Here is a 55,825-nt window from a genome sequence, read left to right on the forward strand (position 1 = left end):
CGAGCGGCATCTGCGCTCGCGCTTGCGGCTGGGCGGCATCTATCCACGTGCCATGCTGGATGCAACCTTGCAGATTGCCGCGCGCTGCGATTTCAAGCTCAGTGAGATCAGTTACCACTATCCGCAGGAAAGCGTGCTGCCCGGCATGGACGCGCGCCAGACCCTGGCCTGGCATACCTGGCAGGGAGCGGCGGGGCGCTATCCGCAAGGCATTCCCGACGCGGTGAGCGACAAGCTCAAAGAGGAACTGGCGCTGATCGCCGACTGTGGCTACGAGATGTACTTCCTCACCGTGCACGACATCGTGCGATTCGCTCGCAGTCAGGACATCCTGTGCCAGGGCCGGGGTTCGGCCGCGAACTCGGTGGTCTGCTTCTGCCTGGGCATCACGGCCGTCGATCCAACCTTGCAGACGCTGTTGATCGCGCGCTTCATCAGCCGCGAGCGCAGCGAGCCCCCAGATATCGACGTGGACTTCGAGCACGCGCGGCGCGAGACCATCATCCAGTACATCTACGAAAAATACGGCCGCGGCCGTGCGGCGCTGACGGCCGTGGTCAGCTGCTGGCGCACACGTGGTGCACTGCGCGACGCGGGCAAGGCCCTGGGCGTGGATGCGGCGCTGATCGACGCCATGGCCCGGCAGCACCACTGGTTCAGCGATGCCGAGGACCAGGCGGCCGAGCCGGAGCCCGAACCCGATGACCCGGCCCTGGGCTGGGTGCGCTCCAAGCTGCTGCGCCTGGCCCGGCTGCGCGAGCGGCTGGGCGACGACTGCCCCCAACTGTCGCCCCAGCGTGCGCGGCTGTGGCTGGAGCTGGCCTTGCAGCTGCGCGACAGCCCGCGCCACCTGAGCCAGCACGTGGGCGGCTTTGTGCTGACCGACGGGCCGCTGACGCGGCTGGTGCCCGTGGAGCCGGCCGCCATGCAGGGCCGCTCGGTCATCCAGTGGGACAAGGACGATCTGGACACCATGAATCTGCTCAAGGTCGATGTGCTGGCCCTGGGCATGCTCACCGTGCTGCGCGGCAGCCTGCACGCGCGCGCCGCGCTGCGCGGCCCGCGCTGGGAGCTGGCCGACATTCCCAAGGACGACCCGGCCACCTACGACATGATCTGCCGCGCCGACACCGTGGGCACCTTCCAGATCGAGAGCCGGGCGCAGATGAGCATGCTGCCCCGGCTGCAGCCGCGCGAGTTCTACGACCTGGTGGTCGAGGTCGCCATCGTGCGGCCCGGCCCCATACAGGGCGGCATGGTCCATCCCTATCTGCAGGCGCGCGAGCGTCGGCGGCAGGGTGGCGAGCTGGTCCTGGAAAAGCCCGCGCTCGAGAAGGCGCTCAAGCGCACGCTGGGCGTGCCCATCTTCCAGGAGCAGGTGATGCAGATCGCCATGATTGCGGCAGATTTCTCGGCGGGCGATGCCGACGAGCTGCGCCGCTCCATGGCCGCCTGGCGGCGCAAGGGCGGCGTGCACCGCTTCGAGCGCCCATTGATCGACGGCATGCTGGCCAACGGCTACAGCGCCGAATTTGCCCAGGCCATCTTCCGCCAGATGCTGGGCTTTGGCGAATACGGCTTCCCAGAAAGCCATGCCTACAGCTTCGCCATGCTGGCCTATGCCAGCGCCTGGCTCAAGCGCCATGAGCCGGCCTGTTTCCTGATGGCCTTGCTCAATGCCCAGCCCATGGGCTTCTACACCCCCTCGCAGCTGATCCAGGATGCGCGCCGCCACGGCGTGCGCGTGCTGCCCGTTGATGTGCGCCACAGCGACTGGGACTGCACGCTGGAGGCGCCGCACGAGCGCATTGCCGGCGTCGAGCTGCCGCAGCCGGCCGTGCGCCTGGGACTGTGCATGGTGGCGCAGTTGCCAAAGACTTCGGGCGAGCGCGTGGCGCAGGTCCGCGCGCAGGCGCCGTTCAGGAGCACCGAGGACCTGGCCCTGCGCGCCCGGCTGCAGCGCGCCGAGCTGCAGGCCCTGGCGGCGGCCGATGCGCTGCAGGGCCTGTCAGGCCACCGCCGCCAGCAGATGTGGGATGCGGCGGCCCTGCAGGTGCAGCCGCCGCTGTTCGCGGGCGTGCCTGTGCACGAGGCGCCCGTGCAACTGGCCGCCGCGCCCGAGGGCGAGGAAATCCTGTTCGACTACGCGGCCACGGGCCTGAGCCTGCGCCGCCACCCGCTGGCCCTGCTGCGTGACCGCCTGCACCGCCACGGGCTTCGCACGGCGCTGGAGCTGCGCGACACGCTGGCGGGCATGCGCGTGCGGGCCTGCGGCATCGTCACCGTGCGCCAGCGCCCGCCCACGGCCAAGGGCACCCTCTTCATCACGCTGGAGGATGAGACGGGCACGGTCAACCTGGTGGTCTGGCCCGATACCGTCACGCGCTGGGGCGAGCCTTTGCTGGGCGCGCGGCTGCTGGCGGTGGAGGGCATCTGGCAAAGCAGCTCGGATTGGGGCGGCGGCAAGGACTGCGGCGAGCCAGCGCCTGCAGAGCAGGCCAGCCAGGAGGTGCCCGCCGTGCGCCATCTCATCGTGCACCGCGCACGCGACATGAGCCGCTGGCTGGGCCGCCTGGGCGGCGCCGGCGTGGCGAGCCGCAATTTCCACTGAGGGCTGTTGCCGTTGCTGCCGAAGCAGGCTCAGGCCATGCGGTCGTCCGCGCGGATGTCGGGCATCTGGTCGATACGCTTGCCGAACCAGCCTATGCGCTCGGTCTGGCGCACATCCAGCCTGGGCACGTAGGGCTTGATATCGAGCACGGGCGTGCCGTCCAGCATGTCGTTGCCCAGGAAATGCAGCAGCAGTCCTTCGCGCCGCACCAAGCGCACGATGGACAGGCCCAGCCGGTTGGGCCGCGCCGGGGCGCGCGTGGCGAACACGCCGTGGCTGCTGTCGTCCATGAAGGGCACGACTTCCAGCTTTTCCACGGCCTGGTGCAGGTGGGTGATGAGGATCAGGTAGTCAAAGCCTTCGATGTCGCGCAGCCCGGCCTCGAACTCGGGCAGCAGCTCCACGCTGCCGGCCTCGTCGGCCGCGCCCGCCGTCTGTATGGGCATGCCCACCGGGTCGGTGAAGCGGCTGCGCACATGGCCGATGGGGCGGCAGGCGACGGCCTGCGCCGTGGAGCCGGCCGCGCTCATGCGCTCGTTCCCTGGGGATTGAGCAGGCGTGTCAGCGCGGCGATATCGGCCGCCGCCGCCATGCGCGCCGTGGTCTCTATGGAGCGGTAATGCCTGACGATGGCTTCGCCCGTGGAGGTGAGCGAGGCGCCGCCGCCATGGGCGCCGCCGGCGCTGGTGTTGACGGCCGGCGTCTGCAGCGCGCGGTTCATCTCGTCGACCAGCACCCAGGCGCGCCGGTAGGACATGCCCAGCGATCGCGCTGCAGCCGAGATGGAGCCCGCCTCGGCAATGGCTTCGAGCAACTGCACCTTGCCGGGACCGATGGCAATGGTGCTGTCGTTGTATACGCGCAGGCGGAACTGGACTTTGGAGGACATGGGGAAAGGACTTGGCACAGGAGAAAAGCGAACGTCAAGGTTAAGCGAAATCAACGGCTTGCGCCGTCACAGGGGCTAAGGGGAAATACGCAATGCATGGATCGCTACAGCGAAGGGGTGCTCTGGCAGGGCGTTACTGCACACGGGCCGTCAGGGCCGGCGCGCTGCCGCTGCCACCAGGGCGCCCGCTGCCTGCGCATCGTCTGCGAGTGCATTGGCAAGGCCCTTGACCTGCCGGCGCCGCGTCCCGATGCCTGCGTGCTGCGGCGCTATTTCGTCACATTGCCACCGGGTTTGCTAGCCTTTTTGCGCCAATGCAGCGCGGCGCTTGCCGCGCATCCGGGCCACGCGTCTACTTCTTGCTGCTTTCCGCCAGCAGGCGCTGGCATTGCGCATCTTCCTCGGCGGCCGGCACCGTGAGCGGCACCAGGGCCAGGGCCGCCGGCGCCACCACGGCGGCGGCCACGGCCGCGCCCGCGCGCAGCAGCAGCGGGCCGGGCTCCACCCCTACCTTGGGCTGGGCGAAACTGCCGCGCACATACAGCGGCGTGCGCAGCGAGAAGAACTTCCACTTCAGCGACTCGGGCACGATGCGCAGGTCCATGGTCTCCTGCGCCAGGCTGATCTGTCCGGTGGCCTCGATGATGGCCTCGGGCGTGGCCAGCTTGACGTTGCGGGTGCGCGCAATGCCCTGCTTCACGGTCAGGTCGGCAACGGCGCAGTTGAGCTGTACTTCCTTGTCGGCGCCGAACAGCTTGGTGACGATGACGCTGCCCAGGTTCAGCGCGGCCAGGTCCAGGAGCTGCTTGCTGAAGCGGCCATCGCGCACATACAGGCGGATGTCGCCCGAGCTGGTGCCCAGCCATTCGGCAATGGACTGGCCCCGGCCCTCCAGCCCCAGCGCGCCATCCATGCTGCCCAGGCTTTTCTTCATCAGTTCGATCTCGGGGAACAGGGCCGACAGCTGCAGCCCCTGGACCTTGCCCTGGAGGCTGGCCTTGGGCGGCTTGGCGCCGCTGTCCACCACGGCCTCGATGTCCAGCCGGCCCTTGGCCATGCCGAAGCGCAGCGGGGACAGGCGCAGCACGCCGTTGTCCATGACGGCATGCACGCTGAAGTCCTCGATGGGCAGGGCCTGGGGGCGCTCGATGCGGTCGCTCTTGAAGCGCACATCCATGTCCATGGCGTTCCATTTGCTGGTGTCAAAGCGCTGCGTGGGCAGGGCCTTGCCGCTGGCCGCCTGCCGGGTCTTCTGTCCCTGCTTGGTGGACGGTGCTCCCACCACCGGCCCCAGGTCGGCCAGGCGCAGCTTGCGCGAGGCCAGATCGCCGCTGAGCTTGGGGCGCGGCTTGCCCGATGCGTAGTGCAGCGTGCCGCGCAGATCGCTCTGGCCCACGCGGCCATCGAATTCCTCGTAATCCCAGACGGCGCGCCCCGGCTCCAGGCTGCCGACCAGATGGCCATTGGTGTCGAAGGGCAGTGTGCGCGGCAGCAGCAGACCCGTCAGCGGGAACAGGTCGGCCATGCTGGAGCCGCGCAGGCGCACCTGCAGGTCCATGCCCTTGAGCGCCCTGGGATTGTCGAGAATGCCCTCGGCCCGGGCGCGCAGGCTGCCCGCATGGGCCCACAGCTTCACGGGAAAGCGTGCCTGTTCGCTTTGCAGGTCCAGCACGGGGCCGATGAGGCCCTGGGCCTCGACCGTGGCCTTGGCGATGCGGCCGGTCAGGCCGACGCGCATGCCATACGGAAAGTCTGGACTGGGCGGCTGCACGAGGCTGTCCAGACGTGCGCGCACCGCCATCTGGCGCACGCCATCGCTCCAGCCCACCAGGCCCCCGCGCAGGCTCAATTGCGCTACCTGAAAGCGCCAGCGCGGCCCTGTGGGCTCGGGACGCTTGAAGGTCCAGTTGTTGCTGCCATCCTTGCGCCGGGCAAAGACCAGGTCAGGGCCTTCCAGTTGCAGATGGTCCAGCAGCACATGCCGGCCCAGCAGCGGCCACAGCCGCAGGCTGGCCGTGGCGCGGGCTGCCGTGGCCATGGTGTCGGCATCGCGCGCCGGAGGTGCCAGCTTTTCGTCGGAGAGGGCGATGCTGTCGGTATCGATATCGCGTGCGGGGCGGCTGGCTTGCGCATCCCCTTCCTTGGCCTTCGTTTGCCCTTTTGGCTGGTCCTTGCGCTGGCCCATGGGGGGGTCTTCGGGCAGCCGGCCCTTGTTCAGATGGTCGGGCGGCGCGGGCAGGGCTGGCAGTTCGTCGCTGCCCTTGGCCGGTTCCTGCTCGACCTGCCAGCCTTCGGGCTGGCCCAGGGCCAGTTGCTCGGCCTCGATGGTCACGCCCGGGACCCAATGGCGCCAGCCCTGGTCCAGGGGCTGGGGCCAGGTCCAGCGCAGGCGCAGGTCGCCTTCAATGGCGAAGTGGCGGCCGGTGCTTTCGCTGACGCGCTCGTTGACCCAGGGCTTGGCCCGGTTCCAGTCGAAGGTGGCAATCAGGACCACAACCGCGGCGAGCAGCAGCACCAGGGCCGACACCGTCCACAAAAGGGCGCGCAGCCAGCGGCGGCGGGCTGGGCGGTGGGGTGCTGGTGTGGCAGGGCTGTGGTTCGCTGTGTCGGTCGCTGTGTCTGTCATGGCGCAGGGGGCCGCTAAATGGGGTTCGGTCCATCCTATCGCCATGAAACCGCTTGCCAAGGCCCGGGACGCGCTGGCGGGCAGCCGGCAGGCCCGCATACAGGAGATTGACCTACAGCGCGGCCTGCGGCGGGGAAGAGGCCGTCATCACGGCGTCTCCTGGCCCTGGCGCAGCCGGGTGGATGCCAGGGCGGCCACCACCAGCAGGCCCGCCATGATGAACAGGCCGTTGCGCGTGCTGCCCGTGGCCTGTTCGATCATCCCCATCACCGTGGGGCCGATGAAGCCGCCCACCAGGCCGCAGGTATTGACCAGGGCTATGCCGCCCGCCAGCCCCGCGCCCGCCAGCCGCGAGGCGGGAAACAGGAAGACCACGGACTGCACCACGAAGAATATCAGCGCCGTCAGGCTGAAACCCAGCAGGCCCAGGGCTGGAGAGGCCTTGCCCGCCAGCGCGGCCACCAGCAGGCCGGCGGCCATGGTGGCCAGGCCCGCCAGCAGCATGCGCCGGCAGCGCTGCGGGTGGGTGGCAAAGCGCGGCAGCCAGGCCGCACCGATGGCCGCTGCGATCCAGGGCACGGAGTTGAGCGTGCCGATCTGCAGCGGCGAGAGCTGGCCGTAGGTGCCGATGATGCCCGGCAGGAAGAAGATCACCGTGTAGATGCTGATCTGGTGGCAGAAGTAGACAAGGATGGCCAGCCAGATCTGGCGGTCGCGCAGGCAGTCCCGGAGCGAGTGGCCCACCTGGCCGGCGCTGGCCTGCTGGTCCTGCTCGGCCTGCAGGCGTTGCAGTACCTCGCGCGATTCGGCAGCCGTCAGCCAGGGCGCGCTGGCCGGGCCGTCGGGCAGCTTCTTCCAGACCACCCAGGCCAGGGCCACGGCGGGCAGGCCCTCGATCACGAACATCCACTGCCAGCCGTGCCAGCCCAGGAAGCCGTCCATCTGCAGCAGCGCGCCGCCCACGGGGCCGCTGAGGATGTTGGCAATGCACACGCCCAGCAGGAAGTAGCCGATGGCGCGGGCCCGTTCCTCGCGGCCGAACCAGTAGGTCAGGTACAGCATCACGCCGGGGAACAGCCCCGCCTCGGCCGCACCCAGCAGCACGCGCATCACGTAGAACGAGGTCTCTCCGGTGATGAAGGCCATGCCGGCCGACAGCAGGCCCCAGGTCACCATGATCCGTGTGATCCAGAACCGCGCGCCCACCCTGTGCATGATGAGGTTGCTGGGCACTTCCAGCAGGGCGTAGCTCAGGAAGAACAGCCCCGCGCCCAGGCCGTAGGCGGCCGCCGAGATGCCCAGGTCCACCTCGATGTGCGACTTGGCCAGCGCAATGTTGGTGCGGTCAATGAAGCTGATCACATAGGACAGCACCAGCAGCGGCATCAGCCTGCGGAAGATGCGGGCGTTGAGCGCCGCGCTGGCACTGCTGGCCGCATTGCCAGGAACTGGCGGCGGCGCATGGACGGAATGGCTGGACATGGTGCTTGTCTCCTTCAAGGCTTGGGGGGGCGTGGGGCGGAACTTCCAGGGGCCGGCCCGGCCTGCTGCAGCAGGCTCTGGTGCTATGTGCTGGATGGGGGAAAGGGGGCTCAGAAGGCCACGTTGGCCGCACCCTTGAGGCCCAGCATCCGGCGCGCCTCGTCAGGCGTGGCGACGTCGACATTCAGGGCCTCGAGCACGGTGCGGATGCGGCGCACCTGCTCGGCGCTGGAGGTGGCCAGCTGGCCCGGGCCTATCCACAGAGAGTCTTCCAGCCCCACGCGCACATGCGAGCCCATGGCCGCGCCCATGGTGGCCAGCGGCAGCTGGTTGCGCCCGGCGCCCAGGATGGACCACTGGTAGTTGCTGCCCAGCAGGCGGTCGGCCGTGCGCCGCATGTGCATCAGGTCCTCCGGGTGGCCGCCGATGCCGCCCAGGATGCCGAACACCGACTGCACGAACACGGGCCCCTGCACCAGCCCGCGGTCCACGAAATGCGCCAGGTTGTGCAGGTGGCTGATGTCGTAGCACTCGAACTCGAAGCGCGTGCCCTGGGCCTGGCCCAGCCGCAGGATGCCTTCGATATCGGCAAAGGTGTTCTTGAAGACCAGGTTGCGGCTGTTTTCCAGGTGCTCGCGCTCCCAGGCGTGCTCCAGGTTCGGGAAGCGCTCCAGCATGGGGAACAGGCCGAAGTTCATCGAGCCCATGTTCAGCGAGGCCAGCTCGGGCTGGAACTCGGTCACGGGCCGCATGCGCTCTTGCACCGTCATGTGCGGGCTGCCGCCCGTGGTGATGTTGACGATGGCATCGCTCTCGGCACGGATCGCCTTGAGAAAGGGGCGGAACAGATCCGGGTCCTGCGAAGGGCGCCCGTCGCGGGGATCGCGGGCATGCAGGTGCACGATGGCGGCGCCGGCCTCGGCGGCATCGATGGCGGCGCGCGCAATCTGCTCGGCTGTCACGGGCAGGTGGGGCGACATGCTGGGCGTGTGGATGGCGCCCGTGGGCGCGCAGGTGATGATGGCTTTGGTGCGGGTGGCCATGGAAGGTCCTTGCGAACGGTGAAAAGTCGAGAGGAATAGAGGGGGGGAGAGGAGGAGGAGAGGGCGCTCAGCTCAGCGCCTGGGTCAGCCCATCGACGGCCAGCTCCTGGCCCGTGACATGGCCGGCCAGCGGGCTGGCGGCAAACACGGCCATGTTGGCAATGTCGCGCGCCGTGGCCATGCGGCCCAGCGCGGCCTGGTGCGTGTAGCTGCGCGTGACGTCTTCCAGCGGCATGCCGCGTGCCTGCGCCTTGGCGGCAATCACATCGCGGATGCGCGGGCCGTCCACGGCGCCCGGCAGGATGGCGTTCACCCGGATGCCGTCGGCGCCCAGCTCCAGCGCCAGCGACTTGGTCAGGCCGATCACGGCCCACTTGGACGCCGAATAGGCCGTGCGGCCCGGCATGCCCAGGTGGCCTGCCGCCGAAGACAGGTTGACGATGGCCGCCTGCCGGCCCTCGCGTGCCGATTGCCGGAGCCGGGGCACGGCCAGCCGAGTGCACAGGAAGGCGCCGGTGATGTTCACATCCAGCGTGCGCTGCCAGTCGGCCAGCTCCAGCGTCTCCACCGCGCCCGTGGGGCCGGCCACCCCGGCGTTGTTGACGAGGATGTCCAGGCCGCCCAACTCGTTGTCCACGGCCTTGAACAGGGCCTGCACCTGCAAGGCATCCGACACATCGGCAAGACGGCCGCTGGCGCCGGGCAGGGCGGCAGCCAGCGCATCCAGGCTGGCCTGGGCCACGTCACAGACCATGACGCGCGCACCGGCCTCGGCAAAGGCGCGGCTGATTTCCAGGCCGATTCCGGCGGCGCCCGCCGTCACCAGGACGCGCTGGCCGGCCAGAAGATCGTTTTTCCACATGCGGGGACTCCTTGGGAACTCAAACAAAGGTGAAAAGGGATTCGGGTTGGGTTTGGATTTTGTATCTGTGATCACAGATCAAATATGGTGAATACCCTATGCGGCATGACAGCGGCGGCGCCGCGCTACCATCGCCGCCATGGCCATCAACGAACTAGTCACCCCACTCAAACGGCAGACCCTCAGCAGCGATGTCTATGCACAGCTCAGGGAACTGCTGATCACGGGCCAGATGATTCCGGGCGAGCAGATCTCGCTGCGCACCACGGCCAGCGCGCTGGGCGTCAGCGTCATGCCCGTGCGCGAGGCCGTGCACCGGCTCGTGGCCGAGCAGGCGCTGGAACTCACGCCCAACCGCGCGCTGCGCGTGCCGTTGATGACGGAAAGCGCCTTTCGCGAGATCACGCGCATCCGCGTCAACCTCGAAGGCCTGGCCACGGAGCAGGCGGCCCGGCAACTGCCGGCCGCCGGGCTGGAACGCATCGCCGCCCTGCAGGACCGCTTTGCGGCCGAGATGGCCAGCGCCTCGCCGGACGGCGCGCGGCTCATCGCCTTCAACAAGGATTTCCACTTCGCCGTCTACAGCGCGGCCGGCATGCCCATGCTGCTGCAGATGATCGAGGCGCTGTGGCTGCGCATAGGCCCCATCCTCAACCACGACATGCGCTCGGGCTCGCGCCGCGTGAGCGAACAGGTGGCGGTCGGCCACCACGCGCGCCTGGTCGAGGCCCTGCGGCGCGGCGATGCGCCAGCCGCGAAGGAGGCGCTGCGCGGCGACATCGAAAGCGCGGCCGATTACATCGTTTCGGCGGGCGTGCTGGTGACGGCCGATGGTGTCGCGGACGGTGGGGATGACGGCGCGCCGGAAGTCCTGCGCCGCTAGAATCGCCGCCCCATGCACAACGCCCACGACCCCAAGGTTCTTCCTATACGCGACGGCGTCAGCCCCAGCTGCGTGGTGCTGCCCAGCCAGGGCGGCGGGTTGCTGATCGATTTTCTGGCCGAGCGCCTGCCGGCCGTGGCGCGCGAAGACTGGCTGCGGCGCCTGGCGCTGCGCGAGGTGGTGGACGAGCATGGCCGCGCCGCCGATGCAGGCACGGCCTTTGTGCCGGGCCTGCGCTACTACTACTACCGTGAGCTGCAGGCCGAGCCGCCCATTCCCTTCGAGGCCGAGGTCATCCACCGCGACGCGCATCTGCTGGTGGCCGACAAGCCGCATTTCCTGCCCGTGGTGCCGGCCGGCAGGTACCTGCAGCAGACGCTGCTGGTGCGGCTCAAGCGCGAGTTCGACCTGCCCGAGCTGTCGCCCATCCACCGCATCGACCGCGACACGGCGGGGCTGGTGGTGTTTTCGGTGCAGCGCGCCACACGCGGCATCTACCAGGCGCTGTTCCGCGACCGCGCCATCCACAAGACCTACGAGGCTGTCGCGCCCTGGCGCGAGGACGTGGTTTTCCCGCGCACGCATGAAAGCCGCATGGAAGAAAGCGGCCATTTCTTTCGCATGCACGAGGTGGCCGGCGCGCCCAACACCCGCACCCGCATGCAGGTGCTGGAGCAGCACGGCCGCTGGGCACGCTACCGGCTGGAGCCCGAAAGCGGCAAGCGCCACCAGCTGCGCGTGCACATGGCCGCCCTGGGCCTGCCGCTGTGGGGCGACGGCTTCTACCCCGAAGTGCATGACATGCCCGAGGGCGACTACTCGCGCCCGCTGCAGCTGCTGGCGCGCAGCCTGGCCTTCACCGATCCTCTGGACGGCCAGTCGCGGCGCTTTGACAGCCGCCGCCAGCTGCTGCCGCTGACCGACCTGTAGAGGCTTTTCCACTGCCGGAAACCGTTGGTTTTTTGCCCATGGCCCCGCCATGGGATAGGCCGGTTGCGGACAATTATCGGACAACTTTGTCCGATAATTGTCCGCATGACTTCCAAAAGACCCAGTGCCGATATCCGCCGCGCCCAGCTGCTGGACGCGGCCGATGCCGTGTTTTCCGAGCATGGCGTGACCGCGCCGCTGGACCTGGTGGTCGAGCGCGCCGAAGTCGGCCGCGCCACGCTGTACCGGCAGTTTCCTGACCGGCGTGCGCTGATGCTGGCGCTGCTGGAGCGTTCGCTGGACAACATGCGCAGCGCGGCCGAGGCCATGGCCGAGGATGACGATGCCTTCTACAAGCTGCTGTCCCGCCTGGCCGAGCGCATTGCGGTTTCGGCCCCCATCACCGATTACTGGCGCACCGTGGAGCGCGGCGACGAGGTCATCGCCCAGGCCCGCGTTGCCATGTGGCAGATCTTTCGGCCGGCCATGGACCGGGCCGTGGCCTGCGGCCATTGCCGCCAGCCGCTGACGCAGGCCGAGCTGTCCCTGGTCTTCGGCATGCTGGGCGCCTCGCTGCGCGGCGAGACGCCGCAGCAGCGGCGCACGCTGGCGCGCAAGGCGCTGCAGATCGTCTGGCAAGGCCTGAAGGCCTGACATGGCCACCACCCCCACTCCACAGGGGCCCGTGCTGCCCCCGTCGCCCCCCGTCGTCTACCTCAAGCCCCCGCCGGACTGGGAAGAGCATGAAAAGCCCAGCCTGCCGGGCTCGCCGTCCATGCCGCTGCACCAGCCGGCCGTGCGCGCCGCCTATGGCCTGATCGCCGTGCTGGTGGCGCTGACGGGTGGCCTGGGCAATGCACTGTTCACGGCCAACCTGCCCACCATCCAGGGGCAGATGGGGCTGACGTCTTCCGAGGCCGCCTGGCTGACCGGCGCCTACGTCATGCTCAACATGACGGCCAATTTGCTGGTCTACAAGTTCCGCCAGCAGTTCGGCATGCGGCTGTTCGCCGAGATCGGCCTGGGCCTGTATGCGCTGCTGACGCTGCTGCACCTGGTGCTGGGCAGCTACACCAGCCTGCTCATGCTGCGCGCGGCCAGCGGCCTGGCGGGCGCCACCTGCAGCACGCTGGGCACGCTCTACATGCTGCAGGCCGCGCCGCGCAAGCATGTGCTCAAGATGCTGGTCATCGGCGTGGGGCTGGGGCAGATCGCCACGCCGCTGGCCTGGATCCTGTCGCCGGGCCTGCTGTTCAACAGCGAGTGGCACAACCTCTACCTGTTCGAGGCCGGCCTGGCCCTGATCTCGTTCGCGGGCGTGGTGGTGCTCAAGCTGCCGCCGGGCGTGCACATCCGCAGCTTCGAGCGGCTGGACTTCCTGACCTTCTTCCTCATGGTGCCCGGCGTGGGCCTGCTGATCGCCGTGCTGGTGCAGGGCTACAACCACTGGTGGCTGGACACGCCCTGGCTGGCCTGGATGCTGATCGGCTCCATCGTCCTGCTGAGCGTGGCGCTGTACATCGAGCACCACCGCCGCAACCCCATGCTGCAGACGCGCTGGTTCGTGCTGGCGCCCACGGTGCGCTTCGTGATCGGTGCGCTGCTGCTGCGCTTTCTGACCACCGAGCAGACCTATGGCGTGATCGGCATGCAGCGCATGCTGGGCATGACGGTGGACCAGATGCAGCCGCTGTTCATCGTCATCCTGCTGGGCACCATCGCAGGCATTGCCGTGTCGGCGCTGACCTTCGGGCTGGAGAACATGGGCAAGCAGATCGTGGGCTCCATCGTGCTGTTCGCGCTGGCGGCCTGGCTGGACCACAGCCGCACCAGCCTGGCCCGGCCCGAGGACTTCTTCGGCAGCCAGTTCCTCATGGCCGTGGGCGCGGGCCTGTTCATGGGGCCGCTGATGCTGATCGGCGTGGTGCAGGGCCTGAAGTTCGGCGCGCACTACATGCTGACGGCCATCGTCACCATCTCCATGACGCAGGCCATGGGCGCGCTCATGGGCTCGGCCCTGCTGAGCACCTACCAGATGCACCGCGAGCAGGTGTATTCGGCCGCCATCGTGGCCGATGTCGATCCCACCGACCCCATCGTGGCCGACCGCCTGCGCCTGCAGCAGCAAAGCCTGGCCCGCGTCATTGCCGACCCGGCCCTGCGTGCGGCCCAGGGCACGGCCCAGCTGGCGCAGGCCGCACGCCGCGAGGCCAATGTGCGCGCCTACAACGACGTGTTCGCCCTCACGGCCGGCGTGGCCGTGCTCTACCTGCTGTGGATGCTGGCCCTGGCCGGCCGCGCACGCCAGCGCGCCTTCGTGGAGCGCATGCGCGCCGCCGCTGCCGATGCCTCGGCCATGCGCGGCACCGATGCCGCCGCGCCGCAGGACGCGCCGGGCCAGCCGCCCACCCAACCCGTCGCCCGCGCCTGAAACCGTTCGCCCAGAGAAAAGACAACAACATGAGTGACTCCGAAAATTCCAATGGCGGCACGGCCGCCTCTGCCTCGCCTGCGCCGGCTCCCGCTGCGGCGCCCTCGCCTTCACCTTCGCCTTCGCCCTCGCCCAAGCTCATCAAGCCCTCGCTGCGCAGCGTGCTGGTGATGCTGGTGGTCGCACTGGCCGGCGTTCTGCTGGTGCTGCGTGCCTGGAACCTGTTCCCCTTCGCGGGCACCGTGGTCAGCACCGACAACGCTTATGTGCGCGGCGCCGTCACCGTGCTTGCGCCCCAGGTCAGCGGCTATGTGACCGAGGTGCTGGTGCAGGACTACGAGAACGTCAAGGCCGGCCAGCCCCTGGTGCGCATCGACGCCCGCACCTACGAAGCCGCCCAGGCACAGGCCCAGGCCCAGCTGGCCAATGCCCGCGCACAGCTGGCCAATGCCGACCAGACCCAGGCCCAGAACCGCGCCACGCTGGGGGCCAGCCGCGCCGGCCTGGCGGCGGCGCAGGCCGAATCCGACCGCGCCGCAGCCGAGCTGCAGCGCGTGCAGGCGCTGTCCGAGCGCGGCTCCGTCTCGCTCAACGAGCGCGACAAGGTGCGTGCCACCGTGCGCCTGGCGGCCACCAACGTGGCCAAGGCCCAGGCCGACATCGAGATCAACGCCCAGAAGATCAAGGCCACGACGGTGAACCGCGCCTCGCTCGAAGCCCAGGTCCAGATGGCCGAGGCCCAGCTGCGCCAGGCCCAGATCAACCTGGACAACACCGTGGTGCACGCGCCCGGCGATGGCCAGGTCAGCGAGGTGGGCGTGCGCCGGGGCCAGTACGTCACGGCCGGCTCCCAGCTCATGTACGTGGTGCCGCACACGCTGTGGGTGGTGGCCAACTTCAAGGAAACCCAGACCGCCCAGGTGCGCATAGGCCAGGCTGTGCGCTTCAGCGTCGATGCGCTGGGCGGCGCCCACCTCACGGGCCGCGTGCTGGAGATCGCGCCTGCCACGGGCTCGGAATTCAGCGTGCTCAAGGCCGACAACGCCACGGGCAACTTCACCAAGGTCGTGCAGCGCCTGCCGGTCAAGATTGCAATCGATCCCGACCAGGAGCTGGCCGCCAGGCTGCGCGCGGGCATGTCGGTGGTGGTGCGGCTGGATACGGCGCAGCCTGAGCCCCAACCCGCACAGCAACCCGCACAGCAGCCCGCACCCCAACCGGAGGCCCGCCCATGACCGCCCGCGCACTGGCCATGGCCGTTGCCTGCGCCGCCGCGCTGGCCGGCTGCAGCGTGCCGCCGCTGAGCACCGCGCCTGAAGCGGCCCGGCCCGCCATGCCCGCCCAGTGGAGCGGGGCAGGGCAGGAGCCGGCCGCCGCCGTCCAGGCATCGTGGTGGCAGGCCTTTGGCGATCCGCTGCTCACGCGCTGGGTGGAGCTGGCCCAGTCCCGCAACAACGATGTGCTGCTGGCCCTGTCGCGCGTGGATGAGGCGCGGGCCAACCTGGATGTGGCAGGCGCTGCGGGCCTGCCTCAGCTCTCGGCCACGGTCGGCACCTCCACGGGCCGCAGCCTGGGCGCGCGGGGCCTGGCGCACACGCGCTCGGTTCAGCCCGGCCTGCAGGCCAGCTGGGAGCCTGATCTGTGGGGCCGCATCGCCCACCTGGAAAAGGCCGCCGCCCTGCGCCTGCAGGCCAGCGAGGCCGACCGCGACGCCGTGGCCCTGGCCGTGGCCGCCACCACGGCCCAGGCCTATGTGGGCCTGCGCTCGCTGCAGTCGCAGCTGCAAGTGGCCCAGGCCACGGCCCGCTCGCGCGAACAGGCCCTGCGCCTGGCCGATGAGCAGGCGCGCGTCGGCTACACCTCGCAATTGCAGCTCACCCAGGCCCAGGCCGAGCTGCAGGGCGTGCAGCAGGCCGTGGAGCAGCTGGAGCTGTCGCTGGCGCGCCAGCGCACGGCGCTCCTGCTGCTGGCCGGTGGCGAGGGTGACGAGCAGGCAGCCGCGCTCATGGCAACAACCGACAGCCAGTCCGCTGCGCTGGGCGCACCGCCGCCTGCGCCGGCCGCCGGCCTGCCTTCTGCCTTGCTGCAGCGCCGCCCTGACATTGCACGGGCGCAGCTGCAGCTGGTGGCCGCCGACGAAAGCCTGGCCGTGCAGCGCACCGCCTTCCTGCCCCAGGTCTCGCTGACGGCCAGCGCCGGCAGCCTGCTGGTCAACGCCCTGCAATACCACCCGGCCACGGTCTGGGCCCTGGGCGGCAGCGTGCTGGCGCCGCTGTTCACGGGCGGCCGGCTGCAAGGGCAGTTCGACGCCGTGACCGCCCAGCGCGACCAGGCCGCCTATGCCTACCGTGGCGTGGTGATCAAGGCCCTGGCCGATGTGGAAAACGCCCTGGTCGGCACCCGGCGCCTGCAGTCGCAGTGGCAGCACGCCAGCGAGCGCGAGGCGGTGCTGCAGCGCTCCCTGGGCTTTGCCAAGGACCGCTACGAGGCCGGCTACGCCAGCTACCTGGAAGAGCTGGACGCCCAGCGCAATCTCTTCCAGGCGCAGCAGGAGGTGATACGCCTGCGCCAGAGCCAGCTGGAAAACGCCATTGCGCTGTACCAGGCGCTGGGCGGCGGCTGGCAGGCCGCCACCACACCAGTCGCTGCACCCGTCACTTCACCCGTCACTGCACCTGTCGCCAGCCCCGCCCGCTGATCAGACCTTCTCGATGCGCGCAGGCAGGCCCTGGCGCACCGCGGCGCCCGACACCCAGTCCACCCACACGTTTTTGCAGCCGGGCCGCGTGGGATCGGCAAAGCCCAGGTCATTGAGGTTCACGCCATTGGCATGCTCGGCGTTCACCGGCATGGGCTGGCCGTCGATGCTGTGGCGGCCCGCGCCCAGCTCGCGGTGGCCGTAGCCGTGCTCGATGGCTACGGTGCCCGGCATCACGCCGTCGCGCACCATGGCCACGGCCGTCACTGCGCCGCCCGGCGTGCGGATGCGCACCGTGTCGCCGTTGGCGATGCCCAGCCGCTCGGCGTCATCGCGGTGCAGGGACACCGGGTTGTGCGGATGCACCTGGCGCAGCCGCGAGACGGCAATCGACATGGAACTCATCAGGTTGGACTTGTACGAGGTCAGCAGCAGCGGCCATTGCTGCTCGCCGAAATGCGTGCGCATGGCGCTGCCGTCGGCCAGCCGCGCCGGATACCAGGTGGGGCAGCCGCTGTAGCGCTCGCCCGTCATGGCGTGGCGCATGCGGGCCAGCTCCTCGCTCCACACCTGCAGGGCAGGCGCGTGGGCCTTGCGGGTGTGGCCGTCCTTCCAGGCGTCCTCGATGCGGTCGAAGCGCCCGCCGCGCGTCAGCAGCATGGCCACCTGGCGCCATTCATCGTCCTTCAGGCGCTGGCGCAGCGCGGGCACCAGCCTGTCCACGCCGGTGATGGCGATGTCGTCATCGCTGGCCGCCGGCACGGGCTTGCCGCCTGCCCAGGCCACGTTGGCCAGGGCATGGATGAAGAAGTCCTCGGCCGAGCGCAGCGCATGGGGCTGGCCCTGGGCGTCCTTGATGGCGGCCTCGCCAAAGCCCGGCAGGCCCAGCCGGTCTGCCACGGCGAAGAGGAAGCTCTCCACATTCACGGGCTGGCCGCCGGCCGTGCGCGCCACGGCGGGCTGCACCACGGGCCAGCGCACGGTGGAGCTTTTGGCCACCACGTCGGCCCAGGGCGCCGAGATGCCCCAGCTCTCGTAGGTCACGGTATCGGGCACGATGAAATCGGCCAGCGCGCTGGTCTCGTTGATGAAGGGATCGATGGAGACGATCAGCGGCAGCTTCTTCGGGTCCTTGAGATCGTCCACCAGTGCATTGCGAAAGCCCGCAATGCCGTAGACGGGGTTGCTCATGTGGTTGATCCAGGCCTTGGCGCGGTAGGGGTAGCCGGCCAGCGCGCTGGCCAGCATCTCGCTGGACAGGCCGCCCACGGCCGGGTACCACGGGGCCTGGGCGGCGGGGTAGTCCTTCGCGCCCTCGGGCTGGCCCTCGCGCTTGCGCTGGAATTCCGCGCTTTTCTCGTAGGGCTGGCGGTGGCGTGACAGCGCCAGGCCGCGCGGCTTGACCTTGCCGTCGAAGTTGGCGAAGTCGTAGCGCGGGCCGGGGCCGAAGGGGCCGAACGGGCCCGCATCCAGCACCAGGCCGCCCTGCACGTTGAGGTTGCCCACCAGGGTGTTGAGCATGCTGATGGCGTAGGCGGTGTAGAAGCCCGCGCCGCTCATGGTGCCGCCGTGCGCATCGGCCACGGCGCGCTTGCCATGGCTGGTGAACTCGCGCGCCAGCGCCTCGATCTCGCCGCGCGCCACGCCGCACAGCGCCGCGTATTCGTCCAGTGTCTTGAGGCTGGCCTGCTCATGCAGCTTGGCCAGCGAGGAGCAGACCGACAGCTCGGGAGCCTGGTCCGCGCCTTCGGCCTTCAGGCCGGGTACGGCCACGCGGGTGCGCACCATCAGCTGTGCAGGCTCGGCCTGGGTGTGCGGCGCCAGGCTGCCATCGGCACGCTGCACCACGAACACATCCTGGGCCGGCTTGCCGTCTTCGGCTGGCGCGGGCAGGGCCCAGCCCAGGTCGGCGCCGCGCAGAAAGCTGCCGTGGCGCGGGTGGCCGGGCTCGTTGACCAGCAGGTGCGTGGCATTGCTCCAGGACGCCTCGCCCGCCGCCTGCATGGCGGCCGGGCCGGGCTGGGAGAGAAAGCCCGTGTCATGGCGCGCCTCGTCCAGGATGACGCGGATCAGCGCCATGGCCAGGGCCAGGTCGCTGGCCGGCTTGACGGCCAGCCAGCGGTTGCCGCTGCCCGCAGCCAGGCTGGACGAGGTCGGCAGCACGGGCGAGACCACCACGTAGCGGAAACGGTTGTCCTCGCGCGAGCGGGCCTCGGCCAGTTCGCGGCCCTGGCGCTGGAAGGGGTTGCCGGACTGCGCGGGTGCCGCGCCTATGAACAGGCCGAAGCTGGCATGGCTCCAGTCCGGCTTGCCGTGCGGCATGCCGGGCAGGTCGCCCAGGGCCGCTGCCGCACCCACGCGAAAGCTCTGGCCGCAGTAGGCGCCGTGGTTGCTGACGTTCACGGTGCCGAAGGACGGCCCCGCAAAGCGGCGCAGCAGCTGGGCGCGGCCTTCGTTGGAGGCGTCGGTCACCAGCAACTGGTTGGAGCGCGGGCCGAACTCGGGGTTGTCGGCGTCCAGCGGGGCCCTGGTGTCCCAGATGGCGCGCAGGCCCTCGACCTGGCCTTCGCCGAACAGGTCGCCGCCCTCGCAGACTTCCTGCACCAGCTGCTCGAAGGAAATGCTCTGCCAGCGGCCGCTGCCGCGCGGGCCCACGCGCTTGAGCGGGGTGAGCACGCGGTGCGGCGCGTTCTGGTGCTCCAGCATGGACGAGCCGCGCGCGCAGGCCGTGGCCCGGCCCTCCAGGCCCAGCTCCTTGCCCAGTTTGGCGTAGACCTCGCGCACGGGTTCTTCCATGGTGGCCGGGCGCGTGGTGGCCAGTGGGTGGTAGGGGTTGCCTGCCACGCGCAGGATGCGGTTGCTGGCGGTATCGACACGCACGCGCACGCCGCACTGCGTCCAGCAGCCCAGGCAGCTGGAGGGGCTGACCACCTGGCCGGGCTGGGTGGCGAGCGCGCCCGTGGCCGGGTCGATGCGGAACTCCGGCGTCAGCGAATTGCCGCGCGTGGCGCTGGCCGTGGGCGTGCCCGAGGTGCCTGCGACCAGGCCCTTGGCACCGCGCGCCAGTGTTTCACCGTAGCCGGCCGCAAAGGCGGCCAGACCACCGGCGGTGAGGCCACCGCGCAGCAGCAGGCGGCGGCGTGTGGCCTCGGCATCCAGGGAATCTTCGGGGGCTTGGGGGAGTTTCTTCTTGTCGGTCATGAAAGGCTTTCTGTGGCGCAGCCGGCCGGTGGCGGGCCGCGCTCCGTGAATGGGTGAGAGGTCGTCAGGGCGGCGGTGTCAGAGGGCGCGGGCCGTGGCCGAACGCGCGGGAAACAGTTCCAGCGCCCAGGTGGCCAGCGTCACCAGTGCAATGCACAGGCCGGCCACTCCCAGCATGCCCAGCAGGCCGTCGCCGCCCAGCGGCATGTGGTAGATGTACAGGCCCGCGCCATACTTGGGCACGCCTTGCACGCCCATGAACAGCGCCCAGCGGAAGGCCCAGGCCGCGGCGGCCAGGCCCAGCCCCAGGGCCAGCGTGTAGCGCGGGCAGGCCATGCGCTGCCCACCCCGCACCAGGGCCCACAGCAAGGCGGCACCGGCCACGGCCGAGCCCAGCATGCTCAGGCGCCAGACCGGAAACTGCTGCCACAGCTGCAGCGCCGCCTGGAAGGAGCGGCCCTGGCCCAGCCAGCCTGCAACGGCCCAGACCGCCACCATGGCCAGCAGGCACAGCGCCAGCGCCAGGCCCAGCACGCGCAGGGCCTGCAGGGCGCCGGCATCGGGGCGGTGGCGGGCGGGCAGAAAGCGCGCCGTCGCCAGCATGCAGCCCACCGTGGCCAGCCAGCCCGTGAGTGCCAGGTTCAGCGGCACCCACAGCGTGTTCCACAGCGGGCGCGAGCGCACGGCCATCAGCTCGGCGCCGGTATAGGCGGTGATGGTCAGCGCCGACACGGCCAGCAGCGGCGCCAGCCAGCGCAGCCACTGCGGCCGGCCCAGCCACCAGGCCAGCACGAAAGCCAGCGCCAGCCCCACGAAGACCGGCAGCAGCAGGGCGCCCACCGACATCCACGACCACGGCGTGAAGTGCGCATAGAAATGCCAGAAGCGCGCAGGCTGGTGCAGGTCGGCCAGCAGCGACACGGGCGCGGCGATGGCGCTGACGGCCAGCACCAGCACGGCGGCCGGCAGCAGGCGCGCCATGGCGCTGCCGCGCGGTGCCCAGGCGCAGGCGGCGGCCAGCAGGGCGGCGCCCGTGGCAATGCCGGCCAGGAAGAAGTACTGCACGGCCCAGGGCAGCCAGGCCGATTCGTAGGCGGGGGTCAGGAGTTCGACGATGTGCATGGGGTGCTCCTTGCGTTCAGTGGGAAGTGACCAGCCGCACGCTGGCCTGCCCGTCAACGCCGTCGACGAAGGCGTCGGGCAATCCCAGGTAGTACACATGCGGGTCCGTGCCCATGGCGGGCTTGAGCACCTTGAGGTCCTTGGCGTGCTCGCGCATGCGCTGGCGGATCTCGCTGCCCTCGTCGTTGAGGTCGCCGATCACGCGGGCGCCGCCCACGCAGCTTTCCACGCAGGCCGGCAGCAGTCCGGCCTCCAGCCGGTGCTCGCAGAAGGTGCACTTGTCGGCGGTCTGCGTCTCGTGGTTGATGAAGCGTGCGTCATAGGGGCAGGCCTGCACGCAGTAGCCGCAGCCCACGCAGCGCTCGTTGTCCACCAGCACGATGCCGTCGCTGCGCTGGAAGGTGGCCTGCACCGGGCAGACCGGCACGCAGGGCGGGTTGTCGCAGTGGTTGCACAGGCGCGGCAGGTTGAGCATGGCCGGCGGCAGGTCCTCGTTGCCCGCGTGCTGCACCTCGTACTGCAGCACCGTGGTGCGGAACTGGCCCAGCGGCGGCAGGTTCTCCATGGAGCAGCTCACCGTGCAGGCCTGGCAGCCTATGCAGCGGCGCAGATCCACCAGCATGCCGTAGCGCCTGCCGGCCTCGCCGGGGCGGCGCGGCGGCTGGAAACCCGGGGTGCCGGGCGCGGCCGCCGCCACGGGCAGGGCCACGGCCGCCATGGCAGCGGCCAGCAGATCCTGCAGGAAGCCGCGCTTGCCTGCGGCGGGCTGCGCATGGGCGGCGGTGCGGGCGGGGATGTCCTGGGAGGAGGGCTGGCAGCTGCAGTCGTTGCAGCCGCTGCCGGCGCGGGATGTTTTTGGCATGGCCTGTCTTTCATCGTCCTGCGGCCACGGAGGGTGGTCGCTCAAACTCAATAAAGCATTAAAAATATGCTTTTTATATTGAATTTAATATATGAAATTCAGGGCCTTGGCGGCTTGATGTGAGTCAAGCAATGGGCTTTTCAAGTGGCTGCCGAGTGCTTGCAAAGTGCCACCGACTGCCTGCCATGGACAGGCGCCCAAGGCAGTCCATAGCGTGTGGCGCAGGGATTAAGACGGGGTTAACAGGGTGACTGCATTCCTCGGGAATGCGGGGCGCGTATCGGAAATCACCCTCTTGTTTCCTTGCGCGGCCCCGGTCTACGCTGCTTGTGTCGCCACTGCCAAGGAGTTCTCCATGAACCATGCCCTGAACAGCCTTGCTTCGGAACTGGACCTTGCCGCCGAAGCCGGCGAGCACCTGAGGCTGCAATTCACACAGGCTTGCGTGGACCGCATCGCGCACCTGCTGGAAGACCCGGACGTCATCCGCTGCGCACAAGGCCTTCGACGCTACCTGGACGGCCAGATCGACCGGCAGGAACTGGACCGCCTGGCCCGCGAGGCGGCCAGCCTGGCCAACCACCACCAGGGATCGCGCTCCCTCGACGGCTGCGGCCATGCCGCCGTGTCCGCCACCTATGCCACGGCCCATGGGCTGGCGGGCCGGGCGCTGCAGGCGGCCGACTATGCGGCCTACGCCATGGTCTATGGCGAGGGCGGCCACGGCGCCGTCACGGACCGCGGATCGTTCGAGCCTGAATACCAATGGCAGGCGCGCTGCCTGGCCTCGCTGGCGCAGGCCGCTCAGCAGCGCACGTAGCACCAGACCGACTGCTGCAGCAGGGCCAGTGACTCGATGCCGCCCTGCGGCAGCACGCGCATGCCGGCAGGCGCCTCGCGGCCCAGCTTCCTGAGCGTGTTCGGGCAGACCAGCGCATGGGCCAGGGCGGCAGCATCCAGATGCTGCGGCGTGCCCGGCGCGGCGTCCAGCAGCGCCTCGACGGCCGGGCCGTTGATGACGATGCGGACCTCGGCACCGGGCCGGTCCTGGCGCAGGTTGGCCAGATTGCTGCGTGCACGGGCCAGGGCGCCGGGTGTGGGCGCATGCAGCACGATGCGCAGCGGCGGCGCATCCGGCCGGGCGGGGAACAGGTCGCTCCAGTCGCTGGAGGAGATGGAAGCGGCGGGAGAACGGCTTGTGCTCATGGTCGTCCTCGTCATTTCCTGCCACGCGGCCCCATGACCTCTTCCAGCAGGCCCGGCGGCAGGCCGGTGCGTACCTGCACCAGCCCCTTGTCATCCTTCCAGACCAGGGCCGGCGTGGCACGCAGCCCCCAGGTGGACATCAGCGAGGCATGGTTGGCCAGCACCTGCCGCGTGGCCTGCGGCACCGGGGCCAGCGGCGTGGCGCCCGCGCCCTCTGCGCTGGCGCGGCCGGCCTTGGCATAGGCGCGTGCGTGCTCGGCCAGGGCCTGCTCGGGCTGGCGCGCGGTCAGCAAGGCGGCGGCCTTGCCCTCGCTGCTGGGCTTGAGGATGCCCACCAGAATGTGGCGCAACTGCACCTGGCCGCTCTCCACCCAGGGCCGGGCATCGTTCCACAGCTGGTTGCAATAGGGGCAGTTGGGGTCGGTGAACACATAGACCGTGCGCGGCGCGTCGGCGCGGCCATCCGGTATGGACTGGGCGCGCTGCACATCGCCCCACAGTTGCTCGCCCATGGGCTTTTGCACGGCGGCCTGCAGGGCCTGGGCGTTCACGTCGCGGCCCTGGGCGTCGATCACCGTGCCCAGCACCCAGTGCTTGCCGTCAGGCATGCGGTAGATGGGCACGGGCTGGCGGTCGCGGTAGGCGGCCCAGGCCTTGAGTCCGCCCACAGCCGGCAGCGGGCCCACCAGGGTCAGTCCCTGCTGGGCCAGAAACTCCTCCGATGGCAGCTCGGACGCCGCGGCCGGCAGGGCCAAGGCTGCCGACAGGGCCAGGGCTCCTGCCAGTGCAGGCAGGGGAAACAGGGGGGAAGCGCTCATGAACATTCCTTCAGATGCTGGGCCAGGCTGGCGCGCGACAGCTCGCCCATGCGCATGCCGCACAGCCGGCCGTCGGCGCCATAGAAATAGGTGGAAGGCAGGCCCTGCTGGCGCCAGTGCCGGCCGGCCTGCTGCTGCGGGTCGAACAGCACCTGGGCCAGCGGCAGCGGGGCCGTCGCCTGCTCGCGCTGCAAATAGCCCATCACGGTCTCGGCAGGCTCGCCCTGGTTGATCCAGATGAAACGCACATCGGGCCGCTGCTGCTGGGCCTGGGCCAGCACCGGCATCTCGCGCCGGCAGGGCGGGCACCAGGTGGCCCAGAGGTTGATCACCATGGGCTTGCCGTCGGCCTGCTGCAACTGCTGCAGCGAGACCGGCTGCGCCTGTCCGTTGACCAGGGTGAAGGCCGGCAGGGCCGGTGCATCTGCGGAGGGCAGTGCCTGCAGCAGGCTGCCCAGCACCAGCAGGGCCGCCCCCGCGCCCAGCGCCAGCCCTGTGGCGCGGCGCAGCACCGGGGAGCGGCGACTGCGCCACAGCATGTACAGCAGCGCGGCCAGCAGGCCGGCCCACAGGTTCCATCCCCCGTCGCGGATATCGATGATGCGGCCTGCGAGGGCCGGCATCCCGCTCCAATCCCACGGAGCCGGCGCGAACTCGGTCCACCACTGCGCGACATAGGCCAGGCGCGCCGCCAGCAGGCCGGCCAGGGTGCTTTGCCACAGCAGCGCATCCACGGCCTGGCCCGTGCGCCTTTCATTCCTGCGCGCCAGCCACTGCGCCAGCAGCCAAGCCAGCATGGCCACCACCACGCCCATCGGCAGGACCAGCGGCCCCAGCGCCAAGCTGGCGGGCAGGTGCAGCTTGGCGCCCAGCGCCGGTAGCGCTGACGGCCCGCCAGGCTCGGCCGGTCCAGCAAGGGCAGGCCAAGGCGCCATCAGCAGGCCAGCAAGCAAGGGCAGGAAGGACGAAAGAAGAGGGGATGACCGGAGATGCATGGAAGGGAGTTTCAGCGATGCGGGCTGACAGGCCGTGGATGCTGGCAGCGGGGAATTAACGGGGGGTTAACGGGTGGGTAACGGGTGGGCAACGGCCCTTGCGCCATCAGACCCGGCACAGTGCGGGCTGCCACGATGGCGCCTGCCCGGAGGTTGCCGGCAAGGCTGCAATCATCGGGCCGCATTCTTGTACGCGTGCCTGCGAGATTCGGCATGCTGGCGCACACCTCGCTACAAATCTGCGATGCTCAGTCGCTTTTCGTTCCCGACTTGGATACAGACGGCGGGGCCTGGCTCCAGGCCCTGCGGACAACAATATGCATGTTCTCTTGGTGGAAGACAACGCGCTGGTGGCCAGCGGCGTGCGAGCCGGCCTGCAGCTGCAGGGCTTTGGCGTGGATACCGTGGCCTCGGCCGGGCAGGCGGATGCGGCCATCCGCTCCTCGCATTTCGATGCCTGCGTGCTGGACCTGGGCCTGCCGGACGAGGATGGCCTCTCGCTGCTGGCGCGCTGGCGCGGCCAGGGCCTGCAGGTGCCCGTGCTGGTGCTGACGGCGCGCGACGCCGTGTCACAGCGCATCGAAGGCCTGCAGACCGGCGCCGACGATTACCTGGTCAAGCCCTTTGACCTGCACGAACTGGCGGCGCGCCTGCATGCGCTGCTGCGCCGCGCGGCCGGCCGCAGCGTGGACTGGATCGAGCTGGGCGAGGTGCGCATCAACCCCGCTGCAGGCCACATCCAGCGCCAGGGCCGCACGGTGGAGCTGTCGCGCCGCGAGTGGTCGCTGCTGCGCGCGCTGCTGCAGTCGCCGGGCCGCATCCTGAGCACCGAGCAACTGCGCGACAGCCTCTACGGCTACAGCCAGGACGTGGAGAGCAATGCCGTCAACGTGCATGTGCACCACCTGCGCCGCAAGCTGGGCCATGAGCTGGTGGAGACGGTGCGCGGTGAGGGCTATCGCCTGGGCCTGCACCCATGATGCGCAGCCTGCGCGTGCGCCTGCTGGCATGTCTGTGCCTGGCGCTGTGCACGCTGTGGGGCGGTGTGGCGGCCTGGATGTTCTCGGACATGCGCAACGAACTGCGCACCGTGCTGGATGACCGGCTGATCGCCTCGGCGCGCATGGTGGCAGGCATCGTCCACCAGTTCCGGCCTGCCCGGGAGCTGCCGCAGGACTGGAGCCCCATGCTCAACGTGATCGCGCGCGACGGCGTGGCCTGCGAGGTCAGCCTGGTGCGCGGCGAGGTCCAGCCCGTGCGGCCCGAATCGGCCCTGCCGCAGGTGCTGGCCAAGACCGAGGGCAGTCCCGTGTTCCCGCAGAGCATGCCGCTGGGCTTCTCGACCATCATCAAGGGGGGCAAGCCCTGGCGCACCTATGTGCTGGAGGACCACGGCGTGCGCATCGCCACGGCCGACCGCATCGATGTGCGCGAGGGCCTGATCCACGGCTTTGCCTACACCATCGTCCTGCCCTTCGTGCTGGCGCTGCTGGCCAGCATGGGGCTGATGTGGTGGGCCGTGACCCAGGGCCTCAGGCCGCTGGAGGCCCTGCGGCGCGAGCTGGCGCGCCGCCCGCCCGGCGACGACTCGCCCGTGGCCCAGGGCCTGCAGACGCGCGAGCTGGCGCCGCTGGTGGGCACGCTCAACCAGCTGCTGCACCGCGTGCGCGCCGCCATCGACCGCGAGCGCCGCTGGAGCGACGACGCCGCCCATGAGCTGCGCACGCCGCTGACCGCCATCAAGACCCATGTACAGGTGGCGCAGATGGCGCTGGCGGCGCCCGGCATGCCTGCCGGCCTTCTGGCCGCGCCGCCCGGCTCCATGGCCCGCGATTCGCTGGCCCAGGCGGGCGAGGGCGTGGAGCACCTGCAGCACACGCTGGAGCAATTGCTGCTGCTGGCGCGGCTGGAGCAGCATGAACCTGGCGCTGCCTCCGTGCTGGCCTGCGGCGATGCGCCTGCCGATGCGCTGCAGGCGCTGGACAAGGCCTGGCAACTGGCTGTGAATGCCGTGAGCGCCCAGACCCCAGCGCCCGCGCTGCGCACATGGTTGGACAACGGCCAGCCCGTGCAGGACTGGCCGCTGGCCATCTCCGAGCCCCTGCTGGTCTCGGCCCTGCGCAATCTGCTGGAAAACGCCCTGCGCCATGCGCCGCAGCATCCCGTGGAACTGGCCGTGCGCCCCATTGGCGCCATGCCGGGCAAGACGCAGCAGCCGGGCCCAGGCTATGTGGAGTTCACCGTGGCCGACCACGGCCCGGGGCTCAGCGCCGAGGAATGCGAAGAGGCCACGCGGCGCTTTTGGCGCAAGCGTCCCCAGGAGCATGGCAGCGGCCTGGGACTGCCCATCGTGCAGCGCATCGCCGAATGCGCAGGCGGCTGCCTGCTGCTGCAGCCGCGCAGCCTGTGGCGGCCCGAGGAAGGTCAGGCCAGCGGCCTGGTCGCGCGCCTGTACCTGCCGCTGGCGGACGGCCCGGGCCCGCAGGTCCCGGCCGCCGGCCCATTAGCGCCGGCCCATTAACGCCGGCTTAATCTCGGCTCCGTATCGTGCGGGCCTGGCTGGCCAGCCCTGCGGGCATTGCGCCTTGCGGGGCGGCGGCCGGTATCCCTATTCGACCCTGTCCGCCGCAGCTGTGCGCTCCTGGGTGCGTGGCGCGGACGCATGGCAGGGCAAATGCCTCTTCCCACGATGATCCGCATGAACAAACAGACCCTGTCCCGGTCGTGCATCGCCATCGGCATCTGCATGCTGATGGGCAGCGCCTGGGCGCAAGACGCCGCGCCCAAGGCACCAGCGCCCGCAGCAGCGCCCACAGCTGCGGTGCAAGGCAGTGCAGCAGCCGGCCAGAAAATCGCCCAGGCGGGCACGCCCCAGGGCGCGGCGGCCTGTGCCACCTGCCACGGCGCCAAGGGTGAGGGCATGGCGGGCTTTCCGGCCCTGGCCGGCCAGCACGCCGGCTATCTGGCGCGCCAGCTGCAGCACCTGGCCGACGGCAGCCGGCAGGCGCCCGTGATGGCGCCCATGGCCAAGGCCCTGTCGGCCCAGGACCGTGCCGACGTCTCGGCCTACTACGCCAGCCTGCCGCTGCCCATCCAGCCCGTGCGCGGTCCGCTGCCCAAGGGCAAGGATGATGACGGCGCCTGGCTGGTCGAGCGCGGACGCTGGGCGGACGGCATTCCCGCCTGTGCCCAATGCCACGGCCCGGGCGGCGTGGGCGTGGGCGCAGATTTCCCGGCCATCGGCCACCTGACGGCCGACTACATGCAAAGCCAGGTCGCCGCCTGGAACAAGGGCCAGCGCGAGGCCGGCCCGCTGGGCCTCATGGGCAAGGTCGCGCAAAAGCTCACGCCCGCGGACATCCAGGCCGTGGCGGCCTACTACGCCCGCCTGCATGGCGCCAGCCCCAGCCCCAGCACCGCAGCCACGGCCTCCGCGCCAGCCAAACCCTGATGGACCGGGAGCCGAACATGTCCGACACACAACCCACCCGCGCCTCTCAAAACTCCAATACCGCCGAGTACGTCGTCGTCGCCTGCCTGTTCGCCGGCCTGGCGGGCGCGCTCGCCTATGGCATGTACATCAGCCAGCCAGACATGCCACCTGCGCCGGCCCGCGTGGGCGCGGTCCCCGCTGCGGTTGCCACCGCAGCCAGGGCCGATGCAAATGCGGATGCCCAGGTCACTTCCCAGGCCGTGAAAGTGGCTGCCGACGGCGGCGCCTTCACACCCCCCGGTGCCCGCGACATCCCCGACACGCCCATGGGCGAGTGGATTCGCCGTGGCGAGGCCATCTTCCTGCGCACGCCGGCCAACGCCGTGGGCTTTTCGGGCAACACCCTCAACTGCGTGAACTGCCACCTGGACGCAGGCCGGCTCAAGGGCGCCGCACCCATGTGGGGTGCCTACCCGCTGTACCCGGCCTACCGCAAGAAGACCAACCACGTGGACACCTTCGCCGAGCGCGTGCGCGGCTGCTTCATGTACAGCATGAACGGCAAGGCCCCCGACGACGGCCACGACATCCTCGTGGCGCTGGAGGCCTACGCCTACTGGATGGCCCAGAAGGCGCCCACGGGCGAGAAGCTGCCGGGCGCGGGCTTCACCAAGGTGGGCAAGGCCGCGCAGGAGCCCAGCTTCGAGCGCGGCGCCAAGGTCTACGAGGCCAAGTGCGCGCTGTGCCACGGCGCGCAGGGCCAGGGCCAGGAAACCGGCGGCGTGACCGTGTTCCCGCCGCTGTGGGGCAAGCAGTCCTACAACTGGGGTGCGGGCACGCATGAGGTGGACAAGGCCGCCAGCTTCATCAAGGGCAACATGCCCTACGGCAACCCCACGCTGGACGACCAGGAAGCCTGGGACGTGGCCACCTACATCAACAGCATGGAGCGCCCCCAGGACCCGCGCTTCACCGGCAACGTGGCCGACACGCGCAAGCAGTTCCACGACACCCCGTTCTCGCTGTACGGTACCGAGGTCAACGGCCGGCTGCTCAAGGGTCTTTGAGCAGGTCGGACAGGCAACGGCAGGCCGGGCGCAGGCCTGCGTTGCCGTGCATGGCAGGGCGCTGACGGCCGCCCTGCAAGCGCATCTGCGCCGGTGCGGCCTTTGCACCAGACGGCGTACGGTCATCGGTTTGACGGCCGGCATTTCATGATTTAATAAGAATCATTCTCACTGATTTGCCAGCGCATCCGGCTTGCATCGCAGCACACCGCCTTGCCGGCAAGCCAGGCCCGTGCCGCACAGGGCCATGCGCAAAGGCCTTCGCGCGACCACCGCGCAATGCTCAGGTTTGCCGAGGAAACCATGACCCAGACCTTGGACGACATTCAGCAACTGGCGCATGAGCACCAGGTGCTGCTGCGTGGCTACGGCCACGCCCAGTTGCGCAGCAGCGAGCTGCTGTGCCTTCAAGCCCAGGAAATAGAGAGGCTGCAAAGGCTGGTGATCCGCCAGCGCGCGGCCTTGATGGCCAAGGAAACCCAGCTGCTGTGGGCGCGCGAGGAGCGCGAGGCGCTGGAGAAGGCCATTCCCGGCCTCTCGCGCCGCGTCACATTGGCACGGCGTGTGGAGTCGCTGCTGGTGCGCGTGCAGGACCTGTTGCGCGAGCGCGCACGCTGGCAGCGCCAGACGGCCGCGCCCGTGGCGCAGCCCGCCATGCCTGCGCGGGAGCCCGAGCAGGACGCCAAGGCCTTCGAGGCCAGCCTGCGCGAGGCCGATCTGGTGATCTGCCAGACCGGCTGCCTGAGCCACGGCGAGTACTGGCGCGTGCAGGACCATTGCCAGCGCACGGGCAAGACCTGCGTGCTGGTGGAGCAGCCCGATGCGCTGCGCATCGTCCGCATACACCGGGGTGCCGAAGGCGGCGACAACCCCGCCATGACACTGACACACGGAGACACCACCGCATGACACGCAGCAAGATGCCCCTGAGCCCGGGCGGCGAACCCGAACTGCGCAGCGTCGGCCTGAAGGCCACGCTGCCGCGCATGCAGGTGCTGGAGATGTTTCGCCAGAGCGAGTCGCGTCACCTGCACGCCGAAGACGTGTTCCGCCTGCTGGCCGAGCGGCGTGCCGAGGTGGGCCTGGCCACCGTCTACCGCGTGCTGTCGCAGCTGGAGGCCGCAGGCCTGCTGCTGCGCCAGACCTTTGAAAGCGGCAAGGCGGTGTTCGAGCTCAATGAGGGGCCGCACCATGACCACCTGATCTGCCTGCAGTGCGGACGCGTGGATGAATTCAGCAACGACCACATCGAGGCGCTGCAGCACCAGGTGGCCCAGGCCCACGGCTACCGCCTGGCCGACCACCGCCTGGCCCTGTACGGCCATTGCGGCGCGTGCTCGCAGCTGCCACCCGAATCACCGGCACAGCCCGTGCAGGCAAGGCAGCCTGCGCTGCAGGACAACGAATGAGCACCAACGACAGCTCCCTGACCCCCGAGCAGCGCGCCGCGCTGGACCTGCTGATGTCGCGCCAGTCACGCTGGCCGTTGCAGGAGCCGGCGCCCGGCCCTGGCGTGATCGACACCGTCATCGACGCGGCCTTGCGCGCCCCCGACCACGGCCAGCTGCGCCCCTGGCGCTTCGTGCTGGTGCAGGGCGATGCACGCCATGCGCTGGGCGAGGTGTTCGTGCAGGCCGCCAAGGCGCGCGACCCGCAGGCCGACGCCGAGCGATTCCGCGCCAAGGCCCTGTCCGCCCCGCTGATCATCGCGCTGGGCGTGCACCTGCAGCCCGAGCACAAGGTGCCTGAAAGCGAGCAGCTGCTGGCCGGTGGCGCTGCCGCCATGAACATGCTCAACGCCCTGCACATCCTGGGCTTTGGCGGCTTCTGGGCCAGCGGCGCCAACAGCCACGATGCGCGCGTGCGCGAGGCCCTGGGATTCGAGCCCCATGACCGGCTCGTCGGCCTGCTGTATGTGGGCACGCCCGTCTCGGCCGGCCGCGAAGCCCTGCGGCCGCCGCGCAACCGCTTTGTGCGCGAATGGCAGCCCGGGCAAGACCTGGTGCAAGGCCGGGCCCTGGCCCTGTCCTCCAGCGCGGCCGACGAAGGCTGATCCTGGTTCCCAGAAACTAGGATGCCCGGCTTGACCGGGCATCTTTCGTTGCGGCTGCGCAATCGGCCTAAGCCGCCGTTTCGACCGACTTCAACTGGTAGATGGCATAGAAGTGCACGCCAAAGGTCCAACGGAATGCCGGCCCCACCAGCGAGTAGGGCGGGCCGTACCCTTCCATCACCTGGTGCGCGGCCACCAGCTGCAGGCGCGGATGGGCTTGCGCCAGATCGGCCTCGCGGCGCAGGCCCCAATGGAACTGGGCCTGGGTGAGCCGGACCGAGGGGTGCTGGCTTGCGCGCCCGGCGGCCAGCCAGCACATGGCGTCGAACACCAGTTCCGAACCCGGCGGGCTGCATTGCGCAAACGTGGTCCACAGCGCCTGCATCTGCTCTTTTTGCAGGTACATGGAAACGCCTTCGGCCATCATGAACACCGCAGGCCCTGACCTGTCGGCCGGCAGTCCCAGCCGCTGCCACCAGTCGGCGTCGGCCAGGTCGAATTCGCGGATCTCCTGGCGCTCCGATTGCCAGGGCAGCAACTGCCTGCGCAATGCAACGACCGGCCCCAGGTCCGCATCCGTCATGCGCATCTTTCCGTTGTCCAGCCATTGGAAATAGTCGCTGAGGCCGCAGCCCAGGTTCACCACATGGCCCTGCGGCTGGCGCCGGAGAAAGTCCTGCGCCAGCGCGCGAAAGCAGTGCGTGCGCGCCAGCACGCCGTAGATGCTCTGCCTGTCCTGAAGCCAGCGGCTGCCGTCGTCGCCCAGCTGGGTCAGGGTGTCCAAGGCATGGGCGTCACTGACGGCCATGCCCGGAAACAGCCGGTCGCCCAGGGCGCGGGCGGTCAGCGGAATGCGCAGCGTCTCGCTGACGTCGGACAGTTTTTCCTGCCGGGGCGTGGAGGGCGGCGCATCGGTGAAAGCCGGGCCGGCCGACGGTGCAAGAGGTTCGGGCATTGCTCGCTCCTGTGGTGCGCTGCAGGCCAGCATGCCAGGCCTGCGCACGTCATGAACCAGTTAACGGAAATCATTCATATTGGCTTGATGCAAGGCTGCCACGGCACGACCCGCGACGCTTCCAGGGCCATCATGCGCGAAGTCCGTTCAGAACCGGCAGTCCGCAGTCTGCACCAGTTGCGCAAAGGCGCCGCCCAGCGTGCGGTTGTGGTGGCCGATGATGAGCTCGGCCTGCAGCAGCGGCGAATCGGTGGTGGTATGGGCATCCGCCACCAGCACCGGGCGAAAGCCCAGGCCGGCTGCGGCACGGCAGGTGGTGTCCACGCAGAACTCGGTCTTCATGCCGGCGATGACCAGTTCGGCAATGCCGGCTTCGGCAAGCCAGGTGGCCAGGCCGGTGCCCTCGAAGCAGCTGGGCCGTGTCTTGTCGAAGACGCGGTCCCGCTGCGCATCGATGCCCAACTGCGGCAGCAGCTGCGTGAGCGGGCTGCCCGGGGCGATCGGCGAGCCTGCAGGGCCGGTGTGGCGCGCAGCGAAGATGGGCGCGCCGGCTTCACGGGCGCGGGCGATCAGTTGTCGGGTGTTCGCCAGTACGCGGTCCTTGTCGAACGGCGCATCGCTGCCGTTGAAAAGACCTTGCTGCATGTCGATGACGAGCAGGGCACGCCGTGGGCCGTCCTGTGCGGCCGTCGAGGATGGGGAGGAGGCGGCGGAAGGGGCGGAAGCGGCGGAAGCGGTGGAAGGGGGAATCTGCATGAAGTCTCTCCGGTGATGCCCTGGATGCACGGAGAAACGCAAAGGCCCCGTCCATCGTGGGCGGGGCCTTGGGGGATGGTGGCTGCCTTGCGGCGCTCAGGTATCCGTCCACGGTCCGCCGTTGGCGGTCGTGGTGGTGGTCGTGAGGCGGTGCGTGGCAAAAACCATCCGCGCATCCTGAGGCCGGCGATGCGGCCTGTCAACCACGGCGTGCGCGGGCCTGGCCCTCACGACTTGTTGACCTTGTGGTCCTCGCCCTTGGCTTCTTCCATGGCCTCGGGCTCCAGCTCCTCGGCGGAGCGATTGAGGTGGATGAAGGCGCCCCAGCCCAGCAGCAGGACACCCACGGCGCTGACCAGGGCGGCGGGGTAGAGCAGGTGGGCGGGTTCTTCCTGCGTCTTGAAGGCGGCGACCAGTGCTTCGACGGCCAGCGCGACGACCAGCACCACCAGAAAGCGCGAGAGAAAGCGGCGCACGCGCGTGGGGCCGCTGATGTGGGCCTCGCGTATGACTTCCTCTTCGGTGATGGTCTGGGCGATCTGCAGTGCAACCACGCCGGAGGCCAGAATGCCCAGCGCCTCGACAATGCGCAGGCCCGATTCGCCATCCACGCCATGCGCCATGGCGTTCCAGCCCTTCAGGCCCGCGATCCAGAGCAGGGCCACGGCGGCCAGCGAAAACAGCAGCGCGATGAGGGCGTGCAACACGGTGAAAAGGGTATGGATGGCTTTCATGGCAGAGGGCGGAGAGTGGGCCGTGGCGCATGTTTCCACGGCGCCGGCGCGCCGCTTGTAGGAAGCGGCGAACAGCGGTGGACAGGCGGCCTGCCTGTCTGCGGGTCACGGGCATGGATAGAATCCGAAGACCATGTCCAGATGGTTTATCGCGGTTTTCTCCCTGCACTTCGTCGTCAGCGTGGCCTTGTCCACGCTGGGGCTTGCGCCATGGCGCGCCCTGACGGACGAGCCATGCGAGCCGCCCGGTGTCCACCCGCGCGCGGCCTGCGCCGGCCCGGAGCGCGCGGCGGCGCCGCGGGTGGACACGGTCTCCCTGCTCGATGACTTCGACCACGCGCTGATGGACGATCAGCAGGACCTCCCCGATGTCGTGCACGCCGTGGACAGCATGCCGGCACCCCGCCTGCAGGCCGGGCGCCACATCACCGCCAGCCTGCGCGAAGGCCCTTGGCGCAGCCTGGCCCCGCCCGATCGGCCTCCCCGGGCAGCCTGATCCCCATTGCCGTTTTTCTGACCTGCAGTGCCCTGCGCCTGCGGTGCCTCTGCCGCTTCGGGGCCCTGTCCTGAATGCCCGGCTGCCGGGCTGGCCCCTGGCTTTCCTTCTTCCCGGACCCATCGCCGCATGGGCCCTTTCTGCCGCAGCTGCGGCTCCCGGTTCCCACAACACGCATCATGGAAATTGCCATACTTTTTGCGCTGATCCTGCTCAATGGCGTCTTCGCCATGTCCGAGATCGCGCTGGTGACGGCGCGCAAGGCGCGCCTGCAAAAACTCATTGACGAGGGCGATGCCGGCGCCGCCGCCGCCGCGCAGCTGGGGGCCGACCCCACGCGCTTTCTGTCCACCATCCAGATCGGCATCACCTCCATCGGCGTGCTCAACGGCATCGTCGGCGAGGCCGCGCTGGCCGCCCCCCTGGCCGAGTGGCTGCAGCGCCTGGGCGTGCCCGCGCCCTATGGCGGCTACACGGCCACGGCGCTGGTGGTGGTGCTGATCACCTATTTCTCCATCGTCGTCGGCGAGCTGGTGCCCAAGCGCATCGGCCAGACCTACCCAGAGACTTTTGCGCGCCTGATCGCACGCCCAGTCAACTGGCTGGCCCATCTGACCAAGCCCTTCGTGGTGCTGCTGTCCGTGTCCACCCATGCGCTGCTGCGCCTGCTGGGCGTCAAGGAAAACAGCGGCAGCGCCGTCACCGAGGAAGAGATCCACGCCATGCTGGCCGAAGGCACGACGGCCGGCGTCATCGAATCGCACGAGCACACCATGGTGCGCAACGTGTTCCGCCTCGATGACCGCCAGATCGGCTCGCTGATGGTGCCGCGCAGCGACGTGGTCTGCCTGGATGCCGATGCGCCGTTCGAGGACAACCTGCGCGTGATCGAGCAGTCCGACCACGCGCGCTTTCCGGTGGTGCGCGGCGGCATGGACTCCATCATCGGCGTGCTCAACGCGCGCCAGTGGCTGTCGCGCGCGCTGCAGGGCAAGGAGCAGGGCCTGACCGACCAGCCCATGCAGACCGCGCTCTATGTGCCCGAGACCATCACCGGCATGGAACTGCTGGAGAGCTTTCGCCTGTCCGACGTGCACATGGCGTTCGTGATCGACGAGTACGGCGAGGTCCAGGGCATCGTCACCCTGCAGGACCTGGTGGAGGCCATCACGGGCGAATTCCAGCCGCGTGACCCGCGCAACTCCTGGGCGCTGCAGCGCGAGGACGGCAGCTGGCTGCTGGACGGCCACATCCCCGTGCCCGAACTCAAGGACCGGCTGGAACTGGCCACCGTGCCCGAGGAAGAGCGCGGCCGCTACCACACGCTGGCCGGCATGGTCATGCTGCTCACGGGCCGGCTGCCGCGTGTCACCGACACCGTGCAATGGGAAGGCTGGCGCTTCGAGGTGGTGGACATGGACGGCAAGGCCATCGACAAGGTGCTGGCCATGCGCGTGGACGTGTCGCTGCAGGTACCGGGTGATGAAGACGGCGGTGCGGCCCATGCCGCGCGCTGAACGCCGGGGCCCGCGCGGCGCATGGAAACTGCTGGCATGCGCGGCGGCCGTGGTCTTCATGGCCGCCTGCCTGGACGGCGTGCAGGGCTACCCGCAGCAGCAGGCGCCCATCATCAGCCCCTACGACATGACCCAGGAGCAGCGGCTTGCCGAAATGAACGCCATGGGCGCGGCCGGCCATGCCGACCATCGCTGGACCTACGAACTGCGCCCCGGCTGCGTGCTGCGCGTGGACCTGGACGGCCCGCAGGGCCCCAGGCCTTCGCATGACATCGCGCTGCTGGGCAGCGTGGTGGCCGTCACGGCCCAGCGCGAACGCGGCAGTTTCCGCGTGGAGCTGCAGCCCGGCGACGGCCTGCAGGCCGCGCGCTCCCTGGTGCTGGAAAGCGCCAAATGGGCCGACGCCAGCTGGACCCAGCTGCTGCTGCGCCTGATGCAAAAGGGTTGCGTGGAAATGCAGGGCCGCCCGCACGGCAGGACCACCAGCAGGCACTGAGAGGCCACGCAGAGTGGCGGGGATCGGCAGGGATCGGCGGGCCAGGCAAGCGCGGCTTGCCTGGCCCCGCAAATGAAAAGCGGCACCGAAGTGCCGCCGGGTAGAACGCGGGGCAGAAGGCCCCGAGCCAAGGCAGATCGCCGGCTTACTTGGCCAGCGTCAGCGTGCCCTTCATCAGCGCGGAGTGGCCGGGGAAGGAGCAAAAGTAGCTGTAGGCCTCGCCGGCCTTCAGGGCGGCGGTGGAGAAGGTCACGGAATCGCTTTCGCCGCCGCCGATCACCTTGGTGTGGGCGATCACGCGGGCATCCTTTTCCTTCACGAAGTCCTTGGCGGCACCAGCGGCGATGCCGTCATTGGCCACGGGCTGCAGGTCGGCCGTCTTGCTCAGCACCCAGTTGTGGCCCATGGCCGTCTTGGGCAGCTTGCCCACATGCTTGAGCTTGACCGTGAACTGCTTGCAGCTGGCGGGCACGCTGATGGTGGGCTTGTTGAATTGCATGGCGTCATTGCCTTCGATCTCGACGGCGCAGTCGGCGGCCAGCACAGGCGCGGCGACGGCAGTCATTGCGAGGGCCAAGAGGACGGGCTTCCATTGCTTTGCCATTGTTTTCTCCTTGAAAAGCGGGTGAGGTGGCTGGCATCCGAGGGCCATGGACCGGCAGGCGGTCTGTCGCCATGGATGCTTTGTATGGCTGCCTCAAGCATAGACAGGATCGGGGGCGGCAGGTTGATTTGAATCAAGTCAAAAGAGTTCGAAGACTTGCGCTTGGAGCATGCGGTATGGCGTCGCGCATGCAGGGCATGCATTCGCGCTGCCGCAGGAAAACGGTTTTGCCGCCCGTGGTCTTTTGGCGACGGGCAACCCCACAGCTCGCATGCCTCTACTCACGTCAGTCACATTTGGGTACGATTGCTGTAAATAGAGGGAATGTATGAGATTTCTTGTTTTCATAGGCTCAGTCATTGGCGCCATCTTTTTGCTGACGGCGTTCTTCGTCGACAGCTCCCATCAACAGGCGGCGCTGGCGGCCATGGCCTGCGCCAGCGTCCTCATTCCCTACGTGCTGTTCAGATTGCACTCGATCGCCGTCGAGCATGACCAGCTCGACCAGATCCTGCAACTGGTGCGAAAGTCCGGCAGCCAGGGCGAGGGGCTGGCGCAGGGAGAAGATGGGGCCCCTGAGGCGAGCGGGCCCGTGGCGCCCAGATCCTGGATGTCCTGAGGCCTGGCATCGACAGGTCTGGCATCAACAGGTCTGGGGGGGTGTCAGGCGAACTGCACCACCACGCGCCGGTTGGTGCGGCTTTTCTTCTCGATCTTGGTGACGGCCACCGTGCCGATCTCGGCCGTGCTGCGCACATGCGTGCCGCCGCAGGGCTGGCGGTCCAGGCCGGGGATGTCGATGATGCGGATCGTGGAGGTGCCGCTTGGGGGCGCGGCGCCTGCGGTGCGCACCAGGTCGGGCTGTGCAGCCAGTTGCTCGGGCGTGATGCGGTCCACGTTCACCGCATGGCTGGCGGCGATCAGGGCGTTCAGGCGCTCCGTCAGGTCGGCCTTGTCCAGCGTGGATTCAGGCAGGTCGAAATCCAGGCGTGCCGAGTCCGGCGAGATGCTGCAGCCCGTCACGGGCACAGGCACCAGCACGCCCAGCAGGTGCAGGCAGGTGTGCAGGCGCATCAGCCGGTGGCGCCTGTCCCAGTCAATCACCACCTGGACACGTTCACCCACCTGGGGCGAGGCATCGGTCTGCAGCACATGCAGGATGCGCTGCCGGTCATCGGCATAGACGGTGTCGATCAGCGCCAGGCTGCGTCCGTCGGCCAGGGTCAGCGTGCCGGTGTCGCCGGCCTGGCCGCCGCTGCGGGCATAGCAGACCGTGGCATCGAGCTCGATGCCTTCGGGGCTGACGGCCGTCACGGTGGCTTCGCAGCGGTCCAGGTAGGCGTCGTCGTCAAAGAGCTTGTGCGTCTGGGACAGGGGCATGGGGTGTCTGGGGTCATGTCGCTGTCCATGGTATCGGCGGCATGGCAGGGCCGGGCAGTACGCCTGGGCGAAAAGTCCCCAGTACAGTCCATGGCCCGCAGCGGTGGCAGTCGCCTGCTTGACAGCCTGTCAAGTGGCGGTGCCCGCGACCTGACAAGATCGGCGCCCGCACCGCGTGCGTGCCGGGGAACAATGGCGTGGCCGTTGCGGATGGCGCTACAGATTTTTCCAAAGCTGACGACATACGCAGGGCATGAATCTGTGAGTTTTCCGAGGGACTGTCCGGATGGATCAAGAACTTCTGCTTCCGTCCGGTGCAGGCTCCACCCCCGTCTCCATCCCGGCAGGCCCTGGTTTGCGGCTGCCCACATTGTTCATCTCCTCATCTTTATGAGCACTACCGATCTTCACGCGGCTTCCCTGAGCGATCTCTATGACCGGCTGCATGAAAGCCTTAGCGACGAGGCCTTTGCCGCCGAACTCGATGCCCGCCTGCATGACGGGCGGGCCGACGAGGCACGCACCTTCCTGCGCGGCTGCGAGGAGCGTTGTCTCAACATCCTGGGGCATCTGAGCGGCAGCGACGCACCCTGGTCGCGTGACGGCGATCGCTGGCTGGCCTTTGCGCGGCTCACCGTGCCGCGCGGCCATGTGCTGTCGGGCCGCAGCGAGGCGCTGACCAATGCCCATGTGGCTGCCGAAGTGCGCGTGCTGGCCGAGCAATGGCTGGCCCACGCCCGCAGCGCCGACCTGCCTGTATACAAGGGCATAGGCTTGGTGCTCGGCAGCCTGCTGCCCTGGCTCAGCTATCCCGGCATGCCCTATGACGAGGTGACGTCCACACTGGACTGGGCGCTGGCGCTGCGCGAGGAGGCCGGGTTCCGCCGCAACCATGAGTACCACGCGGCCTGGAAGCCTCTGGTCGCCCAGCTGAACGATGCCGACCTGCAGCGCTACGCCGCCGTGGGCGGCAAGCTGTTCGACGATGTGCTGGACCACTACCGCAACGAGCGCCAGCCCAGGCAGCCCAAGGGCCAGGGCTGGAAGGACTGGCTGCCTTTCTTTGCCGAGCATCCCCAGCTCTTCGACAAATCCTACATAGATGATCCCGACCTGATCGGACAGCGCTGGGCCAGTGCCGGCGCGCCCCGGCGAGAGGAACTGGCCGCGCTGCTGCTCAGCCAATTGACCTACTCCCAGCGCGCCGAGCGGACGAGCGCATTGCAATTGCTGGACCGCCTGGTGGCCGAGGATCCCGCGCCCTTTGCCAAGCAGCTGCGTGAGAATGGCCGCTACCAGGTCAGCCTGGCGCTGGCCATGCATGTCATGAAGCACGACGATGCCGCCTTGCTGCCCCTGCTGCTGCCGGCCATGGCCCAGCGCTGCGACCGCGAGGACGAGCTGCGCCGCTACCGCAGCGTGATCCGCGAACTGGTGACCCGCCGCCCGGCCGATCTGGCCGAGGTGCCTGTCAAGGACCTGGTCAATGTGCTGCCCGTGCTCGACACCGCCAGCCTGAAGGCCGCGCTGCCTGCGCTGACCGCCATCATCACCGGCAGCAGCGCCAAGGGCCTGCGCGCCGCCATGGCCGGCCTGGCCGCCCATATTCCGCTGGCCAGCTTGGTGGATGCCGGCTGGCTGAACAAACCGCCCAAGAACCTGCTGCTGACCTGCCGCGACGTGCTGCTGGCCCACCCCGACCCCGCCGTCGGTCCCTTGCTGGCGCAGTTGCTGGCCGGCGGCAAGCTGGATGCGGCCTCGGCCAGCAGCGTGCAGCAGCGGCTGCAGCAGTTGGGCCTGACAGGGCAGGGCGCCTCGGTATCGGATGAAAGCCAGGCAGATGCCGCATCGCCAGCGTCTGCCGCTGGCGGCGTGGAGCTGGAAGCCCAGCTCGCTTCCATCAAGCGCCTGAGCGCGGCCATCAAGCCCTTCGATACGCCCGAGCTGCTGGCGCTGTGCGCGCCGCTGTCCGAACACGCGGCCCGCGTGCTGCTGCATGTGTCCGCCATTGCCGAAGGCGGCCTGCCGCCGCTGGCCGGCGAGCTGCTGGCGCGCATTCCGGCCGACAACCGTGCACGCCTGGCGCTGGCCCTGGTGCAGCAATGGATTGCTTCCGAGGGCGAGCCCAAGCAGCGCTGGGCGCTCAGGCTGCTGCCCGGCCATGCCGATGACCGCGTGGTCGATGCGCTGGTGTCCGCCGTCCAGGCCTGGAACCGCCCGCGCCTGCAGCGCGCGGCCGCCGCCGTCGAGCATCTGGGCGAGGTGGACAGCCTCTACGCTCTGCTGCGCGTGCAGGAGATCTCCGAGTCGCGCTCGCTCAAGGACCAGGTGCAGCGCACGGCGCGCATCGCCCTGCGCGCTGCCGCCGCGCGCCGCAAGATGAGCGTGCCCGAACTCTTCGACGAGCTGACGCCGGACTTCGGCCTGGGCCAGGGCCTGACGGTCACGGTCGGGCCGCAGAGCTACCGCGTGGAGCTGCAGGGCGATCTGAGCCTGCGCGTCATCAACGACAAGAACAAGGCCAGCAAGACCATTCCTGCGGTCAAGGACGAGGCGCTCAAGCCCGAATGGGAGGCCGCCACCGCGCAGCTCAAGACCCTCGCCACCAGCCTCAAGACCGTGGTCAAGCAGCAGGCGCCGCGCATGCTGGCGGCCCTGGTCAGCGGCAAGCGCTGGCCGCTGGATCGCTGGCAGCGGCTGTTCGTGGCCCACCCGCTGCTGCGCATCGTGGGGCGCAGCCTGATCTGGCGCGCAGAGGATGCGCCGGGCCTGGCGCGCACCAGCTTCCGTCTGGCCGAGGACTTCTCGCTGGTCGATGTGGAGGATGAAACCGTGACCCTGCCCGCTGGCTGCAGCATCAGCCTCTGGCACCCGGCCACGGCCCAGCCCGGCGAGCGCGAAGCCTGGCAGGCCTACATGGCCGACTATGAGCTGGAGCCCCTGGTCGATCAGCTGGGCGCCTGCGCCGAGCAGCCCGCGCCAGGCCAGTTCAAGAACGGCATGCTGCTGCCGCCCACGCCGATCACGCTGGCGCAGGAGCAGCTTGGCGGCCTGCTCAAGAAGTTCGGCTACCGGCCCGGCCCCGTGGGCGATGGCCCCAGCATCAATGAGCATGTGTGGCGCCTGCCCGCGCTGGAGCTGAGCCTGGAGCTGTCGCACGGCTATTTCCCGCCCTACCTGGACCTGGGCCTGCCCGTGGCCGTGGAAGGCCTGCGAGTGCACGACCTGAGCAAGGAATACGGGGCCAGCGCCGACCCGGCGCGGCTGCCCAAGCCGCTGCTGGCCACGCTGCAAGGCCAGTGGCTGGCCCTGGCGGCCAAGGCGGCAGCCTGAGCCTTTGTGAACCTTTGCTCCCTTGAAACGTTGGCCGCCCGACCGCCCATCACCGAAGACTCCACAGACCATGAGCAACAACGAGACAGCAGCGCTTCCCCTGCAGGCTTTGTACGAACTGCACACGGCCGCGCCGGCCGGGCGCGAGGGCATGCCGGCCTTTGCCGCCGAACTGGCAAAGCGCCTGGCCCAGGGGCGTGATGCCGAGGTGGCGGACTTCCTGCGCGACAGCAGCAGCCTGTGCCAGGAGCGGCTGCACCAGTTGCCCGGCGAGCATGCGCCCTGGCAGCGCGACCACGCGCTGTGGCTGGCGCTGGCGCGCATCAGCCTTCCGCTGGGACAGTTCTATGGGGGCAACTCGGGCGTGCCCCGGCGCAGTGCCGAGCTGACCGCGGAGCTGACGGCACTGGCCCGCGCCTGGCTGGATGACTGGGGCAGCCGCACCCACCAGCCCTGGAGACTGCGCGATGGCTACGACCTCGTGCTCAGGCAGGTGTTTGGCGTGCTGGGCCATGAAGGCATGTCCAGTGCCGAGATCACCGGCCTGCTGCGCTGGGCGCGGGAACTGAGCGCAAAGGCCGGCATTGCGCCCGGCGCGCAGTACTACTGCCACTGGCAGCACCTGCTGCACCAGCTGCCCGAGCCCGAACTGCTGGCCATGGCCATCGAGGATGGCGGCGGCCAGCTCAGCCGCGACATCGTCCAACGCCAGCTGCCGCTGCAGCGCACGCGGCCTGCAGGGCAGCGCTGGGCGCTGTGGCGGGATTTTTTTGCGCAATTCCCCGCCGTGCTTGACCAGCTGCGCCTGCCCGAGCCCGTGCTGATTGCATCGCGCTGGGAGACGGCCGATGCCGCGCGCCGCGACCTGCTGGCCCAGGACCTGTTCAAGGCCTTGTGCTTTGCCTCGGACGATGACTGGCCGCATGACCGTGTTCTGGTGGAGCGCATGCTGCAGACCGATGCCGCACCCCTGGTCGCCTGGTTCAAGCAACTGGGCCACCTGGCGATCAATCCCGTCGTGGCGCAGCGGCTGTGGGAAGCCCGGTGGCCGGCCCTGCTGCCGCTGCTATTGCCGGCCTGCGCAGACGGCTGCAAGCACGAATCCGACCGCGCCGGCTACGCCCCGGTGGCCGAGACCCTGCTGGCCGATCGCCCTGGCGACCTGGCCAAGTTGGCCGCCGGCCCGCTCACGCACCTGCTGCCCGCGCTGCGCGTGGACATGCTGCAGCGGCTGCTGCCGCAACTGGGCAAGGCCGCCTCCGGCAGTGCCTCCAAGGGCTTGCGTGCGGCGCTGGCCCAGGCCCTGTCTGCCTTGCCCGTGGATGCGCCCCAGGCCGCCGGCTGGCTGGCCAAGCCCAACAAGAACCTGGTGCTGGCCTACCGCGATGTGCTGGTGGCCCATCCTGATCCGGCGTCTGGCAGCCTGCTGTCGGCACTGCTGTCCGGTGGATTGCTGGACGTGGCCGAGCAAGGCCCGGTGCAGGCGCGCCTGAAGGATCTGGGTGCCGCAGCCCCGGTTGCGGACGCAGCCAGGCCACCTGCCGGCGAGGCCGCGCCAGCTGGCAGCGATGCCGACTCCCTGGCAGAGCTTGAAGCCCAGGCCGCCAGCCTGCAGCGCCTGTCGCCCGCCATTGCCGCGCTGGACCAGCCGGCGCTGCTGGACCTGCTCGCGCCCCTGTCGGCCCAGGCCGCGCGTGCGCTGCTGCACCTGGCGGCCATCAGCCCGCAGGAGCTGCCTGCGCTGGCCCGCCAACTGCTGGCCCAGGCCAGCGCCGAGAACCGTGCGCGGCTGGCCCAGGCCCTGGTCCAGCACTGGGTGGCTGCCGATGGCGCGCCCGAATCACGCTGGGTGCTCAAGCTGCTGCCCGGCGCGGCGGACGACCGCATCGTCGATGTGTTGTCCTCGGCCGCCCTGGCCTGGCACAAGACGCGCAAGGAGCGTGCCGTGGTCGCGCTGCAGCAGCTGGGCCGGCTCGACACGGTCTATGCCCTGTCCTGCGTGCAGGCCCTGGCCACCGGCAAGACGCTCAAGCCCAGCGTGCTGGCCGCCGCACAGGCCGTGCTGGCCGAGGCCGCCGCGCGGCGCGGCATGGCGCTGGCCGACCTCAGTGATGAGCTGACCCCGGACTTCGACCTGGGCCGGGGCGTGCAATTGCAGGTGGGCGCGCAGACCTATGACGTGCTGCTGCAGGGCGACCTGTCGCTGCGCCTGCGCACGCCGGCCGGCAAGCTGGTGCGCAGCCTGCCGGCCCTGGCCGACGAGGGCCTGCGCGCTGAATGGGAGGCGGCCACCGCGCGGCTCAAGACGCTGTCCAAGGGCATCAAGGCCGTGCTGCAGCAGCAGGCGCCACGCCTGCAGTCCTGCCTGATGCTGGGACGGCACTGGCCGCTGGACACCTGGCGCCGCCTCTTCCTGGAGCACCCGCTGCTGCGCGTGGTGGCACAGGGCCTGGTCTGGCGGGTGGAGCCGGCGGCCGGCCAGCCGTTCAGCCTGCGCATTGCCGAAGACCTGTCCCTGGTCGATGCCGAGAGCGACGCGGTGCAACTGCCGGCCGAGGGCCGCATCGCCCTGTGGCACCCCGCGCAGGCCACCGAGCAGGAGCGTGCGCAGTGGCGCGAATGCCTGGCCGACTACGGCCTCAAGGCCCTGATCGAGCAGGTCGATGCGCCCGCCGACCTGCCGCTGGCCCGCCAGTGGCAGCAGGAACTGCTGCAACCCCTGGCACCGATACGGCTCACGCAGCAGGCGCTGGACGGCCTGGCAGGGCCATGGCGCTTTCATGCCGGCCCCGTGTGCGATGGCCCCGGCATCTACATGCACCTGCGGGACTTTGCCGTGCAGCGCTGGCGCGTGGAACTGCTGCACAGCGCGGCCATGCCGTACTACGAGCCCGGCCATGAGATCGACATCGAAGGCTTTGCCCTGCGCGACATGGCCGCCGACCGCCTGCTGCCCCCGGCCGAATGGCCGCTGCCGCTGCAGGCATCGCTGTGCGCCATGCTTCAGGCCCTGGCCTCGCGAGCCGCGGGCGCGGCGGCCGCAGCGGCTGCAGCCCAGGTTTGACTCCCTCCAGAACCCCTGAATCCATGACCTCTTCAACCCTAGAACACACCGACCAGGCCACGCTGGAGGAACTGAGCGCCTCGCTGCCACCCGCCGAACTGGTCCAGGTGCTGGCCAGCCGCATGCGCGCGGGCCGGCATGACGAGGTGGGCGCCTTCACGCGCAAGGCCTTCGACGACTATTCCAACCCCGTCCGCGCCCTGGGCAACTTCGATCTGCCCTGGACCCATGACCATGAACTGTGGCTGGCCTTCGCGCGGCAGACCATCCCCTTCGGGCGCACGATCGACGGCAGCCTGGACGGCGACATTCCACGCCACAGCCCCGAGCTTGCGGCCGAGTTCGAGCAGATGGCGCGCGCCAGCCTGGCCCGTCCACCTGCGCCGGACGGCGACAACGACTACCGTGAAATCCGCATCCTGGACATGTTCGGCTGGCTCTGGTACCCGGGCATCAGCCGCGAACGGGTGATGCAGCTGCTGGACTGGGCCGCGGAGCTGAACGTCCAGTCCGGCGCCAGGTATGACAGAGTCGACTGGAAGCTGCTGCTGGGCAGCCTGGACGACCAGGACCTGATGGAGCTGGCCGAGCGCGGCGGCGCGCTCTATGCCGACATCCGCGATGTCTACATGACGCGGCACAGCGACGTTCCGCACCCGCAGCGCTGCGCGCCCTGGTACGACTTCTACCGCCGCCATCCCGACTGGTTCGACGACCAGCCCATCAACGAAGACCCGGGCCTGATCGCGCTGCGCTGGGACCTGGGCGCCGACGCCCAGCGGCGGCTGGAACTGGTCAACCTGCTGCTGGGCAGGGCGGACCGCGAGCCGGTTGATTACTTCATTCCCATTTTCGACCGCCTGGTGCGGGAGGATGCCGCGCCCTTCATCGCCTGGATCGAAGGATGGCAGCCCAAGTACCACTTCGATGCGGTGGTCGCCCGCCAGATCTGGAAGGCACGCTACCCGGAGCTTTTGCCCCATCTGCTGCGCTGCATATTGCAGAAATCGCGCATTGAGCCCTTCATCGGCCTGCTCAACCAGATGCTGGCCGAGCAGCCCGACTATCTGCGCGAGATTCCCACCGTGCGCCTGGCCCCGCTGCTGGCGCAGCTGGACCCGGCCATGCTGCATGCCCGGCTGCCCCTGCTGGGCGAACTGCTGGCGGCCAGCAGCTCGCGGGCGCTGCGCGAAGCGGTGGCGCGCTTCATGCAAGGGCTGGATGCGCAGGCCGTAGGCGCTGTCTTCGAGTCCAACGCCTGGCTGCAGCGGCGCGAGAAAGCGATGCAGCTGGCCTGCCGCGACATCCTGCTGGCCCACCCCGACCCCGGGGTCGCGCCGCTGCTGCAGGCGCTGCTGCGCACGGGCCTGGACCTGGGCTCCGAAAGCATGGTCGAGGGCCGGCTGCTGGCCCTGGGCGTCCCAGTGCCGGGCGCTCTGACCGTGGCGCAGGGGGAGGAGGGCCGGGTCCCGCTCGATGCGCTGGAGTCCCGCGTGGCGCGCTTCAAGCGCTTTTCCAGCAGCATCAAGGCCTATGACCAGCCCGAGACCCTGGCGCTGTTCGCGCCGCTGTCCGAGCATGCGGCCCGCACCGTACTGCACCTGGTGGCCACGGCCGAGGAAGAGCTGCCGCCGCTGGTGGAGCAGTTGCTGGCCCAGGTGCCGGCCGAAAGCCGCGCCCAGCTGTCCCTGCACCTGGTCAATGCCTGGGTGGCCCTGGAGGGCGAGCCCAAGGCGCGCTGGGCGCTGCGGCTGGCCACCGGCCATGTCGATGACCGCCTGGTGCAGACCCTGGTAGCCGCCGTGAAGGCCTGGGGCTGGAGCAAGAAGCTGCGCGCCATCATCGCCGTGGAGCAGCTCGGTGCGCTGGACACGCTGTATGCGCTGTCCCAGGTCCAGACTCTGTCCAGCTCGCGCAAGCTCAAGGACCTGGTGATTGAAGCCACGCATGACGCGCTCAAGGCGGCCTCCCAGCGGCGCGGCCTGAGCCTGATCGAGCTGTATGACGAGCTGACGCCCGATTTCGGCCTGGGCGGCGAAGGCCTGGTGCTGGAGGTGGGCCCGCAGCGCTACCGCCTGCAGCTGCAGGGCGACCTGAGCCTGCGCGTGGTGGGCGACAAGGGCAAGGCCTCCAAGACCCTGCCTGCGCTCAAGGACGAATCGCTGCGTCTGCAGTGGAATGCGGCCCAGGCCGAATTCAAGACCGTTGCCGCTGGCGTCAAGGCCATCGCCAGGCAGCAGGTGCCACGCCTGGGTACCGCCTTCATGACGGGACAGCGCTGGTCCGTCCCGCGCTGGCGCAGATTGTTCCTGCTGCATCCCCTGCTGCGCATCGTGGGCCGCAGCCTGATCTGGCGGCTGGAGCAGGGCGCGAGCTTTCGCATTGCCGAGGACTTTTCCCTGCTCGACGCCACCGACGATGCCGTGGAGCTGCCCGACGATGCGCAGGTGCTGCTCTGGCATCCGGTCGATGCCGCAGCGGGCGAGGTTGAGGCTTGGCGCACCTGCCTGGCCGACTACGAGCTGCAGCCGCTGATCGACCAGTTGAACGCAGGCGCACAACTGCCCGAAGCCGGGCAGTGGAAGAGCCATGCCCTGCACCCCGCCGGCCCGCTGCAGATACGCCAGGGCGCGCTGTCCGGCCTGCTGGCCAAGTGGAACTACCGCCCCGGCCCCGTGGGGGACGGCCCCGGCATCTACGAGCACAAGCTGGACCTTGCAGGCCCGCAGCTGTACATCGAACTCCACCACGGGCGCTACCTGCCGTTCATGGACCTGGACAACCGCGTGGACATCACCCATGCCGTGGTCTATGACAGCAGCCATCGCGGCGAGGATGGCCGCTGGCCCCGGCTGCTGCCGCAGCAGTGGCCGCGCGCACTGCAGGCCACGCTGATGGCGCAGTTCGCGGCCATCGCCGCCAAATCGGCCAGCACCAAAGAGAGCGACTGATGGCCACCAAACGCATTGCAGCGGCCACCCCGGAGCCTGCCGCCCAGCGGCTGCCGGCCGAGATGGCCCACGCCCAGGAACTCGCGGCCCTGCAGGCCGCCGACCAGGGCCCGCGCCCCGACGGCTGGCGCCTGAGCCCGCGCTCCGTGCGGCGCTTCATCCTGGGCGGTGCGGAACCTGACGGCGGCGGGCCGGCCATCGCGCGCAAGATCCACGGCAACGATGCCCTGGTCGAGCGCGCCATCGTCACCCTGGCCGGCCAGCGCGGCCTGATGCTGGTGGGCGAGCCGGGCACGGCCAAGTCCCTGCTGTCCGAGCTGCTGGCCGCCGCCATCAGCGGCGACAGCAAGCTCACCGTGCAGGGCGGTGCCGGCGTGGTGGAAGAGCAGATCCGCTATGGCTGGAACTACGCCCTGCTGCTGCGCGACGGCCCCGGCCCCGAAGCCCTGGTGCCCGGCCCGCTGCACCGCGCCATGGGGGAAGGGCGGCTGCTGCGTTTCGAGGAAATCACGCGCTGCTCCACCGAAGTGCAGGACTGCATGGTGCCCGTGCTCTCCGAGCGGCTGCTGCAGATTCCCGAACTCAAGCACGAGCAGCCCTGGCTGCTGGCACGGCCGGGCTTCAATGTGATTGCCACGGCCAACCTGCGCGATCGCGGCGTCAACGAGATGTCGGCCGCGCTCAAGCGCCGCTTCAACTTCGAGACCATGCGCCCGCTCGAAGGCGTGGCCGCGCAGGCCGCATTGATAGGGCAGGAGGTGGGCCGCGCACTGGCGCAGCAGCGCATCGGCACCACCGTCGCGCCCGATGTGCTGGCCCTGTTGGCCACGGCCTTCCAGGAGCTGCGCAGCGGCAGCGTGGAGGGCACGGCCGTGGAGCGGCCGGGCACCGTGCTGTCCACGGCCGAGGCCATCGACGTGGCCTTCAACGCCGCCTGCCAGTGCTGGTACTTCGGGCAGGAGCAGGTGGGACCGGCCCACTTGGCGCGCCACCTGCTGGGCACGGTGATCAAGGACGACGACGAGGACCAGCGCCGTTTCGCCGAATACCTGCGCGTGGTGGCACGCCAGCGCGCAGGGCAACCGCAGTGGCAGGACTTTGTCGCAGGCGGCCGTGAGCACTGACGCTGCCGCGTGGCTGGCGCCGCTGCCGCAGCTGCGCTTGGTGCCCGTGCGCCACCACAGCCCGCGCTGCGCCCACCACCTGCGCGCGCTGATGCGCGAGTTCAAGCCCACCCACGTGCTGATCGAAGGCCCGGGCGAGCTCGATGCCCTGCTGCCCGCGCTGCAGCACGCCCAGGCGCGTCCCCCGCTGGCCGCCTACCTGCATGCGGCCATGGCCGGGCCCGGCGCGGCCGAGCAAGACTGGCGCTGCCGTTGCTACGTGCCCTTTGCCGCCTTCTCGCCCGAATGGGTGGCCCTGCGCGAGGCGGCGCGGCTGCGCAGCGCCGTGCGCTTCATCGACCTGCCCTATGCCGACAGGCTGGCGCAGGCCGCGCAGCTGGACTACTTCGCCTGCGCGCCCGAACCCCTGCTGGCCGACGAGCCCGCGCGGCGCGCGCCCGACGTGCTGGCCGGCCTCATCCAGGCCAGCGGCTGCCGCGACTTCGACGAATGGTGGGACCGGCATTACGAATCAGGCAACGAGGACGCCTCGCCCCAGGCGTACTTTGCCGGCGTGCTGGCCTTCAGCCAGCTGCTGCGCGAGCGCGAGCAAGGCGCGGGCGGCAGCGGCATGGATGCCGAGGACGTGGCGCGCGAGGCCCACATGGTCGCCCAGGTCAGCGCGGCCCTGGCCGAAGGCGGGCGCTGCCTGGTGGTCTGCGGCGGCTTCCATGTGCCCGGCATCGTTGCCGGCCTCTCGGCCCCCGCCCGGCCTGCGGACGCCAGGCCCGCCATCGATGTGGGCGTGCACCTCATTGCCTACACGCTGCAGCGGCTGGAGCGCGCCAGCGGCTACGCGGCCGGCATGCCCATGCCCGGCTACTACCAGGGCGTATGGCAGGCGCTGGAGCAGGGCGCTTCGCAACCCGATGCCCAGGCCTGGCCCGAGATGGCGGCACGCACCGTGAACAGCCTGCGCGCCCGGGGCATGCCCGCCAGCCTGCCTGACGCGGCCGAGGCCGTGCGCCTGGCCCATGGCCTGGCCGCTTTGCGCGCATGCCGCGGCGGCCGGGCCGAGCTGCTGGAGGCGCTGGACAGCGCCGTGTTCAAGGAGCATGCCCAGGCCCTGCGACCGCAGCCTATGGTGCAGCAGACCGGGCAGCAGACCGGGCAGCAGACTGCTCAATGGCTGCTGGACGCCGACGACTACGGCCAGCTGCCACCCAACGCGCCGGCCGCCCCGCTGCTGGTCGATGTGCAGGCCTTCTGCCTGCGCCACCGCCTGCCCGTGCGGCCTGCCGCACCCGTGCGCAAGGAGCTGGACATCTACCGCAGCGCGCGCCACCGCCGGCTGTCGCAGGGGCTGCACCGCCTGTGCTACCTGGGCGTGCCCTATGCGCAGCGCCTGGCCGGGCCGGACTTCGTGGCGGGCACGGGCCTGGCGCGTGTGCGCGAGGTCTGGACGCTGGGCTGGCAGGTCGAGACCACGGTGGCCCTGACCGAGGCCATGTGCCACGGCTCCAGCCTGGAGGAAGCCGCGGTGCACCTGGTGCGCGAGCGCCTGGCGCAGACGGCCCACACGGAGCCCGCGCAGCGCGTGCTGGAGGTGCTGGTCATGGGGCTGGACGGCATCGCCCAACAGGTGCTGGACACCGTGCAGGCCTGGATGGAGCGAAGCCACGACGCGCTGGCCCTGGCCCGCGCCACGGGCTGCCTGGCCCTGGCCTACGAGGCCCGCCATGCGCTGGGCGGCGTGGGGCTGGCGCGCCTGCTGCCGCTGCTGCGGCGCTGCTTTGCGCAGGCCTGCCTGCGCCTGCCCTGGCTGGGCGAGGGCGATGCATCCCAGCAGGCACAGGCCCTGGATGCCCTGGCCGATCTGCACGGCATGGTCTGCCGCCACGCGCCCTGGGCCGACGCCGGCCTGTTCCACGATGCCTGTGCCGCCCTGCATGAGGCAGGCGCCGACAGCGCGCCCGCGCGCGTGCGCGGCGCCACGGCCGGCATCCTGAGCATGGCCGGCCGCTGGCAGATCGCGCAGACCGATGCCGCCCTGCGCGCCATGCTGGGCCTGGCGCAGGTCGATGGCGCCGCCATGGGCGAATACCTGCAGGGCTTTGTGCGCGTGGCCAAGGGCTGGCTGCTCAGCCATCCGCCGCTGCTGCGCCTGCTCAGTGACGGCATTGCGCACTGGCCGGAAGACGCCTTCCTGGCCGGCCTGCCGGCCTTGCGGCTGGCCTTTGCCCAGTTGACCCGTGCCGAACTGCGGCAGCTGGCCGGGCGGCTGGCGGGTCTGTCGGGCGCGGCCCCGCCACCCGGCGCAACCACGCTGGCCTGCGTGCACCTGCCATCGGACGAGGCCCTGGCGCACAGCCGCGCCCTGGCGGCCCAGGTGGGCCGGCTGCTGCAACCCTGGGGACTGTCATGAGCCGGGAAGATCCGCCAATGCACGAGCCGCCAATGCAGGAACAGGCAATCGATGCCGCCACCCTGCGGCGCTGGCGCCTCATCCTCGGGCCCGAGGCCGCCCAGCCCCTGGCTGCGGCGCAGCCGCTCGATGACGCCGATGCGCGCCGCGACGCGGCACTGGACTATCTCTACCAGCGCGAGCACCGCCTGCGCGAGCAGCCCGACGGTGCAGGCACCGACGCCTGGCAGGGCACAGGCGGGCTGTCCGCGCGCCAGGGCGGCAGCGGCGTGCCGGAGCCCCAGGCCGTGCCCTGGCTGGGCGAGGTGCGCGATCTGTTCCCGCGCAGCGCCGTGGAAACGCTGCAGCGCGATGCGCTGTCGCGCTATGGGCTCCATGGCCTGCTCAGTGATCCCCAGGTCCTGGCCGAGGCCACGCCCAGCATCGAACTGGTGGCCGCCTTGATGGCGGTGCGCACCAGCCTGCCCCCCGAGGTGCTGGCCGAGGCCCGCCAGTTGGTGGCGCGCGTGGTGGCCGATCTGCAGGCGCGGCTGTCCTCGCGCGTGCACTCGGCCCTGGGGCGGCGGCGCAGGCGCCGCAGCAGCCGGGGCCAGGGGCAGATGAGCGATCTGGACTGGCCGCGCACCCTGCGCCACAACCTGCGCCACTACCAGAGCGAGGAGCAGGTGCTGGTGCTGGAGCGCCTGTTCTTCAGGGAGAACGAAGCACAGCGCCTGACCTGGGACCTGTGGCTGGTGGTGGACCAGAGCGGGTCCATGCATGAATCCGTCATCCACAGCGCCGTCATGGGCAGCATCTTTGCGCGCGTGCGCGCCCTGCGCACCCATGTGCTGCTGTTCTCCGACGCGGTGGCCGATGTCACCGGCCAGCTGCATGCGCCCGAAGAGCTGCTGCTGGGCGCGCAACTGGGCGGGGGCACCAACATCGGCGCGGCACTGGCGCATGTGGCCGGGCAGCTTGCCGCGCCGCGCCGCAGCGTGATCGTGCTGATCACCGACCTGTACGAAGGCCATGACGAGGCCCGCGTCGTCGCCGAGACAGAGCGGCTGGTTGCCAGTGGTGCCCGCGTGCTGGTGCTGGCTGCGCTGGACCGCCGCGCCCACCCCGACTATGACCGCGACTTGGCCGCGCAACTGGTGGCGCGCGGCGCCCAGGTCGCCGCCATGACGCCCGACCATCTGGTGGATTGGCTGGCCCGGGCCATGCAGGGAGGGCGGCCCTCATGATGCAGGAATGGCTGCGCACCCTGGACGATGACGCCATTGCCGACTGGGCCAACAAGGGCCTGCTCAAGCGCGGGGCCAAGGCCCTGGCGGCGGTGGATGCAGGGCAGTGGGAACTGGCGGCCAACCAGGCCCGCGCCGGCATCGAAGGCCATGTCCAGACCCTGGCCGGCGCGGGCTTTGCCACGCTGCAATGCAGCTGCCCCGCATTTGGCCCCTGCCACCATCTGTGCGCCTTGCTGCTGGGCCTGCGGGCGCGGCTGGCCCACGAGGCCCCGGCCGATGGCATGGCCCAGGCGCCTGCAGCCCCGTGGCTCGACGGCGATGCCGGCGCCGTGGCCCAGGCCTTTGGAATGGCCGCCCAGCGCAAGGCCCTGCGCTGGATGGCCCAGGGCTTTGAGGCGGTGCTGGAAGAGGCCCCGGCCACGCTGATCGGCGAACTGTCCAACCCCGACGAAGTCACCGTGCGCCTGCCGCGTGCCGGTGGCCTGGCGGCGGCCAGTTGCAGCTGCAAGGCAGCGGCCTGCGCCCACCGCGCCCTGGTGGCTTTGCAGGCCCGGCGCCTGGCGGGCGCACCCATGCCGGAGCTGCCGGCGCATGCGCTGGAAGCCGGCGCACTGCAGCGGCTGGCCCAGGCGCGCCAATGGCTGACCGGCTGGGTGCTGCAGGGTCGTGCAGGCATGAGCCCTGCCTTCCTCGACCAGGGCGAGGCACTGGCCACCGAACTGCGCCAGGCCGACCTGCCGCGCCCTGCCAGCGTGCTCAACCTGCTGGTACGCGCCTTGCGTGACGAGCGTGCAGGGCGTGCCGGTGCGGCCGAACGCGTGGCGCCCTTGCTGGCCGCGCTGTGGATGCTGCTGCGCGGCCTGGCGCAACAGCCCATGCCACGGCCCCTGAGCGAACTGGCGGGCGTGCACAGGCGCAGCTACCGGCGCGTGCAAGGCCTTTGCCTGCACGCCGTGGCAGCCGAGCTATGGCATGCGCGCGGCGGGCAGCGTGGGTTTTCCGTGCATTTGCAGGACGCGGCCAGCGGTCGGTATCTGACCTGGTCCGCATCGCGCGCCGAAGGCTTCGACCCGGAGTGGGAACCGGCCGGGGCGCTAGACTCGGAAACCCTGGGCGGCCTCACCGCAAGGCAGCTGCTGCAAGGCCCCCATGTGCTGCTGGACGGCTGGGCCAGCGACGATGGCCGCTTGTCGGCGCGCGACGCCACGCGGCTGGCACCGGCCCGGGCGACCGGCCAGCTGCCGACCCAGGCAACCAGCCCGCTGCCGGTGGCCGACGACCCCCAGGTCCTGCTGCGCCGCCATCTGCAGGAGCTGCATGCCGACCCCTGGCGCCAGCAGCCGCCCCTTTGGGCACGGCTGCAGGTGACCGGCAGCGGCCTGGCGCTGCGGGACGAGCTGCTGCAGCGCTGGACGATTGCATTGCAGTCGCCGGTGCCCGGGCCTTCCCTGTCCCTGGTGGGCGATCTGCACGGCATGCAAGGCAGGGCGGGTGAGGCATTGCGCAAGGAACTGGCGTGCGGCCGGGTGCTGCAGGAAGTCTTTGGCCGCGTGGAGATCGCGGCAGGGCAACTGCAGATTGCCGTGGCTTCCGTGCGCTGGCAGGACAGCGCGCACTGGCACCATCCCAGCACGGACTGGCCGCCACCGCTTGCCGAAGTCGGTGTGGAGAAGGCTCCATGAGCAATTCAAGCAAAGCAAGCAACGAGAGCACCACCGCGCCGCTGCGCCATTGGCTGGCACAAGGCCAGGCCTGGCTGGCCGACATGCAGGCCGCAGGCCTGGCGGGGGCAGGCATGCCGCTGCTGGCCGCCGGCCGCGCCTGGGCCGACGAGGGCGCGCTGCTGGGCTGGGGCGCCCTGGCAAGGCAGATGGACGGCGTGCTGGACCCACAGCTTCCGCCGGCGGAGCGCGCCGCCGCCTTGCTCGACATCGCGGTCTGGGTCATGACCGCGCAGCGGCTGCAGGCCGGTGCGGATCAGTCCTTGTCCTGAAAAAAGCCATTCAGTTCGGCGCCCGGCGTGGCCTGGGCGAACGCGTCGAAGCGCCCCGTCTCGGCAATAGAGCGCGCCGCATGCAGAAAGCCGCCCCAGGCCGCGCGCGCCAGTGCTCCGCCCACGCTGATGCGGCGCACGCCCATGGCCTCGGCATCCTGCAGGCTCCATTCGCTGGCCCCTCCGATCAGTAGATTCACCGGCTTGGGTGCCACGGCCGCCACCACGGCACGGATCTGCTCGGCGCTGCGGATGCCGGGTGCGTACAGGCAGTCCGCGCCGGCCTCGGCATAGGCCTTGAGCCGGGCAATGGTGTCGTCCAGATCGGGCCGGCCCACGAAGAAATTCTCCGCACGCCCGACCAGCAAGGTGCCGCCACCGGCCTCGTCGATGGCGGCACGGGCGGCGCGCAGCCGGGCCACGGCTTCCTCGATGCTGCGCAAGGGGTTGGCTGCATCGCCCGTCGAGTCTTCGATGGACAGGCCCGCCACGCCGGTGTCCACGGCCATGCGCACGCTTTCGGCAACCTCCTGCGGGCCCAGGCCGAAGCCGCTCTCAAAGTCCGCATTCACGGGCAGATCGGTGGCCGCGACCAGGCTGCGCAGATGCTCCAGCGTCATCTCGCGGGAGATGGCGCCATCGGGCTGGCCCAGCGACCAGGCATGGCCCGAGCTGGTGCTGGCCAGCGCCTTGAAGCCCAGGCCCTGCAGCATGCGGGCGCTGCCCGCATCCCAGGGATTGGGCAGTACAAAGCAGCCCTGGCGGTGCAGGGCGTGGAAGGTGGCGCGCTTTTGTTCGGTGGTGGGGGTCATGGGGGCACTCCGTTGCGGGGTCAGGGCGCTGGTGGAAACAGCAGGGGCCGCGCGGCCAGGGACGGCAGCACGCAAGCCACATCATGGGCGCAGTCCGGCACCACGACGAAGCGGCGTGGCCGCTGCGGCGCCAGCAGCTCGCGCTCGTAGGCCGCGAAGGCGTGGCCTCGCTGCAGCCGGAACGGGCCTTGCAGCATGGCGGCGCAGGACTTGTCGAGGATGGGATAGAACGCGCCCTTGTCCGCGCTGCTGTCCAGGGCGCCTTCCAGGTAGTCGATCTGCGCGGCCGCATAGCGAGCCCGCGCGGCAGCCGCATCGCGCCCCAGGTGGCCGGGCAGGTCCTGCAGGCCGTACTTCCAGCGGTCATGGCCCGGGCAGGAGCTGGCGGCGGGCGGCGCATGGAAGACATAGCTGCACGCCCCCGGAAACGCCGCGCCTGTGCCGCAGGCTGCCCAGTCGGTGCTCTGCCCGGCCATCTGCGGCTGTGGCCGTACGGGATCGAAATACAGCCAGGTGCCCGGGTCGGCGATCACGTAGCGCAAGGTGACTGTGCCCGGCGCATCGGCTGCAAAGGCCACGCTGTGCTGCAGCATCTGCGCCCCTGCCGAAAAACCCGCCAGGGTCACGCTGCGCAGGCCGGGCCAGCGCTGCACGAGCTCGGCCACCAGCGCATCCAGCGCGGCGAAAGAACCTATCGGATGCGGCCCCAGCGAGGGCTCGCCGGCCAGCCAGCCCGCGCAGGTCCATACCGCGTCTGCGCTCCCG

Annotated in this window: 45 protein-coding genes and 1 pseudogene (1 of these 46 running past the window's edge); 27 read left to right on the plus strand and 19 right to left on the minus strand. The window is 70.0% G+C overall.

Going from position 1 to position 55,825, the window contains the following annotated elements; genetic code table 11:
* On the plus strand, positions 1-2,611 hold the 3' portion of the coding sequence (dnaE, locus tag JHD82_RS04885) for a DNA polymerase III subunit alpha (RefSeq protein ID WP_199135580.1). Its footprint begins 776 nt before the window's first position; only the last 2,611 of its 3,387 coding nucleotides appear in the window; the start codon falls outside the window, past its left edge; the stop codon is at positions 2,609-2,611.
* Positions 2,612-2,640: 29 nt separating this feature from the next.
* On the opposite strand, the gene tsaA is transcribed toward dnaE, so the two are convergent.
* From tsaA to JHD82_RS04915, 6 genes are all read right to left on the minus strand, one after another.
* On the minus strand, positions 2,641-3,141 hold the full coding sequence (gene tsaA / locus JHD82_RS04890) for a tRNA (N6-threonylcarbamoyladenosine(37)-N6)-methyltransferase TrmO (RefSeq protein WP_199135581.1): 501 nt from the start codon (positions 3,139-3,141) through the stop codon (positions 2,641-2,643).
* Complete coding sequence (locus JHD82_RS04895) at positions 3,138-3,500, minus strand: winged helix-turn-helix domain-containing protein (protein ID WP_013802017.1); 363 nt, start codon at positions 3,498-3,500, stop codon at positions 3,138-3,140. Before JHD82_RS04895 ends, tsaA begins: the two co-directional genes overlap by 4 nt.
* 352 nt (positions 3,501-3,852) lie before the next feature.
* The gene (locus JHD82_RS04900; protein WP_199135582.1) at positions 3,853-6,126 is read right to left on the minus strand and encodes an AsmA family protein; all 2,274 of its coding nucleotides are present in this window, start codon (positions 6,124-6,126) and stop codon (positions 3,853-3,855) included.
* Positions 6,127-6,273: 147 nt separating this feature from the next.
* Entirely contained in the window at positions 6,274-7,608 is a 1,335-nt protein-coding gene (locus JHD82_RS04905) for an MFS transporter (RefSeq protein WP_199135583.1), read from the minus strand.
* Positions 7,609-7,718: 110 nt separating this feature from the next.
* A complete protein-coding gene (locus tag JHD82_RS04910; RefSeq protein ID WP_199135584.1) occupies positions 7,719-8,651 on the minus strand; it encodes a 3-keto-5-aminohexanoate cleavage protein in 933 nt (310 codons plus the stop codon).
* 67 nt (positions 8,652-8,718) lie between these two features.
* Positions 8,719-9,513 (minus strand): SDR family oxidoreductase, encoded by a 795-nt coding sequence (locus JHD82_RS04915; protein WP_047216964.1) that lies wholly within the window; start codon positions 9,511-9,513, stop codon positions 8,719-8,721.
* Between the two features lie 139 nt (positions 9,514-9,652).
* Here JHD82_RS04915 and JHD82_RS04920 point away from each other — a divergent pair, with 139 nt between their 5' ends.
* The 6 genes from JHD82_RS04920 (at position 9,653) to JHD82_RS04945 (ending at position 16,455) form a co-directional block, all read left to right on the plus strand.
* Entirely contained in the window at positions 9,653-10,396 is a 744-nt protein-coding gene (locus tag JHD82_RS04920; RefSeq protein WP_199135585.1) for a GntR family transcriptional regulator, read from the plus strand.
* Positions 10,397-10,408: 12 nt separating this feature from the next.
* Complete coding sequence (locus JHD82_RS04925; protein WP_199135586.1) at positions 10,409-11,326, plus strand: pseudouridine synthase; 918 nt, start codon at positions 10,409-10,411, stop codon at positions 11,324-11,326.
* 105 nt (positions 11,327-11,431) lie between these two features.
* A complete protein-coding gene (locus tag JHD82_RS04930) occupies positions 11,432-11,980 on the plus strand; it encodes a TetR/AcrR family transcriptional regulator (RefSeq protein WP_034394679.1) in 549 nt (182 codons plus the stop codon).
* A 1-nt stretch (position 11,981) separates the two neighbouring features.
* Entirely contained in the window at positions 11,982-13,757 is a 1,776-nt protein-coding gene (locus JHD82_RS04935) for an MFS transporter (protein WP_199135587.1), read from the plus strand.
* Positions 13,758-13,786: 29 nt separating this feature from the next.
* Positions 13,787-14,992 carry an HlyD family secretion protein gene (locus JHD82_RS04940; RefSeq protein WP_199135588.1) on the plus strand — a complete coding sequence of 402 codons (1,206 nt, stop codon included), beginning with the start codon at positions 13,787-13,789 and terminating at the stop codon, positions 14,990-14,992.
* Positions 14,989-16,455 (plus strand): efflux transporter outer membrane subunit, encoded by a 1,467-nt coding sequence (locus tag JHD82_RS04945; protein ID WP_199135589.1) that lies wholly within the window; start codon positions 14,989-14,991, stop codon positions 16,453-16,455. The genes JHD82_RS04940 and JHD82_RS04945 overlap by 4 nt, the downstream gene beginning before the upstream one ends.
* Here the strand turns inward: JHD82_RS04945 and JHD82_RS04950 are convergent, their stop codons facing one another.
* The 3 genes from JHD82_RS04950 to dsrO all read right to left on the minus strand — a co-directional run bounded on the left by JHD82_RS04950 (position 16,456) and on the right by dsrO (position 21,640).
* The gene (locus JHD82_RS04950; RefSeq protein ID WP_199135590.1) at positions 16,456-19,656 is read right to left on the minus strand and encodes a tetrathionate reductase subunit A; all 3,201 of its coding nucleotides are present in this window, start codon (positions 19,654-19,656) and stop codon (positions 16,456-16,458) included.
* A 78-nt stretch (positions 19,657-19,734) separates the two neighbouring features.
* Complete coding sequence (nrfD, locus tag JHD82_RS04955) at positions 19,735-20,778, minus strand: NrfD/PsrC family molybdoenzyme membrane anchor subunit (RefSeq protein ID WP_199135591.1); 1,044 nt, start codon at positions 20,776-20,778, stop codon at positions 19,735-19,737.
* Between the two features lie 16 nt (positions 20,779-20,794).
* Positions 20,795-21,640 (minus strand): sulfate reduction electron transfer complex DsrMKJOP subunit DsrO, encoded by an 846-nt coding sequence (gene dsrO, locus JHD82_RS04960; protein WP_199135592.1) that lies wholly within the window; start codon positions 21,638-21,640, stop codon positions 20,795-20,797.
* Positions 21,641-21,995: 355 nt separating this feature from the next.
* Between dsrO and JHD82_RS04965 the strand changes: the two genes are divergently transcribed.
* Positions 21,996-22,460 carry a hypothetical protein gene (locus JHD82_RS04965; protein WP_199135593.1) on the plus strand — a complete coding sequence of 155 codons (465 nt, stop codon included), beginning with the start codon at positions 21,996-21,998 and terminating at the stop codon, positions 22,458-22,460.
* Here JHD82_RS04965 and JHD82_RS04970 read toward each other — a convergent pair.
* From JHD82_RS04970 to JHD82_RS04980, 3 genes are read right to left on the minus strand one after another with little or no spacing between them, the layout of a single operon-like run.
* On the minus strand, positions 22,445-22,846 hold the full coding sequence (locus JHD82_RS04970) for a hypothetical protein (protein ID WP_199135594.1): 402 nt from the start codon (positions 22,844-22,846) through the stop codon (positions 22,445-22,447). The genes JHD82_RS04965 and JHD82_RS04970 overlap by 16 nt on opposite strands.
* 11 nt (positions 22,847-22,857) lie before the next feature.
* On the minus strand, positions 22,858-23,664 hold the full coding sequence (dsbG, locus tag JHD82_RS04975) for a thiol:disulfide interchange protein DsbG (RefSeq protein WP_199135595.1): 807 nt from the start codon (positions 23,662-23,664) through the stop codon (positions 22,858-22,860).
* Complete coding sequence (locus tag JHD82_RS04980; protein ID WP_233174625.1) at positions 23,661-24,599, minus strand: TlpA disulfide reductase family protein; 939 nt, start codon at positions 24,597-24,599, stop codon at positions 23,661-23,663. Before JHD82_RS04980 ends, dsbG begins: the two co-directional genes overlap by 4 nt.
* Positions 24,600-24,976: 377 nt before the next feature.
* On the opposite strand from JHD82_RS04980, the gene JHD82_RS04985 reads away from it, so the two are divergent.
* The 7 genes from JHD82_RS04985 (at position 24,977) to JHD82_RS05015 (ending at position 31,212) form a co-directional block, all read left to right on the plus strand.
* Positions 24,977-25,639, plus strand: coding sequence for a response regulator transcription factor (locus tag JHD82_RS04985; protein ID WP_012206042.1), 663 nt, complete (start codon positions 24,977-24,979; stop codon positions 25,637-25,639).
* Positions 25,636-27,180, plus strand: a complete 1,545-nt coding sequence (locus tag JHD82_RS04990) for an ATP-binding protein (protein WP_199135597.1) — start codon at positions 25,636-25,638, stop codon at positions 27,178-27,180. Before JHD82_RS04985 ends, JHD82_RS04990 begins: the two co-directional genes overlap by 4 nt.
* Before the next feature lie 168 nt (positions 27,181-27,348).
* A complete protein-coding gene (locus tag JHD82_RS04995) occupies positions 27,349-28,110 on the plus strand; it encodes a c-type cytochrome (RefSeq protein WP_199135616.1) in 762 nt (253 codons plus the stop codon).
* Positions 28,111-28,127: 17 nt separating this feature from the next.
* The gene (locus JHD82_RS05000; RefSeq protein ID WP_199135598.1) at positions 28,128-29,159 is read left to right on the plus strand and encodes a c-type cytochrome; all 1,032 of its coding nucleotides are present in this window, start codon (positions 28,128-28,130) and stop codon (positions 29,157-29,159) included.
* A gap of 303 nt (positions 29,160-29,462) precedes the next feature.
* Positions 29,463-30,068 (plus strand): DUF2325 domain-containing protein, encoded by a 606-nt coding sequence (locus tag JHD82_RS05005; RefSeq protein ID WP_199135599.1) that lies wholly within the window; start codon positions 29,463-29,465, stop codon positions 30,066-30,068.
* Positions 30,065-30,568 (plus strand): ferric iron uptake transcriptional regulator, encoded by a 504-nt coding sequence (gene fur, locus JHD82_RS05010; protein WP_034394641.1) that lies wholly within the window; start codon positions 30,065-30,067, stop codon positions 30,566-30,568. Before JHD82_RS05005 ends, fur begins: the two co-directional genes overlap by 4 nt.
* Entirely contained in the window at positions 30,565-31,212 is a 648-nt protein-coding gene (locus tag JHD82_RS05015) for a nitroreductase (protein ID WP_199135600.1), read from the plus strand. Before fur ends, JHD82_RS05015 begins: the two co-directional genes overlap by 4 nt.
* A 67-nt stretch (positions 31,213-31,279) precedes the next feature.
* On the opposite strand, the gene JHD82_RS05020 is transcribed toward JHD82_RS05015, so the two are convergent.
* The 3 genes from JHD82_RS05020 to JHD82_RS05030 all read right to left on the minus strand — a co-directional run bounded on the left by JHD82_RS05020 (position 31,280) and on the right by JHD82_RS05030 (position 33,657).
* Positions 31,280-32,167: a class I SAM-dependent methyltransferase gene (locus tag JHD82_RS05020; protein WP_199135601.1), complete on the minus strand. Its 888-nt coding sequence runs from the start codon at positions 32,165-32,167 to the stop codon at positions 31,280-31,282.
* 147 nt (positions 32,168-32,314) lie between these two features.
* Positions 32,315-32,923, minus strand: coding sequence for a cysteine hydrolase family protein (locus JHD82_RS05025; protein ID WP_199135602.1), 609 nt, complete (start codon positions 32,921-32,923; stop codon positions 32,315-32,317).
* A gap of 227 nt (positions 32,924-33,150) precedes the next feature.
* Positions 33,151-33,657, minus strand: a complete 507-nt coding sequence (locus JHD82_RS05030; RefSeq protein ID WP_012206033.1) for a hypothetical protein — start codon at positions 33,655-33,657, stop codon at positions 33,151-33,153.
* Between the two features lie 133 nt (positions 33,658-33,790).
* On the opposite strand from JHD82_RS05030, the gene JHD82_RS05035 reads away from it, so the two are divergent.
* The 3 genes from JHD82_RS05035 (at position 33,791) to JHD82_RS05045 (ending at position 36,166) form a co-directional block, all read left to right on the plus strand.
* Positions 33,791-34,153, plus strand: a complete 363-nt coding sequence (locus tag JHD82_RS05035; RefSeq protein ID WP_199135603.1) for a hypothetical protein — start codon at positions 33,791-33,793, stop codon at positions 34,151-34,153.
* Positions 34,154-34,332: 179 nt separating this feature from the next.
* Positions 34,333-35,670 (plus strand): hemolysin family protein, encoded by a 1,338-nt coding sequence (locus JHD82_RS05040; RefSeq protein ID WP_065347678.1) that lies wholly within the window; start codon positions 34,333-34,335, stop codon positions 35,668-35,670.
* Positions 35,657-36,166, plus strand: coding sequence for a hypothetical protein (locus JHD82_RS05045; protein ID WP_199135604.1), 510 nt, complete (start codon positions 35,657-35,659; stop codon positions 36,164-36,166). The genes JHD82_RS05040 and JHD82_RS05045 overlap by 14 nt, the downstream gene beginning before the upstream one ends.
* 145 nt (positions 36,167-36,311) lie before the next feature.
* Here the strand turns inward: JHD82_RS05045 and azu are convergent, their stop codons facing one another.
* A complete protein-coding gene (azu, locus tag JHD82_RS05050) occupies positions 36,312-36,770 on the minus strand; it encodes an azurin (RefSeq protein ID WP_012206029.1) in 459 nt (152 codons plus the stop codon).
* Positions 36,771-37,098: 328 nt separating this feature from the next.
* On the opposite strand from azu, the gene JHD82_RS05055 reads away from it, so the two are divergent.
* Complete coding sequence (locus tag JHD82_RS05055; RefSeq protein ID WP_199135605.1) at positions 37,099-37,389, plus strand: hypothetical protein; 291 nt, start codon at positions 37,099-37,101, stop codon at positions 37,387-37,389.
* Between the two features lie 44 nt (positions 37,390-37,433).
* On the opposite strand, the gene JHD82_RS05060 is transcribed toward JHD82_RS05055, so the two are convergent.
* Positions 37,434-38,150, minus strand: a complete 717-nt coding sequence (locus JHD82_RS05060; protein ID WP_199135606.1) for an alanyl-tRNA editing protein — start codon at positions 38,148-38,150, stop codon at positions 37,434-37,436.
* Positions 38,151-38,540: 390 nt separating this feature from the next.
* Here JHD82_RS05060 and JHD82_RS05065 point away from each other — a divergent pair, with 390 nt between their 5' ends.
* The 8 genes from JHD82_RS05065 to JHD82_RS05100 all read left to right on the plus strand — a co-directional run bounded on the left by JHD82_RS05065 (position 38,541) and on the right by JHD82_RS05100 (position 54,248).
* Complete coding sequence (locus JHD82_RS05065) at positions 38,541-41,483, plus strand: DUF4132 domain-containing protein (protein WP_199135607.1); 2,943 nt, start codon at positions 38,541-38,543, stop codon at positions 41,481-41,483.
* A gap of 70 nt (positions 41,484-41,553) precedes the next feature.
* Complete coding sequence (locus tag JHD82_RS05070; RefSeq protein WP_199135608.1) at positions 41,554-44,547, plus strand: DUF4132 domain-containing protein; 2,994 nt, start codon at positions 41,554-41,556, stop codon at positions 44,545-44,547.
* A 23-nt stretch (positions 44,548-44,570) separates the two neighbouring features.
* Positions 44,571-47,498 carry a DUF4132 domain-containing protein gene (locus JHD82_RS05075; protein ID WP_199135609.1) on the plus strand — a complete coding sequence of 976 codons (2,928 nt, stop codon included), beginning with the start codon at positions 44,571-44,573 and terminating at the stop codon, positions 47,496-47,498.
* Positions 47,498-48,622 carry an AAA family ATPase gene (locus JHD82_RS05080; protein ID WP_199135610.1) on the plus strand — a complete coding sequence of 375 codons (1,125 nt, stop codon included), beginning with the start codon at positions 47,498-47,500 and terminating at the stop codon, positions 48,620-48,622. Before JHD82_RS05075 ends, JHD82_RS05080 begins: the two co-directional genes overlap by 1 nt.
* Entirely contained in the window at positions 48,612-51,026 is a 2,415-nt protein-coding gene (locus tag JHD82_RS05085) for a DUF5682 family protein (protein ID WP_199135611.1), read from the plus strand. Before JHD82_RS05080 ends, JHD82_RS05085 begins: the two co-directional genes overlap by 11 nt.
* Before the next feature lie 32 nt (positions 51,027-51,058).
* Positions 51,059-52,252: a VWA domain-containing protein gene (locus JHD82_RS05090; RefSeq protein WP_199135612.1), complete on the plus strand. Its 1,194-nt coding sequence runs from the start codon at positions 51,059-51,061 to the stop codon at positions 52,250-52,252.
* A complete protein-coding gene (locus tag JHD82_RS05095) occupies positions 52,249-53,937 on the plus strand; it encodes an SWIM zinc finger family protein (RefSeq protein ID WP_199135613.1) in 1,689 nt (562 codons plus the stop codon). The genes JHD82_RS05090 and JHD82_RS05095 overlap by 4 nt, the downstream gene beginning before the upstream one ends.
* The gene (locus tag JHD82_RS05100; protein ID WP_199135614.1) at positions 53,934-54,248 is read left to right on the plus strand and encodes a hypothetical protein; all 315 of its coding nucleotides are present in this window, start codon (positions 53,934-53,936) and stop codon (positions 54,246-54,248) included. The genes JHD82_RS05095 and JHD82_RS05100 overlap by 4 nt, the downstream gene beginning before the upstream one ends.
* On the opposite strand, the gene JHD82_RS05105 is transcribed toward JHD82_RS05100, so the two are convergent.
* Both JHD82_RS05105 and JHD82_RS05110 read right to left on the minus strand, forming a co-directional pair.
* Positions 54,233-55,060, minus strand: a complete 828-nt coding sequence (locus JHD82_RS05105; protein ID WP_199135615.1) for an oxaloacetate decarboxylase — start codon at positions 55,058-55,060, stop codon at positions 54,233-54,235. The genes JHD82_RS05100 and JHD82_RS05105 overlap by 16 nt on opposite strands.
* 20 nt (positions 55,061-55,080) lie before the next feature.
* Positions 55,081-55,825 (minus strand): annotated as a pseudogene (locus JHD82_RS05110) (hypothetical protein); the annotation flags it as partial.

Origin of the sequence: Delftia sp. ASV31, from assembly GCF_016428765.1 — a bacterium.
Lineage (GTDB): Bacteria > Pseudomonadota > Gammaproteobacteria > Burkholderiales > Burkholderiaceae_C > Comamonas > Comamonas acidovorans.

What these genes read in the sequence shown, in the direction of transcription:
- tsaA (WP_199135581.1), bottom strand. Translation starts at nt 3,141, where the DNA reads ATGAGCGCGGCCGGCTCCACGGCGCAGGCCGTCGCCTGCCGCCCCATC.
- JHD82_RS04895 (WP_013802017.1), bottom strand. Translation starts at nt 3,500, where the DNA reads ATGTCCTCCAAAGTCCAGTTCCGCCTGCGCGTATACAACGACAGCACC.
- JHD82_RS04900 (WP_199135582.1), bottom strand. Translation starts at nt 6,126, where the DNA reads ATGACAGACACAGCGACCGACACAGCGAACCACAGCCCTGCCACACCA.
- JHD82_RS04905 (WP_199135583.1), bottom strand. Translation starts at nt 7,608, where the DNA reads ATGTCCAGCCATTCCGTCCATGCGCCGCCGCCAGTTCCTGGCAATGCG.
- JHD82_RS04910 (WP_199135584.1), bottom strand. Translation starts at nt 8,651, where the DNA reads ATGGCCACCCGCACCAAAGCCATCATCACCTGCGCGCCCACGGGCGCC.
- JHD82_RS04915 (WP_047216964.1), bottom strand. Translation starts at nt 9,513, where the DNA reads ATGTGGAAAAACGATCTTCTGGCCGGCCAGCGCGTCCTGGTGACGGCG.
- JHD82_RS04920 (WP_199135585.1), top strand. Translation starts at nt 9,653, where the DNA reads ATGGCCATCAACGAACTAGTCACCCCACTCAAACGGCAGACCCTCAGC.
- JHD82_RS04925 (WP_199135586.1), top strand. Translation starts at nt 10,409, where the DNA reads ATGCACAACGCCCACGACCCCAAGGTTCTTCCTATACGCGACGGCGTC.
- JHD82_RS04930 (WP_034394679.1), top strand. Translation starts at nt 11,432, where the DNA reads ATGACTTCCAAAAGACCCAGTGCCGATATCCGCCGCGCCCAGCTGCTG.
- JHD82_RS04935 (WP_199135587.1), top strand. Translation starts at nt 11,982, where the DNA reads ATGGCCACCACCCCCACTCCACAGGGGCCCGTGCTGCCCCCGTCGCCC.
- JHD82_RS04940 (WP_199135588.1), top strand. Translation starts at nt 13,787, where the DNA reads ATGAGTGACTCCGAAAATTCCAATGGCGGCACGGCCGCCTCTGCCTCG.
- JHD82_RS04945 (WP_199135589.1), top strand. Translation starts at nt 14,989, where the DNA reads ATGACCGCCCGCGCACTGGCCATGGCCGTTGCCTGCGCCGCCGCGCTG.
- JHD82_RS04950 (WP_199135590.1), bottom strand. Translation starts at nt 19,656, where the DNA reads ATGACCGACAAGAAGAAACTCCCCCAAGCCCCCGAAGATTCCCTGGAT.
- nrfD (WP_199135591.1), bottom strand. Translation starts at nt 20,778, where the DNA reads ATGCACATCGTCGAACTCCTGACCCCCGCCTACGAATCGGCCTGGCTG.
- dsrO (WP_199135592.1), bottom strand. Translation starts at nt 21,640, where the DNA reads ATGCCAAAAACATCCCGCGCCGGCAGCGGCTGCAACGACTGCAGCTGC.
- JHD82_RS04965 (WP_199135593.1), top strand. Translation starts at nt 21,996, where the DNA reads ATGAACCATGCCCTGAACAGCCTTGCTTCGGAACTGGACCTTGCCGCC.
- JHD82_RS04970 (WP_199135594.1), bottom strand. Translation starts at nt 22,846, where the DNA reads ATGAGCACAAGCCGTTCTCCCGCCGCTTCCATCTCCTCCAGCGACTGG.
- dsbG (WP_199135595.1), bottom strand. Translation starts at nt 23,664, where the DNA reads ATGAGCGCTTCCCCCCTGTTTCCCCTGCCTGCACTGGCAGGAGCCCTG.
- JHD82_RS04980 (WP_233174625.1), bottom strand. Translation starts at nt 24,599, where the DNA reads ATGGCGCCTTGGCCTGCCCTTGCTGGACCGGCCGAGCCTGGCGGGCCG.
- JHD82_RS04985 (WP_012206042.1), top strand. Translation starts at nt 24,977, where the DNA reads ATGCATGTTCTCTTGGTGGAAGACAACGCGCTGGTGGCCAGCGGCGTG.
- JHD82_RS04990 (WP_199135597.1), top strand. Translation starts at nt 25,636, where the DNA reads ATGATGCGCAGCCTGCGCGTGCGCCTGCTGGCATGTCTGTGCCTGGCG.
- JHD82_RS04995 (WP_199135616.1), top strand. Translation starts at nt 27,349, where the DNA reads ATGATCCGCATGAACAAACAGACCCTGTCCCGGTCGTGCATCGCCATC.
- JHD82_RS05000 (WP_199135598.1), top strand. Translation starts at nt 28,128, where the DNA reads ATGTCCGACACACAACCCACCCGCGCCTCTCAAAACTCCAATACCGCC.
- JHD82_RS05005 (WP_199135599.1), top strand. Translation starts at nt 29,463, where the DNA reads ATGACCCAGACCTTGGACGACATTCAGCAACTGGCGCATGAGCACCAG.
- fur (WP_034394641.1), top strand. Translation starts at nt 30,065, where the DNA reads ATGACACGCAGCAAGATGCCCCTGAGCCCGGGCGGCGAACCCGAACTG.
- JHD82_RS05015 (WP_199135600.1), top strand. Translation starts at nt 30,565, where the DNA reads ATGAGCACCAACGACAGCTCCCTGACCCCCGAGCAGCGCGCCGCGCTG.
- JHD82_RS05020 (WP_199135601.1), bottom strand. Translation starts at nt 32,167, where the DNA reads ATGCCCGAACCTCTTGCACCGTCGGCCGGCCCGGCTTTCACCGATGCG.
- JHD82_RS05025 (WP_199135602.1), bottom strand. Translation starts at nt 32,923, where the DNA reads ATGCAGATTCCCCCTTCCACCGCTTCCGCCGCTTCCGCCCCTTCCGCC.
- JHD82_RS05030 (WP_012206033.1), bottom strand. Translation starts at nt 33,657, where the DNA reads ATGAAAGCCATCCATACCCTTTTCACCGTGTTGCACGCCCTCATCGCG.
- JHD82_RS05035 (WP_199135603.1), top strand. Translation starts at nt 33,791, where the DNA reads ATGTCCAGATGGTTTATCGCGGTTTTCTCCCTGCACTTCGTCGTCAGC.
- JHD82_RS05040 (WP_065347678.1), top strand. Translation starts at nt 34,333, where the DNA reads ATGGAAATTGCCATACTTTTTGCGCTGATCCTGCTCAATGGCGTCTTC.
- JHD82_RS05045 (WP_199135604.1), top strand. Translation starts at nt 35,657, where the DNA reads ATGCCGCGCGCTGAACGCCGGGGCCCGCGCGGCGCATGGAAACTGCTG.
- azu (WP_012206029.1), bottom strand. Translation starts at nt 36,770, where the DNA reads ATGGCAAAGCAATGGAAGCCCGTCCTCTTGGCCCTCGCAATGACTGCC.
- JHD82_RS05055 (WP_199135605.1), top strand. Translation starts at nt 37,099, where the DNA reads ATGAGATTTCTTGTTTTCATAGGCTCAGTCATTGGCGCCATCTTTTTG.
- JHD82_RS05060 (WP_199135606.1), bottom strand. Translation starts at nt 38,150, where the DNA reads ATGCCCCTGTCCCAGACGCACAAGCTCTTTGACGACGACGCCTACCTG.
- JHD82_RS05065 (WP_199135607.1), top strand. Translation starts at nt 38,541, where the DNA reads ATGAGCACTACCGATCTTCACGCGGCTTCCCTGAGCGATCTCTATGAC.
- JHD82_RS05070 (WP_199135608.1), top strand. Translation starts at nt 41,554, where the DNA reads ATGAGCAACAACGAGACAGCAGCGCTTCCCCTGCAGGCTTTGTACGAA.
- JHD82_RS05075 (WP_199135609.1), top strand. Translation starts at nt 44,571, where the DNA reads ATGACCTCTTCAACCCTAGAACACACCGACCAGGCCACGCTGGAGGAA.
- JHD82_RS05080 (WP_199135610.1), top strand. Translation starts at nt 47,498, where the DNA reads ATGGCCACCAAACGCATTGCAGCGGCCACCCCGGAGCCTGCCGCCCAG.
- JHD82_RS05090 (WP_199135612.1), top strand. Translation starts at nt 51,059, where the DNA reads ATGCAGGAACAGGCAATCGATGCCGCCACCCTGCGGCGCTGGCGCCTC.
- JHD82_RS05095 (WP_199135613.1), top strand. Translation starts at nt 52,249, where the DNA reads ATGATGCAGGAATGGCTGCGCACCCTGGACGATGACGCCATTGCCGAC.
- JHD82_RS05100 (WP_199135614.1), top strand. Translation starts at nt 53,934, where the DNA reads ATGAGCAATTCAAGCAAAGCAAGCAACGAGAGCACCACCGCGCCGCTG.
- JHD82_RS05105 (WP_199135615.1), bottom strand. Translation starts at nt 55,060, where the DNA reads ATGACCCCCACCACCGAACAAAAGCGCGCCACCTTCCACGCCCTGCAC.